The 56,131-nt window shown below is 55.3% G+C and carries 60 protein-coding genes and 1 tRNA gene (2 of these 61 running past the window's edge); 52 read left to right on the forward strand and 9 right to left on the reverse strand.

The features are described 5' to 3' along the window. From der to KFE13_RS15275, 37 genes are all read left to right on the forward strand, one after another. On the forward strand, positions 1-1,468 hold the 3' portion of the coding sequence (gene der, locus KFE13_RS15095; RefSeq protein ID WP_260703921.1) for a ribosome biogenesis GTPase Der. The gene continues 308 nt to the left of window position 1, outside the view; 1,468 of the gene's 1,776 nt are visible here — the last part of the coding sequence; its start codon lies off the left edge, out of view; the stop codon is at positions 1,466-1,468. 766 nt (positions 1,469-2,234) lie between these two features. Continuing rightward, positions 2,235-2,618, forward strand: coding sequence for a 30S ribosomal protein S12 (rpsL, locus tag KFE13_RS15100; RefSeq protein WP_014263802.1), 384 nt, complete (start codon positions 2,235-2,237; stop codon positions 2,616-2,618). 70 nt (positions 2,619-2,688) lie between these two features. Beyond that, entirely contained in the window at positions 2,689-3,159 is a 471-nt protein-coding gene (gene rpsG / locus KFE13_RS15105; RefSeq protein ID WP_162403574.1) for a 30S ribosomal protein S7, read from the forward strand. A 79-nt stretch (positions 3,160-3,238) separates the two neighbouring features. Next, the gene (fusA, locus tag KFE13_RS15110) at positions 3,239-5,326 is read left to right on the forward strand and encodes an elongation factor G (RefSeq protein WP_260703922.1); all 2,088 of its coding nucleotides are present in this window, start codon (positions 3,239-3,241) and stop codon (positions 5,324-5,326) included. 53 nt (positions 5,327-5,379) lie between these two features. Next, positions 5,380-6,567 carry an elongation factor Tu gene (gene tuf / locus KFE13_RS15115; protein WP_260703923.1) on the forward strand — a complete coding sequence of 396 codons (1,188 nt, stop codon included), beginning with the start codon at positions 5,380-5,382 and terminating at the stop codon, positions 6,565-6,567. Positions 6,568-6,637: 70 nt separating this feature from the next. Then, on the forward strand, positions 6,638-6,955 hold the full coding sequence (gene rpsJ, locus KFE13_RS15120) for a 30S ribosomal protein S10 (protein WP_013581294.1): 318 nt from the start codon (positions 6,638-6,640) through the stop codon (positions 6,953-6,955). Positions 6,956-7,057: 102 nt separating this feature from the next. Next, positions 7,058-7,801: a 50S ribosomal protein L3 gene (gene rplC / locus KFE13_RS15125; RefSeq protein WP_260703924.1), complete on the forward strand. Its 744-nt coding sequence runs from the start codon at positions 7,058-7,060 to the stop codon at positions 7,799-7,801. Positions 7,802-7,923: 122 nt separating this feature from the next. Beyond that, a complete protein-coding gene (rplD, locus tag KFE13_RS15130) occupies positions 7,924-8,589 on the forward strand; it encodes a 50S ribosomal protein L4 (RefSeq protein WP_260703925.1) in 666 nt (221 codons plus the stop codon). Then, entirely contained in the window at positions 8,589-8,882 is a 294-nt protein-coding gene (locus tag KFE13_RS15135) for a 50S ribosomal protein L23 (protein ID WP_260703926.1), read from the forward strand. The genes rplD and KFE13_RS15135 overlap by 1 nt, the downstream gene beginning before the upstream one ends. A gap of 102 nt (positions 8,883-8,984) precedes the next feature. Further along, a complete protein-coding gene (rplB, locus tag KFE13_RS15140; protein ID WP_260703927.1) occupies positions 8,985-9,809 on the forward strand; it encodes a 50S ribosomal protein L2 in 825 nt (274 codons plus the stop codon). Between the two features lie 19 nt (positions 9,810-9,828). Continuing rightward, the gene (rpsS, locus tag KFE13_RS15145) at positions 9,829-10,113 is read left to right on the forward strand and encodes a 30S ribosomal protein S19 (RefSeq protein ID WP_260703928.1); all 285 of its coding nucleotides are present in this window, start codon (positions 9,829-9,831) and stop codon (positions 10,111-10,113) included. Between the two features lie 49 nt (positions 10,114-10,162). After that, positions 10,163-10,687 carry a 50S ribosomal protein L22 gene (gene rplV / locus KFE13_RS15150; RefSeq protein WP_260703929.1) on the forward strand — a complete coding sequence of 175 codons (525 nt, stop codon included), beginning with the start codon at positions 10,163-10,165 and terminating at the stop codon, positions 10,685-10,687. A gap of 92 nt (positions 10,688-10,779) precedes the next feature. Continuing rightward, positions 10,780-11,454 carry a 30S ribosomal protein S3 gene (gene rpsC / locus KFE13_RS15155; RefSeq protein WP_260703930.1) on the forward strand — a complete coding sequence of 225 codons (675 nt, stop codon included), beginning with the start codon at positions 10,780-10,782 and terminating at the stop codon, positions 11,452-11,454. Between the two features lie 69 nt (positions 11,455-11,523). Then, complete coding sequence (gene rplP / locus KFE13_RS15160; protein WP_260703931.1) at positions 11,524-11,958, forward strand: 50S ribosomal protein L16; 435 nt, start codon at positions 11,524-11,526, stop codon at positions 11,956-11,958. Between the two features lie 24 nt (positions 11,959-11,982). Next, positions 11,983-12,237, forward strand: coding sequence for a 50S ribosomal protein L29 (gene rpmC / locus KFE13_RS15165; protein ID WP_260703932.1), 255 nt, complete (start codon positions 11,983-11,985; stop codon positions 12,235-12,237). Between the two features lie 3 nt (positions 12,238-12,240). Next, complete coding sequence (gene rpsQ, locus KFE13_RS15170) at positions 12,241-12,573, forward strand: 30S ribosomal protein S17 (protein WP_260703933.1); 333 nt, start codon at positions 12,241-12,243, stop codon at positions 12,571-12,573. Positions 12,574-12,637: 64 nt separating this feature from the next. Next, positions 12,638-13,009, forward strand: coding sequence for a 50S ribosomal protein L14 (gene rplN / locus KFE13_RS15175; RefSeq protein WP_162403586.1), 372 nt, complete (start codon positions 12,638-12,640; stop codon positions 13,007-13,009). 79 nt (positions 13,010-13,088) lie between these two features. Further along, positions 13,089-13,424, forward strand: a complete 336-nt coding sequence (gene rplX / locus KFE13_RS15180) for a 50S ribosomal protein L24 (RefSeq protein ID WP_390891582.1) — start codon at positions 13,089-13,091, stop codon at positions 13,422-13,424. A 104-nt stretch (positions 13,425-13,528) separates the two neighbouring features. Then, positions 13,529-14,080: a 50S ribosomal protein L5 gene (rplE, locus tag KFE13_RS15185; protein ID WP_260703934.1), complete on the forward strand. Its 552-nt coding sequence runs from the start codon at positions 13,529-13,531 to the stop codon at positions 14,078-14,080. A 34-nt stretch (positions 14,081-14,114) separates the two neighbouring features. Beyond that, the gene (locus KFE13_RS15190; protein WP_260703935.1) at positions 14,115-14,300 is read left to right on the forward strand and encodes a type Z 30S ribosomal protein S14; all 186 of its coding nucleotides are present in this window, start codon (positions 14,115-14,117) and stop codon (positions 14,298-14,300) included. Positions 14,301-14,507: 207 nt separating this feature from the next. Beyond that, positions 14,508-14,906 (forward strand): 30S ribosomal protein S8, encoded by a 399-nt coding sequence (gene rpsH, locus KFE13_RS15195; RefSeq protein ID WP_260703936.1) that lies wholly within the window; start codon positions 14,508-14,510, stop codon positions 14,904-14,906. Positions 14,907-15,017: 111 nt separating this feature from the next. Continuing rightward, positions 15,018-15,557 carry a 50S ribosomal protein L6 gene (rplF, locus tag KFE13_RS15200; protein WP_260703937.1) on the forward strand — a complete coding sequence of 180 codons (540 nt, stop codon included), beginning with the start codon at positions 15,018-15,020 and terminating at the stop codon, positions 15,555-15,557. Positions 15,558-15,719: 162 nt separating this feature from the next. Then, positions 15,720-16,085 carry a 50S ribosomal protein L18 gene (gene rplR, locus KFE13_RS15205; RefSeq protein WP_260703938.1) on the forward strand — a complete coding sequence of 122 codons (366 nt, stop codon included), beginning with the start codon at positions 15,720-15,722 and terminating at the stop codon, positions 16,083-16,085. A 56-nt stretch (positions 16,086-16,141) separates the two neighbouring features. Then, a complete protein-coding gene (gene rpsE / locus KFE13_RS15210; protein ID WP_260703939.1) occupies positions 16,142-16,648 on the forward strand; it encodes a 30S ribosomal protein S5 in 507 nt (168 codons plus the stop codon). A 37-nt stretch (positions 16,649-16,685) separates the two neighbouring features. After that, the gene (gene rpmD / locus KFE13_RS15215) at positions 16,686-16,874 is read left to right on the forward strand and encodes a 50S ribosomal protein L30 (protein ID WP_260703940.1); all 189 of its coding nucleotides are present in this window, start codon (positions 16,686-16,688) and stop codon (positions 16,872-16,874) included. 97 nt (positions 16,875-16,971) lie between these two features. Beyond that, a complete protein-coding gene (rplO, locus tag KFE13_RS15220; protein WP_260703941.1) occupies positions 16,972-17,433 on the forward strand; it encodes a 50S ribosomal protein L15 in 462 nt (153 codons plus the stop codon). Between the two features lie 99 nt (positions 17,434-17,532). Beyond that, entirely contained in the window at positions 17,533-18,945 is a 1,413-nt protein-coding gene (gene secY, locus KFE13_RS15225) for a preprotein translocase subunit SecY (protein ID WP_260703942.1), read from the forward strand. Between the two features lie 43 nt (positions 18,946-18,988). Next, positions 18,989-19,690, forward strand: coding sequence for an adenylate kinase (locus tag KFE13_RS15230; protein ID WP_260703943.1), 702 nt, complete (start codon positions 18,989-18,991; stop codon positions 19,688-19,690). Positions 19,691-19,694: 4 nt separating this feature from the next. Continuing rightward, on the forward strand, positions 19,695-20,444 hold the full coding sequence (gene map / locus KFE13_RS15235; RefSeq protein ID WP_260703944.1) for a type I methionyl aminopeptidase: 750 nt from the start codon (positions 19,695-19,697) through the stop codon (positions 20,442-20,444). Positions 20,445-20,538: 94 nt separating this feature from the next. Further along, positions 20,539-20,757 (forward strand): translation initiation factor IF-1, encoded by a 219-nt coding sequence (gene infA, locus KFE13_RS15240; RefSeq protein ID WP_035352293.1) that lies wholly within the window; start codon positions 20,539-20,541, stop codon positions 20,755-20,757. Between the two features lie 125 nt (positions 20,758-20,882). Then, complete coding sequence (gene rpmJ / locus KFE13_RS15245) at positions 20,883-20,996, forward strand: 50S ribosomal protein L36 (RefSeq protein WP_013581269.1); 114 nt, start codon at positions 20,883-20,885, stop codon at positions 20,994-20,996. A gap of 141 nt (positions 20,997-21,137) precedes the next feature. Continuing rightward, positions 21,138-21,518 (forward strand): 30S ribosomal protein S13, encoded by a 381-nt coding sequence (gene rpsM, locus KFE13_RS15250; protein WP_260703945.1) that lies wholly within the window; start codon positions 21,138-21,140, stop codon positions 21,516-21,518. Between the two features lie 3 nt (positions 21,519-21,521). Then, a complete protein-coding gene (gene rpsK, locus KFE13_RS15255; protein ID WP_260703946.1) occupies positions 21,522-21,944 on the forward strand; it encodes a 30S ribosomal protein S11 in 423 nt (140 codons plus the stop codon). Between the two features lie 120 nt (positions 21,945-22,064). Continuing rightward, positions 22,065-22,697 carry a 30S ribosomal protein S4 gene (rpsD, locus tag KFE13_RS15260; RefSeq protein ID WP_260703947.1) on the forward strand — a complete coding sequence of 211 codons (633 nt, stop codon included), beginning with the start codon at positions 22,065-22,067 and terminating at the stop codon, positions 22,695-22,697. 144 nt (positions 22,698-22,841) lie between these two features. Continuing rightward, positions 22,842-23,939, forward strand: coding sequence for a DNA-directed RNA polymerase subunit alpha (locus KFE13_RS15265; RefSeq protein ID WP_260703948.1), 1,098 nt, complete (start codon positions 22,842-22,844; stop codon positions 23,937-23,939). A 100-nt stretch (positions 23,940-24,039) separates the two neighbouring features. Next, positions 24,040-24,519 carry a 50S ribosomal protein L17 gene (gene rplQ, locus KFE13_RS15270; protein WP_260703950.1) on the forward strand — a complete coding sequence of 160 codons (480 nt, stop codon included), beginning with the start codon at positions 24,040-24,042 and terminating at the stop codon, positions 24,517-24,519. A 114-nt stretch (positions 24,520-24,633) separates the two neighbouring features. Further along, on the forward strand, positions 24,634-24,924 hold the full coding sequence (locus tag KFE13_RS15275; RefSeq protein WP_260703952.1) for an ArsR/SmtB family transcription factor: 291 nt from the start codon (positions 24,634-24,636) through the stop codon (positions 24,922-24,924). A gap of 70 nt (positions 24,925-24,994) precedes the next feature. On the opposite strand, the gene KFE13_RS15280 is transcribed toward KFE13_RS15275, so the two are convergent. Then, the gene (locus KFE13_RS15280) at positions 24,995-27,715 is read right to left on the reverse strand and encodes a TonB-dependent receptor (protein ID WP_260703954.1); all 2,721 of its coding nucleotides are present in this window, start codon (positions 27,713-27,715) and stop codon (positions 24,995-24,997) included. Between the two features lie 135 nt (positions 27,716-27,850). Here KFE13_RS15280 and KFE13_RS15285 point away from each other — a divergent pair, with 135 nt between their 5' ends. Next, entirely contained in the window at positions 27,851-28,417 is a 567-nt protein-coding gene (locus KFE13_RS15285) for an RNA polymerase sigma factor (protein ID WP_260703956.1), read from the forward strand. Between the two features lie 9 nt (positions 28,418-28,426). Then, positions 28,427-29,200 carry an anti-sigma factor gene (locus KFE13_RS15290; protein WP_260703957.1) on the forward strand — a complete coding sequence of 258 codons (774 nt, stop codon included), beginning with the start codon at positions 28,427-28,429 and terminating at the stop codon, positions 29,198-29,200. A gap of 12 nt (positions 29,201-29,212) precedes the next feature. Here KFE13_RS15290 and KFE13_RS15295 read toward each other — a convergent pair whose 3' ends face one another. The 3 genes from KFE13_RS15295 to KFE13_RS15305 are packed head-to-tail and all read right to left on the reverse strand — an operon-like array spanning position 29,213 to position 32,152. Beyond that, positions 29,213-30,277, reverse strand: coding sequence for a YVTN family beta-propeller repeat protein (locus KFE13_RS15295; protein WP_260703959.1), 1,065 nt, complete (start codon positions 30,275-30,277; stop codon positions 29,213-29,215). Positions 30,278-30,281: 4 nt separating this feature from the next. Further along, on the reverse strand, positions 30,282-31,061 hold the full coding sequence (locus KFE13_RS15300) for a carboxypeptidase regulatory-like domain-containing protein (RefSeq protein WP_260703961.1): 780 nt from the start codon (positions 31,059-31,061) through the stop codon (positions 30,282-30,284). Between the two features lie 17 nt (positions 31,062-31,078). Next, the gene (locus KFE13_RS15305; protein ID WP_260703963.1) at positions 31,079-32,152 is read right to left on the reverse strand and encodes a cytochrome-c peroxidase; all 1,074 of its coding nucleotides are present in this window, start codon (positions 32,150-32,152) and stop codon (positions 31,079-31,081) included. Between the two features lie 269 nt (positions 32,153-32,421). Between KFE13_RS15305 and KFE13_RS15310 the strand changes: the two genes are divergently transcribed. From KFE13_RS15310 to KFE13_RS15340, 7 genes are all read left to right on the forward strand, one after another. After that, positions 32,422-34,008 (forward strand): PQQ-binding-like beta-propeller repeat protein, encoded by a 1,587-nt coding sequence (locus KFE13_RS15310; RefSeq protein ID WP_260703965.1) that lies wholly within the window; start codon positions 32,422-32,424, stop codon positions 34,006-34,008. 62 nt (positions 34,009-34,070) lie between these two features. Further along, entirely contained in the window at positions 34,071-35,615 is a 1,545-nt protein-coding gene (locus tag KFE13_RS15315; protein WP_260703967.1) for a hypothetical protein, read from the forward strand. A 63-nt stretch (positions 35,616-35,678) separates the two neighbouring features. Then, positions 35,679-36,896 (forward strand): cupin domain-containing protein, encoded by a 1,218-nt coding sequence (locus KFE13_RS15320; RefSeq protein ID WP_260703969.1) that lies wholly within the window; start codon positions 35,679-35,681, stop codon positions 36,894-36,896. 7 nt (positions 36,897-36,903) lie between these two features. Then, positions 36,904-37,953: a sugar phosphate isomerase/epimerase gene (locus KFE13_RS15325; RefSeq protein WP_260703971.1), complete on the forward strand. Its 1,050-nt coding sequence runs from the start codon at positions 36,904-36,906 to the stop codon at positions 37,951-37,953. Positions 37,954-37,963: 10 nt separating this feature from the next. Then, entirely contained in the window at positions 37,964-39,106 is a 1,143-nt protein-coding gene (locus tag KFE13_RS15330; protein ID WP_260703973.1) for a Gfo/Idh/MocA family protein, read from the forward strand. Between the two features lie 21 nt (positions 39,107-39,127). After that, positions 39,128-40,006, forward strand: a complete 879-nt coding sequence (locus tag KFE13_RS15335) for a 3-keto-disaccharide hydrolase (protein WP_260703975.1) — start codon at positions 39,128-39,130, stop codon at positions 40,004-40,006. Between the two features lie 42 nt (positions 40,007-40,048). After that, positions 40,049-41,101: an aldose 1-epimerase family protein gene (locus tag KFE13_RS15340; protein ID WP_260703977.1), complete on the forward strand. Its 1,053-nt coding sequence runs from the start codon at positions 40,049-40,051 to the stop codon at positions 41,099-41,101. Between the two features lie 8 nt (positions 41,102-41,109). Here KFE13_RS15340 and KFE13_RS15345 read toward each other — a convergent pair whose 3' ends face one another. The 4 genes from KFE13_RS15345 to KFE13_RS15360 all read right to left on the reverse strand — a co-directional run bounded on the left by KFE13_RS15345 (position 41,110) and on the right by KFE13_RS15360 (position 46,796). Then, positions 41,110-43,104: an ABC transporter permease/substrate-binding protein gene (locus KFE13_RS15345; protein WP_260703978.1), complete on the reverse strand. Its 1,995-nt coding sequence runs from the start codon at positions 43,102-43,104 to the stop codon at positions 41,110-41,112. After that, positions 43,094-44,044 carry an ABC transporter permease gene (locus tag KFE13_RS15350; protein WP_260703979.1) on the reverse strand — a complete coding sequence of 317 codons (951 nt, stop codon included), beginning with the start codon at positions 44,042-44,044 and terminating at the stop codon, positions 43,094-43,096. The genes KFE13_RS15345 and KFE13_RS15350 overlap by 11 nt, the downstream gene beginning before the upstream one ends. Beyond that, positions 44,041-45,588 carry a sugar ABC transporter ATP-binding protein gene (locus KFE13_RS15355; RefSeq protein ID WP_260703980.1) on the reverse strand — a complete coding sequence of 516 codons (1,548 nt, stop codon included), beginning with the start codon at positions 45,586-45,588 and terminating at the stop codon, positions 44,041-44,043. The genes KFE13_RS15350 and KFE13_RS15355 overlap by 4 nt, the downstream gene beginning before the upstream one ends. A 65-nt stretch (positions 45,589-45,653) precedes the next feature. Next, positions 45,654-46,796, reverse strand: coding sequence for a LacI family DNA-binding transcriptional regulator (locus KFE13_RS15360; RefSeq protein ID WP_260703983.1), 1,143 nt, complete (start codon positions 46,794-46,796; stop codon positions 45,654-45,656). Between the two features lie 298 nt (positions 46,797-47,094). Here KFE13_RS15360 and KFE13_RS15365 point away from each other — a divergent pair, with 298 nt between their 5' ends. The 4 genes from KFE13_RS15365 to KFE13_RS15380 all read left to right on the forward strand — a co-directional run bounded on the left by KFE13_RS15365 (position 47,095) and on the right by KFE13_RS15380 (position 54,423). After that, positions 47,095-50,568: a TonB-dependent receptor gene (locus KFE13_RS15365; RefSeq protein WP_260703985.1), complete on the forward strand. Its 3,474-nt coding sequence runs from the start codon at positions 47,095-47,097 to the stop codon at positions 50,566-50,568. Positions 50,569-50,833: 265 nt separating this feature from the next. Beyond that, positions 50,834-51,403, forward strand: coding sequence for a ComEA family DNA-binding protein (locus tag KFE13_RS15370; RefSeq protein ID WP_260703991.1), 570 nt, complete (start codon positions 50,834-50,836; stop codon positions 51,401-51,403). Positions 51,404-51,845: 442 nt separating this feature from the next. After that, the gene (locus tag KFE13_RS15375; RefSeq protein WP_260703992.1) at positions 51,846-53,363 is read left to right on the forward strand and encodes a glycoside hydrolase family 27 protein; all 1,518 of its coding nucleotides are present in this window, start codon (positions 51,846-51,848) and stop codon (positions 53,361-53,363) included. Positions 53,364-53,418: 55 nt separating this feature from the next. Then, positions 53,419-54,423, forward strand: coding sequence for a LacI family DNA-binding transcriptional regulator (locus KFE13_RS15380; protein WP_260703995.1), 1,005 nt, complete (start codon positions 53,419-53,421; stop codon positions 54,421-54,423). Positions 54,424-54,471: 48 nt separating this feature from the next. On the opposite strand, the gene KFE13_RS15385 is transcribed toward KFE13_RS15380, so the two are convergent. Next, positions 54,472-54,563: transfer RNA gene (locus tag KFE13_RS15385), tRNA-Ser, on the reverse strand. 31 nt (positions 54,564-54,594) lie between these two features. Here KFE13_RS15385 and queG point away from each other — a divergent pair. Both queG and KFE13_RS15395 read left to right on the forward strand, forming a co-directional pair. Beyond that, complete coding sequence (gene queG, locus KFE13_RS15390) at positions 54,595-55,791, forward strand: tRNA epoxyqueuosine(34) reductase QueG (protein WP_260703996.1); 1,197 nt, start codon at positions 54,595-54,597, stop codon at positions 55,789-55,791. Positions 55,792-55,977: 186 nt separating this feature from the next. Continuing rightward, positions 55,978-56,131 carry the beginning of a YihY/virulence factor BrkB family protein gene (locus tag KFE13_RS15395; protein WP_260703998.1) on the forward strand. Its footprint extends 773 nt past the window's final position, so the window shows 154 of its 927 coding nt (coding positions 1-154); its start codon is at positions 55,978-55,980; the stop codon falls past the right edge of the window.

Consider the following 56,131-nt stretch of genomic DNA (forward strand, 5'->3'; position numbering starts at 1 on the left):
CTACTCGACGGAAAGAGCTCGCGAGAAGGAAGAAACACTGGATGAGAAGGTTCCGCTGATTGCCATCTGCGGGAGGCCAAATGTCGGCAAATCGACACTGTTCAACCGGCTGACCGGCTCACGCCGATCGATCGTGGGCGATGAACCGGGCATTACGCGCGATCGCATCTACGGCGAGATTGAATGGGCTGGGCGTGACGTGCGCGTGGTCGATACAGGCGGTGTGATTCCTGATGATGAAGCGCTGATTCCGAGCGAGATCTTTCGTCAGGCACAGGTTGCGCTGGAAGAGGCCGATGCGATTGTGATGGTTGTCGATGGAAGGACCGAGATTGCGGCTCCCGACATCGAGTTGTCGCGGCTGCTGTTGCGTGGCGGCAAGCCGCTTTTTCTCGCCGTAAACAAGATGGATTCGGCGGAGCTGCTTGCGGGGGCGGAGAACTTTCGCGCTCTTGGCTTTCGCAATGTTCTACCGATCTCAGCAGAGCATGGAACCGGTATCGGCGATCTGCTGGACGAGGTCTTTGCGGCGCTTCCTCCAGAGACGGTTGCTGACGAGCCGAGCGAGGTGATGCTAACGGCCGATGACGAAATAGCCGAGGACGAAGATGGGCCTCAGCCGCTGCTGCGCACGCATGGCGAGTATCTGCAGCTGGAGACGAAGGTCGCGATCATCGGGCGGCCGAATGTAGGAAAATCGACGCTGCTGAATGCGCTGACAGGGACGAAGCGCGCGATTGTGTCACCCATCGCGGGTACGACGCGAGATGCGGTGGACGAGGTGGTGGAGCGTGACGGGCATCTGTTTCGGTTTGTCGATACGGCGGGTATTCGCCGGAAAGGCAAGACGAAGTTGATGGCCGAAAAACTTTCCGTGGTGATGGCCAGGAAGCACCTGGAGGCGGCGGATGTTTCGCTGCTGGTGATCGATGCCGTTGAGGGTGTGACGGCTCTGGATGCGAATATCGGCGGATATGCGCATGAGAGCGGGCGCAGCGTGATTATCGTGGTCAATAAGTGGGATGCGGTGACAACGAATCGCACGAACGGCAAGCCCCCTGCGGATAAAAAGATTTACGAAGAGCAGGTGCGCGATTCGCTGAAGTTTCTGGATTACGCTCCGCTGGTCTTCATCTCGGCGATGGAGAACAGGGGTGTCGATCAGGTGTTCAAAAAGGTGGAGCTGGTGGCGCGCGAACGGCGGAAGCGCGTCTCGACGGGAAACATGAACCGTTTTCTGGATACGGTGGACTTCCAGAAAGCATCGGTCCCGATGTCGAAGCGGGTCCGCGTCTACTACATGACGCAGGCAGCGGTGGCTCCTCCGACATTTGTGCTGTTCACGGACAAGGACGTGAAGCTGCACTTCAGCTTCGAGCGGTTTCTGGCGAACCAGATACGGGAGAAGTTCGGATTTATTGGCTCGCCGATCTGGTTCAAGGTGAAGGCGCGGAACAAGAAGGGGTGAGCCCCTCCGGTCGAATTTTTGCAAAGTATTCGAAAGAAAAGGGATATTGGAATGGTTACCTGCGCGGCAGCGCAAAAAGTTACCTTGCTGCCGGAGGAACGGAAGGAGACCGGATTTCTGTTGCGTGCAGGGCCTCCGCAAGGAAATGCGGAGATTCCTTGGCTATGGGCGGAGCCGCGTTGCTTGGAATGACGGCTTTGAAGAGCGTTTGCAAAATAAGGGCTATTCCTGTCGTTGACTTCGCCCTCGAATATTGCTATTTTTATACAGTTCCGTGAGTATCCGGACCGGGCTGTAGCGACCGAGAGGGAGCCAGGCTCGGCAAGGGCAGAGAAAAGCCCAGCGAGCAGAGGATTTTCATCCGTTTTATCGGGTGATGATCGCAAAGTTGCGTTACACTGGATACAAGTGAAAGAGAACCGCAGTGCAGCCCGAGCAATCGGGAGGCGGAAGTCTGCGGCCCATCGAATACGAGTCTGCGACACCCTCCACCTTGGATGGGCTATGTGGACCGGAACAGCGAAACGGAGTTGAGCGGGTTGAAAGTCGGCTTTCGAGCAGGCGACCCCTAGAGACTCAGCCACCGTCGACTGTTTTCGTCTGGTTGTACAGGGTTGTACGAGGTTTTTACAGACGCGAAGCAGGATTGAACTTCGCTTGGAGGCGCAATGTGCGTCCCCACTTTTGCGCGTGTATGGCAAAAGCGAAGCCTGAATCCTTCTGTGCGCCTGACAAAAGTTAGGTTTAGCAACGCCAAGGAGTTCGAGTGCCTACGTTTCATCAGCTCGTCAAGCAGGGCCGCACGCCCACTCGCTACAAGACTGCAAGCCCCGCGCTGCAGGGTTCGCCGCAGCGTCGCGGCGTCTGCACCCGCGTCTACACCCAGACGCCGAAGAAGCCGAACTCGGCGCTCCGTAAGGTCGCCCGCGTTCGCCTGACCAACGGCATCGAAGTGACGACCTACATTCCGGGTATTGGCCACAACCTGCAGGAGCACTCGATCGTGCTGATTCGCGGCGGCCGTGTGAAGGATCTGCCGGGTGTCCGTTATCACGTTGTGCGCGGCACGCTCGACTCGGTCGGAGTGGCCAACCGTAAGCAGAGCCGCTCGAAGTACGGCGCGAAGCGTCCGAAGGCTGCTGCCAAGTAAACGAAGTTTTTAGCAATCAAGCCCAGCTCGTGAGAAGTCACCGCGCTGGGGGAAGAAGAGAGAAGAAGGAATGCCGAGAAAAGGTTATATCGCAAAGCGTGAGGTTGCTCCGGATCCGGTGTACGGATCGACCCTGGTGACGAAGTTCGTCAACTCGATGATGTGGGGCGGTAAGAAGTCGACTGCGCAAGGGATTTTCTATGAGTCAATGAAAAACCTTGAGCAGAAGGGTGGAGACGAGGCCCTGAAGCTGTTCAAGAAGGCTGTCGAGAATGTGAAGCCTCTGCTCGAAGTGAAGAGCCGCCGCGTTGGCGGTGCGAACTACCAGGTGCCGATCGAGGTCAACCCCGAGCGTCGCACTTCGCTGGCGATTCGTTGGTTGGTGACCTACGGTCGCGCTCGTGGCGAAAAGGGCATGGTCGAGAAGCTTACTGCTGAGTTGCTGGATGCGGCCAATGGCCGTGGCGCTGCGATGAAAAAGAAGGAAGACGTTCACCGCATGGCTGAAGCGAACAAGGCTTTCGCGCATTATCGCTGGTAATCGCTTCTTTGCTGAAGTTTGGATTTTAGTTTCAACGTAGTTTGAACCGCGGGTTCTTCCCGCAGATGAGAGACGGATCGTGGCACGCACTACACCTCTGAATCGTTGCCGGAACATCGGAATCATGGCGCACATTGACGCCGGCAAGACGACGACGACCGAGCGCATCCTCTTCTATACGGGCATCACGCACCGTATCGGTGAGGTGCACGAGGGCACTGCCACCATGGACTGGATGGAGCAGGAGCAGGAGCGCGGTATTACCATCACTTCTGCTGCGACCACCTGCACCTGGAAGAACCACCGCATCAATATCATCGACACCCCTGGCCACGTGGACTTCACGGCCGAGGTGGAGCGCTCGCTCCGCGTGCTCGATGGCGCGGTTGCCTGCTTCGATGCGGTTGCCGGTGTGCAGCCTCAGTCGGAGACGGTGTGGCGCCAGGCTACGAAGTACAAGGTTCCGCGTATTTGCTTCATCAATAAGATGGACAAGGCTGGGGCTGATGCTGTCTATGCCACCTCGACCATTGTCGATCGCCTCGGCGCTCGCGCTGTGCCGATCAATATTCAGATTGGCGCGGAGTCGAAGTTTGCCGGTGTCGTCGACCTGGTCACGATGAAAGCCATTCTGTGGCACGACGAGACGATGGGCGCGCAGTACTCCGTCGAAGAGATTCCTGCTGATCTGGTGGAGAAGGCCACAGAGGCCCGTCACTTCCTGATCGAGGCCGTCTCGGAGCATGACGACGAGTTGATGCACCTCTATCTTGAGGGACAGGAGCCGACAGTCGAGCAGCTCAAGGCGGGCATCCGTAAGGCGACCATCGGAATGCATATCTTCCCGGTTCTCTGCGGCTCGTCATTCAAGAATAAAGGTGTTCAGACGCTGCTCGATGCTGTGGTCGACTATTTGCCCAGCCCGATCGATATTCCTCCGATTGTTGGTTCCAATCCGGACAATATGGAAGAGAAGATCACCCGTAAAACAGACGACAACGAGCCCTTTGCGGCGCTTGGCTTCAAGATTATGACCGATCCGTTCGTCGGGCAGTTGATCTTCATCCGCGTCTATTCGGGCACGTTGAAGACGGGCGATTCGGTTCTGAATCCTCGTACGGGCAAGACGGAGCGTATCGGCCGTCTGTTGAAGATGCACGCCAACAAGCGTGAAGAGATCACCGAGATTCTTGCGGGCGATATCTGCGCTGCGGTTGGCCTGAAGAATCTGATCACTGGTGACACGATCTGCACGGAGAAGGCCCCGGTTGTGCTTGAGTCGATCGACTTCCCGGCGCCGGTTATCGAGCTTGCTGTGGAGCCGAAGACCAAGGCGGACCAGGAGAAGATGGGCATGGCGCTGGCCAAGCTGGCCCAGGAAGATCCTACGTTCCGCGTGCATACCGATCCCGATTCGGGCCAGACGATCATCGCCGGTATGGGAGAGTTGCACCTCGAGATCATCGTCGATCGCATGATGCGCGAGTACAAAGTCGAGGCTAATGTTGGTAAGCCGCAGGTGGCGTATCGCGAGACGATTCGCTCGAATGCTGAGGCCGAGGGCAAGTACATCCGTCAGACGGGTGGCTCGGGTAACTATGGCCACGCCAAGATTCGCATCTCGCCGAATGAGCCGGGCAAAGGCTACGAGTTCTCGAACGACATCAAGGGCGGCGTGATTCCCAAGGAATACATCAAGCCGATCGACCAGGGTATTCAGGACGCGATGACGCGCGGCGTGCTTGCTGGTTACGAGATGGTCGACATCAAGGTCTCGTTGTACGACGGAAGCTACCATGACGTCGACTCGAATGAAATGGCGTTCAAGATCGCTGGCTCCATGGCGTTCAAAGAGGCAGCGAAGAAGGCGAAGCCTGTTCTGCTTGAGCCAGTGATGGATGTTGAAGTCACTGTTCCTGAGGAGTTCATGGGAACGATTATTGGCGATCTCAACTCCCGCCGCGGCCGTATCGAAGGTATGGAGATGGTCGGCGGAACGCAGGCAATCAAGGCGACGGTACCGCTTTCGACGATGTTCGGTTACGCGACGCACATGCGTTCGTCGACGCAGGGACGCGCAAACTACTCGATGCAGTTCAAGCAGTACGAAGAGGCGCCGAAGTCGGTCTCGGAAGAGATTATCGCCAAGGTGCAGGGCAAGGAATAGTGAGTCATTCACTGACGCAGTTTTGAAGAAGTTCAAGGAAGACGGAGAGAGCAATGGCGAAGGAAAAATTTGACCGGTCCAAGCCGCACGTGAACATTGGGACGATCGGGCACATCGATCACGGCAAGACGACGTTGACGGCGGCGATCACGAAGGTACTGTCGAAGCACAACCCGAAGAACGCGTTTCGTTCGTTCGACACGATCGACAACGCACCTGAGGAGCGCGAGCGCGGTATTACGATTGCGACTTCGCACGTGGAGTACGAGACGGCGAACCGTCACTATGCTCACGTGGACTGCCCCGGCCACGCCGACTACATCAAGAACATGATCACGGGCGCAGCGCAGATGGACGGCGCGATCCTGGTGGTGGCAGCGACCGACGGTCCGATGCCGCAGACCAAGGAGCACGTTCTGCTGGCTCGTCAGGTTGGCGTGCCGTACATCGTGGTGTTCCTGAACAAGTGCGATGCGGTTGAGGATGCGGAGCTGGTGGACCTGGTGGAGATGGAAGTCCGCGAGCTGCTGTCGAAGTACGACTTCCCGGGCGACGACGTTCCTGTGGTCCGCGGCTCTGCGCTGGGCGCACTGAACGGCGAGAAGCAGTGGGAAGACAAGATCGACGAGCTGATGGAAGCGGTGGACAAGAACGTTCCGCAGCCTGACCGCATGGTCGACCTTCCGTTCCTGATGCCGATCGAAGACATCTTCTCGATCTCGGGCCGTGGAACTGTAGTAACGGGTCGTATCGAGCGTGGCAAGATCAAGGTCGGCGAGGCGGCACAGATCGTGGGCTTCCGCGACACGCAGGCGACGACGGTAACGGGCGTGGAGATGTTCAAGAAGCAGCTGGACGAGGGTCTGGCGGGCGACAATGCCGGTCTGCTGCTGCGCGGTACGGCGAAGGAAGACGTGGAGCGCGGCATGGTGCTGGCGAAGCCCGGCTCGATCACGCCGCACACGGTGTTCAAGGGCGAGGTGTACGTTCTGTCGAAGGAAGAGGGTGGACGTCACACTCCGTTCTTCAACGGCTACCGTCCGCAGTTCTACTTCCGCACGACGGACGTGACGGGATCGGCGAAGCTTCCGGAAGGCACCGAGATGGTGATGCCGGGCGACAACATCCAGCTGGAGATCACGCTGCACACGCCGGTGGCGATGGAGAAGGGTCTCCGCTTCGCCATCCGCGAAGGCGGACGCACCGTCGGCGCTGGTACCATCTCCGAAATCATCAAGTAACGAGAGCGCCGCCTGTTTCAGCAGGCGGCGACTCAAACAAGTTCTTTGCGCACAGAAAAGAGAGAAGACGATGGCAGGACAGAGAATCAGGATTCGCTTGAAGGCTTATGACTACCGCGTACTCGACACCTCCACCGGTGAGATCGTCGAGACGGCAAAGCGCACGGGCGCACAGGTTGCAGGGCCGATTCCGCTGCCGACGATGAAGAATAAGTATTGCGTTCTTCGTTCGCCCCATGTCGACAAGAAGTCGCGTGAGGCTTTCGAGATTCGTACGCACAAGCGCCTGATCGATATCCTTGAGCCCACGCAGCAGACGGTGGACGCTCTGATGAAGCTCGATCTCCCCGCAGGTGTGGACGTCGAGATCAAGACGGTTCAGAAGTAACCGGATTTGGCCTGAAGAGTAAAAGTTTAGGGCTGTGGATTTTGAAGGGTAGTACCTACAGTGCGTGGCTGAAGCAACGCATGATGAGGAAAGGAAAGAAAGATGTCAGTCAACGGAATTCTCGGCAAGAAGGTCGGCATGACGCAGGTGTTTGACGATAAGGGTGAGGTTCACCCCGTCACGGTGCTCAAGGCCGGTCCCTGCGTTATAACGCAGCTCAAAACGCTGGCTAAGGACGGCTATGATGCCGCTCAGATCGGCTACGTCGACTTCGTAAAGGCTTCGAAGGTAAACAAGGCCATGACCGGCCACTTCGCCAAGTCAAATGTTCCTCCGGTCCGCGTTCTCAAGGAAGTTGCTGTTGAGGCTCCTGCTGCGGCGAAGGAAGGCGAGGAATCGAACGGAGCGCTCAAGGCTGGCGACCGCATTCTGGTCGACATCTTTTCCGACGAGAAGTTTGTCGACATTATCGGCACCTCAAAGGGCCGTGGTTTTGCCGGCGTCATCCGCCGTCATGCTTTCGGTGGTGGCCCCAAGTCGCACGGTCACATGTTCCAGGTGCAGGGCTCGATCGGTGCATCGTCGTTTCCTTCGCGTGTCTTTCCTGGCCAACGCATGCCCGGCCATATGGGACACGATCAGGTGACGGTCCGTAACCTCCGCATCCGGGGTATTGATCTGGACGAGAACCTGCTGTTGGTCGAGGGTGCAGTTCCTGGACCGCGTGACGGATATGTTTTGATCTCGAAGGCCAAGGCTCCGCCGCGCGAGCGTCGTGGTTTTGCCGGTGAAGCGACGAAGGACGCTCTGAAGGCTTCGAAGAAGGCTTCGGCCAAGAAGAAGTAGGTGGTAAGCAGGCAGCATGAAGTAAGCAACAAACTCTGCTCGGAGAACAGACCGGTAAAAGCAGAGAAACAACGTTAGGGCGCGCCGCATCGATGGCCGCACAGAAAGAGAACTGAAGGACGATGGCAAACATCAATGTAGTCAATCTCGGTGGATCGAAGGTCGGTGAGTTTGAACTCGCTGACTCCGTCTTCGCCGGCGAGGTGAACGACGCTCTCCTGTGGGAGGCCGTGAAGCACTATCGCGCTGCTCTCCGTCAGGGAACGGCAGCGACCAAGAACAAGAAGCTGGTCTCAGGCGCAGGCAAGAAGCTCTGGAAGCAGAAGGGAACGGGCCGCGCTCGCGTGGGTTCGATCCGCACTCCTCTCTGGCGTGGCGGCGGTACGGTTCACGGACCCCAGCCCCGTAGCTACGAGTACGCCTTCCCGCAGAAGAAGCTGATGGGCGCGCTACGTTCAGCGATTGCTGCCAAGATCCAGGACGGCAAGTTCACTGTTGTCGATTCGTTCTCGGTTCCCGAGGCCAAGACCAAGCTTTATCGCCAGGCCCTCGACAAGCTGGAGGCGGGCAAGACGACTCTTCTGGTGGAGACCAGCAAGAAGCTCGACGAGAAGCTCTATCTTGGTTCGCGCAACCTGGCCGGTGTTGAGCTCGTGCTCAGTTCCGAGGTTCACCCCTATGATCTTCTCCGTTATGAGCACGCCGTCTTTTCGAAGGATGCGATCGAGGCTCTGCAGGAGACGCTCAAGAAGTACGTTTCCAAGCGCAAGCAGAAGGAGGTCGCGTAATGCCGACCCTGTACACCGTCATTCGCCGTCCCTTGATCACCGAAAAGGGCATGGGCGTGAAGGAAACCCAGAATACCCTCGTTTTCGAGGTTGCCGAGAAGGCCACCAAGACTGAGGTCAAGCAGGCCGTGGAGGCTCTCTTCAAGGTGAAGGTTTCCGCTGTCCGCACAGCAAACGTCGAAGGCAAGGAGCGTCGCCGTGGCCGTTATGCCGGCTACCGCCCCGACTGGAAGAAGGCTTATGTTCGCCTGAAGGAAGGCGAAAAGATGCCGGAGTATCTCGACAGCCTGTAAGACGCTGTTGGAAGAGAAGCTGGTTCGCTCAAAGTATGGATCAGCTTGAACATAAAGTTTCGAAGACTAGCTCGGAAGTAAAAGCTAGGAGCAAAGAAGACGATGCCGATCAAATCATTTCGACCGATTACTCCATCACTCCGCTTCGCAACGAAGCTGGTAAATGATGACCTGACGACGGACAAGCCGCATAAGCCGCTGCTCGCCGTAAAGCAGCGCACCGGCGGCCGCAACTCGACGGGCGCGCTGACTATCCGCCACCACGGTGGAGGCCACAAGAAGAAGCTGCGCCTGATTGACTTCAAGCGCGATAAATACGGAATCCCGGCCACGGTGACCACGATCGAATACGATCCGAACCGCAGCAGCCGCATCGCGTTGGTCAGCTATGCTGACGGCGAGAAGCGCTACATCCTGCAGCCCATCGGATTGAAGGTTGGCCAGAAGATCATGAGTGGCCCCGAGGCCGACATTCTGGTTGGCAATGCTCTTCCGCTGAAGAACATTCCGGTTGGTACGATCGTGCACAACATCGAGTTGCGTCCTGGCAAGGGCGCGCAGATGGCACGCTCGGCTGGAGCGCAGGTGAACCTGGTTGCCAAGGAAGGCGACTATGCGTTGCTGAAGCTGCCCTCCGGTGAGACCCGCAAGGTGCTCATTGAGTGCATGGCGACCATTGGACAGGTGGGCAACACCGATCACGAGAACGTGACGATCGGCAAGGCAGGCCGTAACCGCTGGAAGGGCATTCGTCCGGCGAACCGCGGCGTCTCGATGAACCCGGTCGATCATCCGCATGGCGGTGGTGAGGGTAAGACCTCGGGCGGACGTCATCCGGTAACGCCGTGGGGCCAGCCAACGCGCGGCTACAAGACACGCAACAACAAGCGGACCGATGTGTTCATCGTCAACCGCCGTACCAAGTAAAGGATTCGGGAGCTAAGAGATGGCACGTTCTACGAAAAAGGGTCCATTTATTGATGACCACCTCATGACCAAGATTACGGTCATGAACCAGGCGAACGACAAGAAAGTTCTTCGTACCTGGTCGCGCCGTTCGACGATCCATCCGGACTTCGTCGGCCACACGATTGCCGTGCACAACGGCCGTAAGTTCATCCCGGTGTATGTGACCGAAAACATGGTCGGTCACAAGCTCGGCGAGTTCGCGGCGACGCGCACCTTCAAGGGCCACTCGGCAAAGACCGAGACTGCGGCAAAGCCGAAGTAAGCCAGCCGCAATACACAAGGATTTGTTTAGTTTCTAAGGACTGAAAGTCATGGCAAACGTAGCAGAGAAAACACGAGAGTTCCGCGCGGAGGCGAAGTTTCAGCGCACCAGCCCGCAGAAGGCGAAGCTCGTTCTGGATCTGATCAAGGGGCTCCGGGTGGAGCAGGCGATCAACACGGTCCATTTCAACAACAAGCGCATTGCGCCGGTGGTCGAGAAGGTGCTGCGTTCGGCGGTTCAGAACGCCAACTACCTCTCGCAGGAGCAGGGACTCGACGTGGATGTCGATAACCTCTACGTCAAGTCGGCTGTGGCCAACGAGGGTCCACGCATGAAGCGTATCCGCCCCGCCCCGATGGGCCGCGCGTTCCGCTATCAGCGTCGTCTCGCCCACATCATCGTGACCGTGGCTGAAAAGAACAAGCCGGGTGTCGCCACGACGATTGACGAGCCGGCAGCGGCTCCGGCGGCAAAGAAGTCCGCCAAGAAGACGGCCACCAAGACCGCGGCAAAGAAGGCTCCGGCCAAGAAGGCCGCAGCGAAGAAGACAGCGACCAAGAAAGCCGCGAAGTAAGCGGAATTCAACAGTCTGCTTGAGTTAGAATAGAAGTTTTGCAGCATCGCCCGCCGGCTCAACCGGTCAGGAGCGGAGAGTAAAGGGAAGCTATGGGACAGAAAGTCCATCCGTATGGGTTTCGCCTCGGCGTAAACAAGCCGTGGAAGTCGCGCTGGTTCGTCGAGCGTGGCTATGACAAGCTGCTGGTCGAAGATGTCAAGCTCAAGGCTGAGCTGCGCGACAAGCTCAAGGCCGCGGGCGTCAGCTCGGTCGAAGTCGAGCGTCCCGGCAACAAGTTGCGCCTGATCATCCGCACGGCACGTCCGGGCATCATCATCGGGCGCAAGGGCGCCGAGATCGACAAACTCAAGGCCGATATTCAGAAGCGCACCAATCGCGAGGTGTTTGTCGACATCCTCGAGGTGAATAAGCCCGAGCTTGACGCTCAACTGGTTGCCGAGAACATTGCGCTGCAGCTGGAGAAGCGTGTCAGCTTCCGTCGTGCGATGCGCAAGTCGGTGGATTCGGCTCTGCGTTTCGGCTGCAAGGGAATCAAGGTTCGTGTCTCGGGCCGCCTGAACGGCAACGAGATCGCGCGCTCGGAGTGGTATCTGCAGGGCCGTCTGCCGCTGCACACGCTGCGCGCCGATATCGACTACGGCTTTGCCGAAGCGAAGACGACCTACGGCATCATTGGCGTGAAGACCTGGGTCTACCGCGGCGATATCTACGAGCAGAAGAAGCGTCGCGAGCAGGGTACGACCGCCGGCGTCTTCGCGTCGTAAACGAAGGTTTGAATTTGAGCCGGTTCCGGTTATTGCCGGGGCCGGCAGTTGAAAGCTAGGGGTTTCGTTATGTTATTGCCAAAGAAGGTGAAGTATCGCAAGCAGCAGCGCGGCCGTATGACCGGCAAGGCGTGGCGCGGCTCCGATCTCTCGTTCGGCGACTACGGCCTGAAGGTTCTGGAGTGCGGTTATATTACCGACCGCCAGATCGAAGCCAGCCGTATCGCGATGACGCGTTTCATCAAACGCGGCGGTAAAGTGTGGCTGCGCCTGTTCCCGGACAAGCCGATCACGAAGAAGCCGGCCGAAACTCGTATGGGTAAGGGTAAGGGCGCTCCGGATCATTGGGTCTGCGTCGTTCGTCCGGGCAGGATCCTGTTCGAGATGGAAGGCGTCAACCCGGAGATGGCCAAAGAGGCGATGCGCCTGGCCGCTCACAAGCTGCCGCTTAAGACCACGTTCGTCCAGCGCCACGACGTTCAGACAACGGTCGCGGCCAAGTAAGAATTCGTTTCAAGGAAGAGACACATGGAACTCGAGAAGATTCGTAACCTCAGTGACGATGAGCTCAAGAGCGAGCAGACGAAGGCTGCCGAGCAGCTGTTTCGCATTCGCTTTCAGCAGAGCCTCGGCAACAATGAGGGCGTCAAGAAGCTGCGGTCGCTGAAGCTGGACGTCGCCCGCATCAAAACGGTCGCCCGCGAGCGTCAGCTTGGCCTCGCCAAGCCTGCGGCTGCCGCTGCACCTGCAAAGAGCACTCGCAAGAAAGCAAAGAAGGACTAAGCCATGGCAGAGACTACAAACAAGACCGAAGCCACCGAGCAGACCGCATCCCGTCGTAACGAGAAGGTCGGCCTGGTCGTCTCGACCAAGATGCAGAAGACGATCGTTGTCGAGATCGAGATGCGAAAAGCGCACCCGAAGTACAAGCGCGTAATCAAGTCGAATAAGAAGTTCTACGCGCACGACGAGCAGAACTCGGCCCGCGTAGGCGACGTGGTTCGCATCCGCGAGGTTCGCCCGCTTTCGAAGCTGAAGCGCTGGTCGCTCGAAGAGATCGTCCGCCGTAGCTCGCTTGCATTGGCGGAAGAGAAGGAACCGGCGGTTGAGGCGAAGTAGCCTCAAAAGAGATTGGGATTGCCAGGGAAGCTAATATCCCGGCCGAACCACCAGGAGAAGAACGATGGCAGTGCAAATGAGAACAATTCTTGACGTGGCCGATAACTCCGGCGCGCGCAAGCTGCAGGTGATCCTGCCCCTCGGTGGCGGTCTCGGTAAGATCGCTGGCCTGGGTGATGTCGTTACGGCAGCCGTCAAAGAAGCTGCTCCGGACGGAACGGTGAAGAAGGGCAAGGTCGTGAAGGCCGTGATCGTGCGTACCCGCAAGGAATCGCGCCGCAAGGACGGGACCTATATCCGCTTCGATCAGAATGCCGCTGTGGTGATCAACGATGCGATGGAGCCGGTTGGCACTCGCGTCTTCGGCCCCGTGGCCCGTGAGCTTCGCGAGAAGAAGTTTCTCAAGATCGTCTCGCTTGCACCCGAGGTCATCTAGTTTCATAGCGCCGCGAGTGTTGCGGTGACATTAAGCGGATTCCGGCTCCGACAGATTGCCGAGGGCAGGAGAGGTATTTATGGCAGGCATCAAGATTAAGCGCAACGATACGGTCGAAGTGATCGCAGGCAAAGATAAGGGCAGGCGTGGCCGTGTGCTTCGCGTGATCGCAGACAAGCAGCGCGTTTTGGTTGAGCACGTGATGATGGTGAAAAAGCATGTGAAGCCGAATCCGCAGCGCAATATCAAGGGCGGTATCGCAGAGCAGGAGTCACCGATCCATATCTCGAACGTGATGCTGGTTGATGGCGAGGGTAATAAGACCCGCGTTGGAGCGCGAGTCGAGGGCGACAAGAAGGTTCGTGTCTCGAAGGCAAGCGGCAATGTGATCGCCGAGAAGAAGACAAAGAAGTAAGGCAGAGATTCAGTCGTAAGGTAGTAGAAATTCAAAAGGTTCACCCCACGAAACGGTAAACGGCATCAGCCAACCCGGAACCGTGGAGAAAGCGAAGAAACGAAATGGCAGTGTCACGATTTAAAGAGAAGTACGAGAAAGAGATCAAGCCGGCTCTTGCGAAAGAGTTGAACATCGAGAATGTGATGGCGATCCCGAAGCTTGAGAAGATCGTCGTCAATATGGGTCTGGGCGAAGCGACACAGAACGTCAAGATCATGGATCCGCTGGTGGCCGATCTTGCTGCAATCACCGGCCAGAAGCCCGTGACGACCAAGGCGAAGAAATCCATCGCCGCCTTCAAGGTTCGTGAGGGCATGCCGATCGGTGCAATGGTCACTCTGCGCGGCGATGCGATGTACGAGTTTCTGGACCGCCTGATCTCGATCGCTCTTCCTCGCGTCCGCGACTTCCGCGGTGTTTCTTCGAAGAGTTTCGATGGCCGCGGCAACTATACGCTCGGTCTGCGTGACCAGCTTATCTTCGCTGAAATCGACTATGCGAAGGTCGACAAGATCAAGGGCATGAATGTCACCATCGTGACGACAGCCCAGGACGACAATGGCGCTCGCGCCCTGCTTCGCGGATTCGGTATGCCGTTCCGCCAGGGAGCATAGCTCAACAGGTTTTGAAGGATAGAGAGTAAAGGTTATGTCAACTACTGCAAAGCGCGTCAAAGACGCAAGTAAGCCGAAGTTCAAGTCCCGCAAGCACAACCGCTGCCAGCTCTGCGGTCGTCCTCGCGCCTTCCTTCGTAAGTTTGGCGTCTGCCGTCTCTGCTTTCGCTCGCTCGCTCTCAAGGGAGAGATTCCGGGCGTCGTGAAGTCGAGCTGGTAAAGACTGTTCTCGGGCGAAGTTTGCCTGATATACTAATTTCATCATCCGCATGTGGAGGATTTTGTCCGCATGCTCGATCCAGAGACCTCATTCAAGCTACGGCTTAGGGTGCAGACGTCTGGAACGTAACCAAGCAAGGCAACAAGGCATTCCCGCTGGTTCTCGTAAGCATACGTCTGCGAGCGAACGGGGGATGAAGGAGATTGAATGAACCTCACTGATCCAGTAGCAGACTTTTTGACCCGTATCCGTAACTCCATTCGTGCTCGCCACCAGAAGCTCGACGTTCCGGCCTCGAAATTGAAGGCCGAGATTGCTCGCATTCTGAAAGACGAGGGTTACATCGCAAACTACAAGGCGACCGAAGAAAACGGACAGCGGATTCTGCGTGTGTACCTGAAGTACGGCACCAATAATGAAGCTGCCATCCGTGATCTGCAGCGTGTTTCGCGTCCCGGCTGCCGCGTATATGTAGGCCGCGATGAGATTCGCCGCGTTCAGGGCGGACTTGGTATCTCGATTATGACCACCCCGAAGGGGGTGATGACGGGTCGCCAGGCTCGCCGCGAAGGTGTTGGCGGCGAGATCCTCTGCGAAGTCTGGTAGTACCGCTTCGCAGTCTTTGCAGGTTTTGTTTTACCGGCAATGAAAGTTGCCGTTGGCTGCAGTGGAACTCGATCCCGATCGAGAGACTCGCAAGCCGCTAAAGGATTTGAAATGTCACGTATTGGTAGGAAGCCGATTCCGGTTCCCGCAGGCGTCAAGTATACGGTTAACGGCAATACGGTTCTGGTTGAAGGCCCGAAGGGCAAGGTTACGGCTCTGCTGCCGCAGGGGATCAAGCTGGTCCAAAAGGACGGCACGATCGTTGCCGAGCGCGAGAACGACAAGCAGGCTGCGTTTCATGGCCTTGCCCGCGCATTGGTCTTCAATGCAGTTCAAGGCGTTACCGCTGGCTGGACGAAGGAGCTAGATATCGTTGGTATCGGTTACCGTGTCGAGATGAAGGGCAAGAATACCGTAGTGTTCACGCTGGGCTTCTCGCACCCGATCGAGTTCCCGCTGCCCACCGGCATTACCGTCGAGATTGATCCGAAGCAGACGCATCTGACCATCGCCGGCGTTGACCGCCAGAAGGTGGGGCAGGTTGCCGCCGATATGCGTGCGCTGCGCAAGCCCGATCCGTACAAGAATAAGGGCGTTCGTTATACCGGAGAGAAGCTGAAGAAGAAGGTTGGTAAGACCGGAGCCAAGTAAGGTCCGGCCGTAGCCGCAAGTTAGGAACCGGAGGCTGGGTTGGAGTTGTCCCGGCAGATTGAGGAAACTCAGATTCACCCTCCGGTCCCTGTTCCCGATTGAGAAAGTTGAAGCCGAACGTCGTCAGCATTCTGGCGACGCTGTTAGGAAAGGAAACGAACTATGATTACTCCTCGCAAGCGCGACGTTATCCGCAAACGTGTCCATACGCGTATCCGCGAAAAGCTCGCCGGTACGGCAGAGCGTCCTCGTCTGAACGTTTATCGTTCGCTCGACCACATTTACACACAGCTGATCGATGATGCGAACGGTGTCACGCTGGCTTCTGCTTCGACGCTCACCAAGAAGGGCGAAGCAAAGAAGACCGGTGGCAACATTGCTGCGGCCACTGAGGTCGGCAAGCTGATCGCTGAGCGTGCGCAGGCCAAGGGCATCAAGAAGGTGGTCTTCGACCGCGGCGGTTATCTCTATCACGGCCGTATCAAGGCTCTGGCCGACGCAGCCCGCGAGGCGGGTCTGGAGTTCTAAGTTTCTTTTGAACGGCGCTCGCAGGATCGAGCAGCCAGAAAGCTGGATAAGACACTATGGCAACAAGAAAGAAGATCGACGCGAACAAGCTCAACCTGAAGGACCAGGTCGTCAGCATCAACCGCGTCACCAAGGTCGTCAAGGGTGGCAAGAATATGTCTTTTGCCGCGCTGGTTGTTATCGGCGACCCGGCTGAGGGTGTTGTTGGCTACGGTTCGGGTAAGGCGAAGGAAGTGCCTCAGGCCATCCGCAAGGGCATCGAAGCCGCCAAGAAGAACCTCTTCAAGGTAAACCTGACCGAGACCTCGATTCCGCATCAGGTGCTGGGCCACTACGGCGCAGGCCAGGTGATGCTGAAGCCTGCTCCTGAGGGTACTGGTGTCATCGCCGGAGGCACGGTTCGTGCAGTGATGACTTCGGCTGGCGTGCAGAACGTGCTGACCAAGTCCATCGGCACCAAGAATCCGCATAATGTTGTCAAGGCCACCTTCGATGCTCTTGCGCAGCTGCGTAACAAGACCGAAGTTGCCGCACTGCGCGGCAAGGCCGAAGAAGAGCTGTAAGCAAAGTTTTTGAGAAGTGTAAGAGGAGTTTCTAGCTATGGCCGAAACCAAAGCCAAAATCAAGCTGCAGTATTTCCGCTCGAAGATTGCTACGCCGGAGAAGCACAAGCTCGTTGTTAAGGGCCTCGGCTTCACCAAGCTGAACCAGATCGTTGAGCGTGAGGACACGCCGTCTATCCGCGGCATGGTCGCAAAGATTCCCCATCTCGTGCGTATCGTCGAGTAGGGAACCGGTGCCGCAGTAAGTCTTTACCGATCACCTGAGAAGGTTGATCCCAAATGCGAGTCGGGAGCGATCCTCCCGGCGTTATAGCGAGGAAATCATGGCAATTCGTAATCTCTCTAATTTGAAGGCCCCTGCAAAGGCCAATAGCAACAAGAAGCGTGTCGGCCGCGGTATGGGCTCGGGTATGGGTAAGACTTCGACCCGTGGCCATAAGGGGCAGGGTTCGCGTTCTGGTTCGCGTCTGATGCGTGGCTTCGAAGGCGGCCAGATGCCGCTGCACCGCCGTCTGCCCAAGCGCGGCTTTACGAACATCTTCCGTACCGAGTACACCGTGCTTGGCCTCGACCGTATTGCCGAGATCAACGCAGCCTCAAAGGAGACCGAGTTTACGCTCGAGAAGATCGTCGCGCTCGGCTTGCTACGCAAGAAGAATGGCCTGCTTAAGGTGTTGAATAACGGTGAGATCAAGGTTGCCGTTACGGTGCATGCGCATAAGTTTTCGAAGACTGCCCAGGAAGCGATCGAGAAGGCCGGCGGTAAGGCCGTTCTGATCGGCTAAGCTGGACAGCATGTAAAATTCAGGCAGCGAGGGAGACGTCCCTCGCATCGCCGGTTCATCCGGTTTCTACCTGCTCCACCCTCGAGGTTCTGCTTTCCGATGTTTGACAAGTTTAAAAACATCTTCCGCATTCCAGACCTGCGCAAGCGCGTTTTCTTTACACTTGCTCTTCTGGCTGTTTATCGCCTGGGATCGCACATTCCTACCCCCGGCATCAATGGGCAGATGCTCGCTGAGTTCTTCAATCAGAACTCCGGTTCGGCGCTTGGACTGGTCGACCTGTTTTCGGGTGGTAACCTGCGCAAGCTGACCATCTTTGCCCTCGGCATCATGCCGTATATCACGGCATCGATCATCTTCCAATTGCTAACGGTCATTTATGAGCCGCTGGCGAAGCTGCAGAAGGAAGGCGAGCTTGGCCGCCGCAAGATTACGCAGTGGACGCGTTATGTCACGGTGCTGCTCGGTATTATTCAGTCGTTTACCATTGCGCTGACGCTGACCAATACTTCGACCGGATCGTCGATGGTGACAATCCCGCGCGCTGCTTTCATTCCACTCTGCGTACTCACGCTTACAGCTGGTACCGCCTTCATTATGTGGCTGGGCGAGCAGATTACGGAGCGCGGTATCGGCAACGGTATGTCGCTGCTGATCTTCACAGGTATTGTGGTTGGTCTGCCTAAGGGAATCGCCGAGCTTTATGACAAGGTGAAGACAAACGCCTGGGGAGCTTTCACTCCTGTGGCCGTGGCCATCCTAGTTGCGGGCATGATTGCGGTTGTTGCCTTCATCGTCTATGTCGAGCGTTCTGAGCGTCGCATCCCGGTGCAGTATGCGAAGCGTATCGTCGGCCGTCGTATGATGGGCGGTCAGTCGACCTTCCTTCCGCTCAAGGTGAACTCCGGCGGTGTGATGCCTGTCATCTTCGCGAGCTCGATTCTTTCGGCTCCGCTTCTATTTGCAGGCATGAGTTTCTTCGGCAGTGGACCGCTGCGTGATACCAAGTTCTTCGGACCTATCCTGCAGTACATCTCGCCGGGTGAACCGCTGTATGAGCTTATCTTTGCGGCTGCGATCATTTTCTTTGCGTACTTCTATATCTCGATCGTCTTCCGTCCGGATGACATCGCAGATAACATGCGCAAGTATGGCGGCTTCATCCCCGGCATTCGTCCCGGTAAGCGCACCGCAGATTTTATCAATGACATTCTGACCCGCATTACGCTGGTGGGTGCGCTTTATCTGATCATCATCGTCATGATTCCACAGTTGATTATCAGTGGTATCCACTTTAATCATCTGTGGCTGGTCGGCCCAATCTTCGACAAGCTGCCGAGTTGGATGACGAACGGTCTTGGCGTGACCTTCTACTTCGGCGGCACGTCGTTGCTGATCGTCGTTGGCGTCGCGATGGATACGGTCCAGCAGATTGAATCGCAACTTATCATGCGTCACTATGACGGCTTCACTCCGAAGAGCGGTCGTATTCGCGGACGCAAGAGCTGGTAGGGAAGTGGCAACATTGACTCAAGAATCCGCACACTCTCCGGCCTTGGCAGAACCATTTCTGCCGGGGCCGGTTCTTCTTCTGGGCGCTCCCGGTGTGGGTAAGGGGACGCAGGCACAGCTTCTGATGGCCGACTACGGCATTCCGCAGATCTCGACCGGAGATATTCTCCGCGACAACATTGCACGCGGTACGGACCTGGGCAAAGCGGCGAAGGGGCTTATGGATCAGGGGCAGCTCGTTTCTGACGAGATGGTCAACGAGATGGTTGGCGCACGACTGGCTCAGCCCGATGTGAAGCGCGGTTACATTCTCGATGGGTATCCGCGTACGATTGGCCAGGCGGAGTGGCTGGATGCGCATCTGGTCTCACTGGAGCAGTCGGCTGGGGCCGTCGTTCTTCCGTTGGTAGCGGTGAATATTCGCGTTGATGAACAAGTGCTGCTGCGCCGTATTACGGGCCGCCGGATCTGCTCACAGTGCAAGCATATTTATAACGTTTACTTCAAAGCTCCGAAGCGGGAGGGCATTTGCGATATCGACGGTGCGCCTCTGCAGCACCGCTCCGACGATACCGAGGCTGCATTCACGGAACGTATGAAGGCGTATCACGCGCTAACAGCTCCAGTGATTGAGCACTATTCGAAGCAGGGCCGTTTCCGCGAGGTCGACGGCGACCGCTCGGTTGAGGCGGTGACGGCGGCAATTGAGTTGTCGCTTCGTCAGCTTCGCCAGGTAGGACTCTAACTCAATGGCGATTATGATCAAAACGCCGCAGGAGATTGCGAAGATGCGAGTCTCCGGCATCGCTCTCCGCAAGGTTCACGATGCGCTTGCGCCACATGTCAAGGCTGGCGTCTCGACGATGGATCTGGAGGAGATCGCTGTAGCGAAAATCGCCGAGTTGGGCGGAAAGGCCGCGTTCAAGGGCTATCACGGGTATCCGTCGGCTCTGTGCACATCGATCAATGAAGAGGTTGTCCATGGAATGCCGAATGCAAAGCGTGTTCTGAAGGATGGGGATGTCCTTTCGATCGATTGCGGCGTGATTATTGACGGCTTCTACTCCGATGCGGCCGTAACTTACTCGATCGGAAAGGCTTCTGCGGAGACGCAGAAACTGCTGGATGTCACCAAAGCTTCGCTGGAGGCTGCCATTGAGCAGTGCCGGGTCGGTGGACGGTTATTCGATATCTCGGCCACGGTTCAGGAGATGTGCGAGGCGGCTGGATTTGGTGTTGTGCGTGAGTTTGTCGGCCATGGGATCGGTCGCAGCATGCACGAGGACCCTCAGGTTCCGAATTTTGGTACTCGAGGCAAGGGACCGAGGTTGAAGGCCGGGATGGTTCTGGCGATTGAGCCGATGATCAATGCCGGACGGCCAGAGGTGAAGGTTTTGAAGGATGGGTGGACGGCTGTGACGGTCGATGGCAGCTATAGCGCCCATTTTGAGCATACGGTGGCCATTACGAACGACGGCCCGCTGGTGCTGACGCGGTAAAAATCCTCAAAATGAGGAAATTTACCTCAAAGTTGAGGTATCATAAGAGATGCTGCGTGCGGTGCGCCGTACGCGTTTAGCACAAGGAGAGCGTTTGTCGAAGGAAGATGCAATTGAGGTAATGGCAACGGTTGTTGAGACGCTGCCCAACGCGATGTTCAAGGTCGAGCTTGAGAACAAGCATCAGGCTTTGGCGCACGTCTCCGGACGTATGCGTAAGAACTTCATTCGTATCCTCCCCGGCGACCGTGTTGCGATTGAGCTCAGTCCATACGATCTCAACCGCGGCCGTATTGTCTACCGCTACAAGTAGACGAATCAGCTTCTGGCTTTTAGCGTTTCGCTTCCAGCCGGATCCATGCAGTACAAGTCAGGTATCCATCGCGAAACCATGTGGTGAAACCGCTGGTTGGCGTTGGTGGGTGTTGAGGAGAAGTAATGAAGGTCCGTGCGTCAGTTAAGAAGATCTGCGATAAGTGCAAGGTGATTCACCGCCGCGGCGTCGTTCGCGTTATCTGTGAGAACGCAAAGCACAAGCAGCGTCAGGGATAGTCACTCTACGCGGCCCCGCAGGGCTAGTTCGCCGAAGTCAAGGCGTGCGTTGAACCCTGCGGACACTGTAAGCAGTCAGTAAGCCGAAACCGTCAACCTGCTCCGTGGCGAAGCTTCCGGAGCCTAACGATAAGGACTCAAATGGCACGTATTGCTGGAGTCGACGTACCGAACAATAAGCAGGTACGCATCGGACTCACCTACATCTTCGGCATCGGCAACTCGCGCGCTGCGAAGATCCTGGCTAAGGCGGATGTCGATCCGTTTGCCAAGATTGCAACGCTGGACGAGGATCAGCTGAACCGCATCCGTCACGTCATCGAGCAGGAAGGCCAGATCGAGGGCGACCTCCGCAAGGACGTTTCGCTCAACATCAAGCGCCTGATCGAAATTCAGTCGTACCGTGGTCTTCGTCACCGCCGCTCGCTTCCTGTTCGCGGCCAGCGCACCCACACTAACGCTCGTACCCGCAAAGGTCCTCGCAAGGGAACAGTCGCCGGTAAGAAGAAAGCGACGAAATAAGCCATGGCGAAGACGCAGCAGAAGGCCGCCGGCGCCAAGACCGGGAAGAATAAGAAGTTCAAGAAGCGCGAGCGGAAGAACGTTCCGTATGGTCTGGTATTCATCCAGGCTTCGTTCAACAACACCATCGTCACCATCACCGATCAGACGGGCAACACGCTCAGCTGGAAGAGCTCGGGCTCGCTCGGCTTCCGCGGCTCGCGTAAGGGAACTCCGTTCGCTGCGCAGCAGGCTGCGGTTGGAGCTGCCAACGCTGCTCGCGAGCACGGTCTGCGCTCGGTCGATGTGCGCGTCTCGGGCCCTGGTTCGGGCCGTGAGTCGGCCATCCGTGCGCTCGCCTCGGCTGGTATCGAGGTGCGTTCGATTCGCGACGTCACTCCGATTCCGCACAACGGCTGCCGTCCTCCGAAGCGTCGCCGCGTGTAAGTTTCTCAACATAAGTTCTGCGGGAGTCGAATGGCTCCCGCAGGAAACTCAACCTGGATCGTGATGAAGCGCAGCCAGCGCGTAAAGCGATCGACACCCGAAGTCAGGAGATAGAAAGTTATGGCACGTTATACCGGACCCGTCTGCCGCCTTTGCCGCCGTGACGGAACCAAGCTCTTCCTCAAGGGAGCAAAGTGTTTCTCAGAGAAGTGCCCCGTTGAAAAGCGCAACTTCCCCCCTGGCCAGCACGGCCAGTCCAAGAAGCAGAAGAAGGTTGTCGGCTACGGTCTGCAGCTCCGCGAGAAGCAGAAGGCGAAGCGTATCTACTTCACGCTCGAGGGCCAGTTCCGCGCTTACTATGAAAAGGCCTCGAACAAGACCGGCGTTACCGGCGAACTGCTGCTGCAGCAGCTTGAGACACGTCTTGACAACGTGGCTTACCGTCTCGGTTTTGCGCTGAGCCGCCGTCAGGCCCGTCAGCTGGTCCGTCACGGCCATGTTCAGGTGAACGGCCGCAAGGTCAACATTCCGTCCTTCCAGTGCAAGGTCGGTGATGAGATTGCGATCCGCGAGGGTTCGAAGTCGATTCCGATCCTCGAGAGTGCGAAGGATTTCGCGAGTGGACAGCGGGCAGCGACTTGGCTTGATATCAACCGCGACAACCTCTCCGGCAAGATTCTCTCTCTGCCGAAGCGCGAGGATATCCAGCTCCCGGTCAACGAGCAGCTGATCGTCGAACTTTACAGCAAGTAATCAGGCTTCGCTGCCGGTCTCGGAAGAGGCCGGCAGTAACGTTGTTCTCCGAGGAGACGACGAACACCACAACCGAATACGCCAACCGCATCACCCGCCGGACCGCAGAGTGCTTCGCGGCCGGGACGGTAAAGGAGAAAACACATGCTTTGGAGAGGATTCCAGAAGCCCAAGCGTCTCGCAGTCGATAGCGAGTCTCTCACCGAAAAGTACGGCAAGTTCAGCGCCCAGCCCTTTGAGCGCGGCTTCGGTACCACCATTGGTAACGCGCTCCGTCGGACGCTGCTCTCGTCGATCGAGGGTGCTGCCGTTACGGCGGTTCGCATCGAAGGTGTGCTGCACGAGTTCCAATCGATCGCCGGCGTTGTTGAGGATGCGACCGACATCATCCTGAACCTCAAGCAGATTCCGTTCAAGTTGAATGGCGATGGCCCGAAGGCCCTTTATCTGCGTTCGGATGCTGCTGGTGTTGTCACCTCAGGCTCGATCGAGGCCGACGGCGACGTCGAGATTCTCGATAAGGACATCTACATCTGCACGGTCTCCGAAGGCGGCAAGATCGACATGGAGATGCGCTTGAAGCGTGGTCGTGGTTATGTCTCGGCTGACAAGAACTTCGACGCCGATCTCGGACTTGGCTTTATTCCGGTCGATAGCGTCCACTCGCCTGTGCGTAAGGTGAACTACCTGGTTGAGGCTGCACGTCTCGGCCAGATCACCGACTACGACAAGCTGACGCTCGAGATATGGACCAACGGTACGGTTTCTCCTGCTGATGCGCTCGGCCTTTCGGCCAAGCTGCTGAAGGATCACATGACGATCTTCATCAACTTCGAGGAAGAGATGGAGACGGGGCAGGACGGTCTGCATGATGGACCGGCGGTTCGCAACGAGAACCTCAATCGCTCGGTTGAAGAGCTTGAGCTTTCGGTGCGCAGCTACAACTGCCTGAAGAATGCCAACATTGCGACCATCGGTGAACTGATTCAGAAGACCGAGGCCGAGATGCTGAAGACGAAGAACTTCGGTCGCAAGAGCCTGAATGAGATCAAGGAGATTCTTGCCCAGATGGGTCTATCGCTCGGCATGAAGATCGATGAGAACGGCAACCCGCAGCCCGGACCGACCTCGGTTCTTCCTGCGGCGACACTCGCAGCGAGCTTCGGTCGCTTCGATGACGACGATGAGGATGAGGATGAGGACGACGACCTCCACATTCCGGCTGATTCGGATCATTTCTAACTCTGTAACGATGGGAAGCGGAGTGAATCGTTCCGCTTCCCGCTAATTTGCAACACCAAATCATCCGGTTGAGCAGAAGCTCGAACCGAAGGAGATCAAAATGCGCCATCGCAATGCAGGATTCAAACTAGGACGTAATACCAGTCACCGTCGCGCCACGCTGCGCAACCTTGTCACTTCCATCATTGTGATGGATCGCATCGAAACTACAGTTACCAAGGCCAAGGCCTCGAAGCCGCTCGTTGAGCGGATGATCACGCTGGGCAAGCGTGGTGATGTTCATGCTCGCCGTCAGGCAGCGGCGTACCTTCTGACGCCAGAGTCAGTTGATCGTCTTTTTGCTGTTGTTGCACCACGTTATGCTTCTCGTAACGGCGGCTATTCGCGCATCACGCGTACAGGTGCTCGCAAGGGCGATGCTGCGGAGATGGCATTCATCGAGTTGCTCGGCGCTGAGCAGGAGCTGAACGAGAAGGCTCAGAAGCGCGCAGACGCTCGCGCGAAGAAGCGTGAGGAGCTGCAGAAGCAGCTTGAGGAGCAGAATGCTCAGGCGGGTGATGAAGGCGAGCAGCAGTCGTAAGAAGTTGATTATGTAAACTCAAACGAGCGCATCCACAGAGATGCGCTCGTTTCTTTTGCTGCTACAAAATGATTGTCTTTCGATGACAGGATGCCATCCGGTAAAGTAGGGATTGTGGCCGAAACGAAACCAGCTCTACTCTCCGATCGTCAGTTTCACCTGATCTCCCGCGCTCTAGCGGACCCGCGACGGTATGAGATTCTGCAGAAGCTTGGCCGCCAAGGTGTGTGCCCATGCGGCGATATTCGCGAGTGCATTCCCGTGAGCGCTGCCACGTTATCGCATCACATGAAAGAACTTGAGAATGCTGGGCTGGTTGAGCCGGAGCGGAATGGCAAATTTGTGAACTATACGCTGCGTCGTGATGTGCTGGCAGCATACCTGGATCGTCTGGCGAGAATCTAGGCGACCGTGTTTGGAATGGATGGAAAGCCCCGGTATCGTGCCGGGGCTTTTTTCTTGAGGTTGGTGTGGCTTATTTCTTGTGAAGGGTAAACCTTATTCCTCCGAAGAGGGTGAAGGGAGCGCCGGGGGCGAGGAAGGTAGTGTTGCGTACGGGGTACTGGCCGTTAATGGCGGGGAAGGGACGCGCGATGAAGTGACCGCTGTTGTCGTAAGGTGTCGTGCCGAGTTGGGCGGCGGTGTAGTAGTGGTTGTTGGTGAGGTTGTTGATCTGCGCGAAGAGTTCGAGTTTGGGGCTGAAGGTGTAGCGGGCTCCTGTACTGAGGGTGGCGTAGGCGGGTGAGCTTCCAGAGCCGAGGTAGTAGGTTCCATCGGGCTGGTGGAGGTTGTTCTCGTTGCCGCGCGCGTAGGAGCCTGAGACAGCGATGAGGTTGGCGTCGATGACCAGCTTGCGGAGCGGTTTGTAGTCGGCGTAGGCTTTGAAAATGTGCTGTGGAGTTTGCGGGATGCGATCGCCGGGCGAGATGGTGATGTCGCCGTCGAGGCCGGGCTGGCCGCTGTCGTTGGAGCTGTTGCTGCCTCCGTTGACGACCTGCGAGGACTGGTAGGTGGCGTTGAGGAAGGTGTATCCGGCACCGAGGGTGAGACGGCGCAAGCTGGCGCTGATGTTGGCTTCGATGCCCTCTCGTTTGGTGCTGCCGAAGTTGAGGAAGTAGCCGAAGCCGGTCTGCTGGGAGGCGACGAAGAGAAGATCATTGGAGTTAATGCCACGGAAATAGCCGACGCTCCAGGAGAGCGGCTCATGTTCGAGGCTGCGAATGCCGGCCTCGACGGTGCGGCTGACGACCTGATTGAGGGGAGGGTCGGAGACGAGGGCATTGGGAAGGTTGCAGGGGAAGTTGGGATCGGCGCAGCCGAGTTCGATGGAGGTAGGCGCGCGGCTGGCTTCGGCGTAGTTGGCGTACGCGGAGAGACCGGGAAGGATGCGGTAGGTGGCTCCAATGGAGGGGTTGAAGCGCTGGAAGACGTAGGTGCCGGTGAGAGAGCCGTGCACGGTGCTGGGCGGCAGGCGGTCGGTGTTGTCGACAGTGGTGCGGTTGTAACGTCCTGAGGCAGAGATGGACCAGCGGCCGAAGGTGGCGGTGTCGGCAAGGAAGAAACTGGGCGTGTTGATCGTGCCGTGCAACTGAACACGCGTATCGACAGGAGCGCCGTCCTGATTGGTCGAACCGTCAGCGTAGGCATTGACGGGAGTGACACTGACGCCATCGGTGTTGAGGTAGCCGAATTGGGAGAGCTGTCCATAGCTGAGAGAGCTGCGGTCCCAGGCAGCGCCGAAGGAGAACACGTTGCGGCTGGTACGCCAGGAGGCGAGGCCGAAGAGTCCATAGTTGTTTTGCTGGGTGCGTGTGTTGGTGATTATGCCGGTGCACTTTTCGGAGGGCTCGTCCTGCTCGAGCGCCTGCGCGATGCATCGCCAGTAGGGGAAGGGCTCGGTGGTGGGGTTACCGGTGGTGGGGAATCCGGTGTATCCGGCGGCGGTGAGCGCGGCGATGTCGGCTTTGCTGAGGTTGTAGAGCGACTGGTCGAAGGAGTCGTTGTTGATGTCGCCGTTGGTGGTGTCGGAGCGCGTGTGCCGGAAGTAGGCATTGCCGGAGAGCGTGAGGCTATTGGTGAGCGCATGCGTGGCGTTGAGGGTAAGTGTCGGCGAGTGGTTCCAGGTGGTGTCGGGGATGGTGTAGACGCTGGTGTAGTCACGGTTGAGAGCGCGGAAGTCCTGCAGGCCATTGCCGGTGAGCTGATTGATGGCGTAGGAGCCGCTTAGGGAGAGCGTGGTGCGTTCGCGCAGCAGGCGGAGTTTGGCGAAGGACTGCCGGACTTCAGAGGGAGAGAATTTGCGCCAGCCGTCTTCGCGGAAGTAGTTGCCGGCGAGGAACCAGTCGAAAGTTTTGGCCTGAGTTGAGCCGCCGTAGGAGGCTTCGACGGAGGCGCGGGCGAAGTAGCCGCCTATGATCTGCGCGGTGGCTCCGGCGTTGTCGATGCCGTTTTTGGTGCGGACGGAGATGGCTCCGCCGAGGGTGTTGAGCCCGAAGAGCGGATCGGAGCCAGGCATGAGCTGCATGTCCTGAATGGCGACCTTGGGGATGAGGTCCCAGTCGACGACGTCGCCGAAGGGCTGGTTCTGGCGAACGCCGTCGAGGTAAATGGAGAGGCCCTGCGGGGTGCCGAGAAGCGGCGAGGCGGTGTAGCCACGATAGTTGATGTCGGGCTCGAAGGGATTGTTGGCGTTCTCATTGATGTAGACGCCGTTGAGTCGCTTGTTCAGGACGTCGGTAATATAGATGGCGTTGGCGTGCTCGATGTCGAAGGCGTTGAGTCCCTGGACGGGGACGGGGCTGCGGTCGATGGGCAGATCTTCACCGATGGGCGTGGTGGAGACGACGGAGATGGAGGTGGAGATGTCAGCGATTTTGAGTGCGACGGTCTTCGAGACGGGGAGAGACGAGGTGAACTCGACGGGGAGGACGAGGGTCTGGAAGCCGGTGCGGGAGACTTCGAGGTGGTATCGGCCGAGCGGGAGATTGCTTATGGACCAGGTGCCGTGGATGTCGGTGCGTGCGGAAAAGTGCGCGTTGACCGAGGTGCCGGTGAGCGTACCGGTGGCCTGCAGGGCTGCACCTGTGGGGTCGATGACGTGGAGTTCAAGGGCGCCGGTGGCCTGCTGGGCGCGGAGGTTCGCGGTGACAAACACAAAGAGAAGGAGCAGCAGGGTGCTGAGGGAATATTTGTGCATTTGTTGAGCTTTTGATATTGAGTTCTACAGGGGATATTCCGTGGTGCGGAGTTTTGTTCAGGGTTTTTTAGGGTGGGTGGTGCGGTGGGTAGGTGAGGAAGGTAGTATGAGACGTCTCACATCCGGGTGGATTTTTTGCCGATAATCTCCTTCATCGCGACGTCAGGAATTGAGCGCTGGGCGGCTGGGGCGCTTGGCCGCGAGGCGGAGACACGGGCCTGTCTTGAAGAGGAGATTCTCGATCTTTATGGGCTGTATCGGCTTCGGCTGTTTCGCTATGCGATGTCACTTGGGCTGCGGGCGCAGGATGCGGAGGATGTGGTGCAGGAGGTGTTTCTGGTCCTGTTCCGGCATCTGGAGGCGGAGCGATCACGCAGCAATCTGCCGGGATGGGTGTTTCGCGTGACGCACCGGTTTGCGTTGAAGCGACGGGCGAAGTATAAGGCTGAGGAGTTCATTGAGGGTGAAGATCGGCTGGAGTTTTCGGCTACGACGATGCCGACGCCCGAAGATGAGGCGCTGTTTGCGGCGCAGCATCGCAGACTGCAGCGTATCTTTCTGGCATTGCCGGAGACGGATCGGCTGTGTCTGCAGCTGCGGGCAGAGGGATTGACGTACAGGGACATTGCGGAAGTTCTCGGAGTGTCGCTCGGCTCGGTGTACAACTCGTTGACACGATCGTTGAAACGGATGAGTTGTTGAGGTGTTGCGATGAAGGAACGTATCAGGCATATGGATCACGGCGAGGCGCTGAGGCTGCTTGATGGAGAGATGTCTCTGGCCGATGCAGCGCACTGGAGGACGCATCTTCAAGGGTGCGATGCGTGTGCGGCCATGCTGGCAGAGACGGAGAGCACGTCGAATGCGGTGAAGGGAGTCGTCTACGAGCGCGCCGAGCCGGTATGGGGGCAGGAGCAGGCGAATGAGCGGCTGCGATTAAGGCTGCAGGAGACTTCTGAAACCGTGAAGCCGCAGAGAGCGGGACTACTGCTGCCGCGAGTTCGATATGCGTTTGCTGCGTGTGCGGTGCTGGTTGTTCTTTTAGGTGTAGCCGCGCACTATCGATCGCAGAGTGTATTGGCTGCGCTGCCAAACAAGAACCTGACGCCTGGGGCGACGCGTGAGGTGGAGTTGGCGGAGCTATGTGCTGCTGGGGATGACGACGATCTTGATCCGTCGGTTTCGGCGTCGGTGCAGACGGCAGTGTTCCATGAATATGGGATTGCGAATGCCGCGCGCGAGAAGGATTTTCAGGTGGACTATCTGATCAATCCTCAGCTAGGCGGGACGAACGATATTCACAATCTGTGGCCGCAGCCGTATCAGTCGACGGTGTGGAATGCCAGGGCGAAGGATGCGCTGGAGCGGCATCTTCATCAGATGGTGTGTGAGCGCAAGGTCGATCTGGCTGAGGCGCAACGAGAGATTGCGACGAACTGGATTGCGGCATATCAGAAGTATTTCCACACGGCGAAGCCGGCCTAGTGCGTCCCCCAGCTACGGCAGAACGATGACTCCCCAGGGGCCTTTGCCTGCTGAGACCTTCTTCACCACTGACATGTCAGGTAGCGATACGGCGGTGATGTCGTTGGACGGGCCGTTGGCGGAGTAGAGGGTTTTGCCGTCGGGTGAGAGAGCGATTCCCCAGGGGCGGGCACCTACTTCGACTGAGCCGACCACGGTGTCGTTTGCGGTGTCGATGGCGAAGACCTTGTGGCCGCGGCCGGTGCTGACGTAGAGCCGGGTGGCATCGGGCGACAGAAGCACGGACATGGGTTTGACGAGCCCAGGCTGGCCGAGCGAGATGGTTTTGACGACCTTATGTTTTGCGGTGTCGATGACAGTGACGGTGCCGTCGTTTTCAGCGTTTACGTATGCGTGTTTGCCGTCGGGCATGAAGGCTACGGAGCGTGGGCGATGGCCGACTTTGAAGGTTGCGATGATCTTTCCGGCAGCGAGGTCGAGGACGGCGATCTCGCTGGTTTCTTCAGATGTGATGTAGACCTGCTTGCCGTCGGGGGTGACCTTTACGCCTTCGGGTTGTGCCCCGATCTTGAGGGTCTTGGCGACGGTGCCTGAGGCGACATCGACGATGCTGACACCAGAGATGTCTTCGTTGGAGATGTAGATCTGCTTGCCGTCGGGGCTGACGTCGAAGTTTTCGGGATCGGAGCCGCCGGGGATGATTTTGACAACCTTATTCTGGGCAACGTCGAAGACGCCGATGCCGTCGGCGCTTTTATCGGCCGGTGGGAGCGTGCTCTCGTCGACGTCGGGGCCGGCGATAGGTGTGCCGCTGAGGGCAACGTAAATCGTTTTCTTATCGGGGCTGGCATGAATTCCGCGTGGACGCTTACCGAGGGGGACGGTGGCGAGGACATTCCAGTTGCCGCTGTCGATAATGGAAAGATCGCCGCCGACTTCGTTCGTGGCGTAGATCTTTGGCGCTCCCGAGGCAACGGGAGCCGGGGTGCTGGCGGGCGGAGCAGCGGTCGGCGATTTGCAACCGGCGAGCAGAAGGAGAGTGCAGCCTAGAGTCCAGATGGAGTGATGTTGACGCATATCTCTACTTGTCCTTGAATGTGAAGTCGACTACGGCGTGCGCGTTGGGCTCTACTTTGATCTGTTGCTCCTGCGTTCCGAGCTTCTCCTGCCATATTGCCACGGTGTAGGTCCCTGGCGGGAGATTGGCGATGCGGAAGGTGCCATCTTCTTTGGAGATTGAGAAGTAGGGATGATCGAGAACGCCGATGTAGGCGCGCATCCAGCTATGGATATTGCATTTGACGGGGATCATGACCTCAGCCTGGAGGAACTTGCGTGAGAGTGCGGGATCCCCTGGCCCCTGGCTGTGGTTCCACTCGCGATTGATCTCGGCTACAGGGTGGATGTTGTGCGTGACGGGATCGGAGTTGACGATTTTGACGATCTGGTTAACCTGGACGCCGAGGATGCGGGGATGGAACCAGCATCCGTTTTGATCGATGACGACAGGCTCGGAGGGGACTTCGAAGGTCTTTCCTTCGAGGCCGGACTTGATGTAGATGAAGGCGTTGGCGAGAGCGTGATCGGGGCCGGTGACGAGCGACTGATCGACGGCTTTGCCGTGGTGCGCGCTGACACATGCGGGATCTTCGCTCATGTCGATTGTCTTTGGCTTCGGCGCTTTGCCGAGGTAGCGGACTTTTCCTGTGATCTCCGCTGCGGTGGCGGGGTCGACCTTGAAATAGGTGACCTGAGGCTTTGAGGCATCGTTTGCCGGAGCTGGTGCAAGCTTGCGCGAGCAGCCGGTTTCAAGGACGACGAAGAGTAGAGTGGCAAATGCGATGGACCGAGTGATAGTCATGACTGCCTGTTCTGAGTTTACTGATTCTCTGGCGGACCGACATGGACAGGAGGCCTACCCGTCAGAGATTTCAGAAATTCGACGAGGTCGGCGCGTTCCTGGCCGGAGAGTTTGATAACTTTGATCTCTTTGTCGAGGTATGGGTTTGAGTTGCCGCCTCCGGCGTAGAAGTCGACGACCTGCTGCAGGGTCTGCAGGCTGCCATCATGCATGTAGGGCGCGGTGTTGGCGACATTACGCAGTGTGGGTGTTTTGAAGGCTCCGCGGTCGGAGTCGATTTTGGTCTGGAGATAGCGGCCAAGATCTTTCAGGTTGCCATCGTCTTCAACACCGACGCCGATGTTGTGAAACTTACCGTCGGTAAAGAGCGAGGATTGCGGTCCAATGGTATGGCACGCGGCGCAGTTGCCTTTGTTGGGATCGATGAAGAGGGAGAGGCCGCGCATCTGTGATGGAGTGAGTGCGTGTGTGTCGCCCTGGTATTGGTAGTGATCGAAGGCGGAGTCGCCGCTGAGGAGAGTGCGTTCGAAACTCGCAAGGGCTTTCTGAATTCTTGCGATGGTGATGTCGCTGGAGCCGTAGGCTTCGGCAAACATGCGCTGATAGGCAGTGTTTTTGGAGAGCTTGGATACGGTGACTTTATGAGACTGGTCCATCTCGGCGGGGTTAGTCATGGGGATGGAGGATTGGGCCTCGAGGCTGGCTACGCGTCCATCCCAGAATTGAAACGGCTGATAAACAGAGTTGAGAGCGGTTGGTGTGTTGCGCGTGCCGAGCGCTGCGTCGACTCCCTGCGCGATGCTACGGCCGTCGGTGAAGTCGAGCGCAGGGTCGTGGCAGGTGGCGCAGGAGACGGAGTTGTCCTTCGACAGACGCTTTTCGTAGAAGAGATGGCGTCCCAGATTGATGGTTGCTGCCGTTGGAGGGTTGTCGAGTGGGAAGGGAACTGGAGGGAGGCCGAGCGGAGGCTGAATTGTGGTCGCGGCGTCGATGGGTTTATCGGATACAGTGGAACGGCAGCCAAGAATGAAGAAGAGGCATATTGTGCTGAGAAGTGCGGCGGCATGGCGTGTCAGGAGAACATTCCGCATTGCGCGATGAGGAAATGGAAAGACAGTTCGAACAGAAAAGACGCGCATAGCTGAGTTTTATCGTAAAGAACTTTGGCAGGGAGTGGGAAATGGACGAAGCGGGGAGAGTTCTGAGCTCTTGGATAATTTTTCGGCGACGATGGTTTGTGCGACGCGCAAGGGATGCGAAGGAGGGAAATCTACTTGACATGCTTTATGGCAGGTGGGTAGTATCCTCGCGAAATGAGACGTCTCATATTTGGAGTTCCGGAATTTCAGTGAGGGCTTTCATGGCACGTGATTGGTCACTCCGGCCGCTGCGACGACCGGGCATGGTTCTGCTGGTGGGATTGGGGCTTACGGCGTTGGGACACGGCCGTATCGCGCTCGGTCAGGCGGCTGAGTGGACGACGAGCAGCTATAACCCGCAGCGCGATGCCTGGCAGCGGAACGAAACGAAGCTCAATCGCAACAATGCGGGTAAGATTCAGCTGCTGTGGAAGTTAAAGACGGACAACAAGACGATGGGCATGCAGTCGTTCCGCGAGCCGCTGATCGTTTCGGGGATTCATACGCCGGGTGGTGTGAAGACCGTAGCCATTTTGGCGGGCAGCTCGAACGATGTTTTCGTAATGGATGCGGATACGGGCGCATTGGTGTGGGAGAAGAAGTTGAAATGGGCGTCTTCGCAGCCGCAGGAGGCAGGCGAGGGGCGGGGCTTTATCTGCACGAATGCATTGAGTGCGACTCCGGTGATTACGCCTGCTGGAGAGAAGGAACGAGTGCTGTATGTGCTGACGACAGACGGATACCTGCACATGCTGGCGCCAGAGACGGGAGATGAAAAAGAAGCTCCTGTCCAGATGCTCGGTGGTATCTATGGTAAGCCGTATGGCCTGAACCTCGTAAATGGCGTCGTCTATACGATTACGGGGCAAGGATGCGGGGGCGTTGCGAATGCGTTGTATGCGTACAATACGGCAACAAAGAAGGTAACGGTTTCTTCTCCGCCTCAGGGGGGATTGTGGGGAACTGCTGGGCCAGCGATCGGGACGGACGGTACGATCTACTTCGCGTCCGGAGACCATCCCTACGACGCAAAAACCGGCCAGCTTTCGACGAGCTTTCAGGCATATACCTTCTCGAACGATACGTTGACGTTGAAGGATTACTACACGCCTTCAAACTACAAGTGGCTGACAATTCGCGACCTCGATATCAACGCATCGCAAGTGGTTTTTCCATACAAAGGACGTGATCTGGTTGTGGGTGGCGGTAAGGAAGGTCGGTTCTTTCTTCTGGATAGCAAGTCGATAGGGGGAGCCGACCACCAGACACCCTTATTCCGCTCGGAGTTGATCGCGAATGCGAATGTCAACTTCCAAACGGAAGGGACATGGGGCAGTTTCGCTGCATGGAAGGACAGGAGTGGGACACAGTGGGTTCTGGCTCCGAATGGAGGGCCGACGACGTTCAAGTTTCCTGTGAATTATGGCCCTACACCGAACGGAGGGATTCTGGCCTTCAAAGTGGTGGATAAAGCGGGGAAGATAGTCATGACACCGGTGTGGCAGTCACGGGACATGATGACAGCGGAGGCTCCGGTGGTGGCTAATGGCTTGGTGTTCGCTCTGGCTGGCGGCGAGTTTACGGGGCAGGCAAACGAGGTAGAGGGTGGACTTTACAGCGCAGAGCAGAGAATCGAGCGATCAATTCCTGCGAAGTTGTATGTGCTGGATGCGCAGACGGGTAAGGAACTGTATTCAAGCGGGGATCAGGTGAAGTCGTTCCTGCATCAGGCTGGGCTTTCAGTGGCTGGTGGACGCGTGATCTTCGGAACGTTCGATGGAACGATTTATTGCTTCGGCATTAGGTAGCAAAGACATTATGCATGTTGCCTTGAGGCTTTGCTCAGAAAGCTGAATTGAGGATTGTCAGAATGAAGATATCGCCGGTCGTATGGGGGGGAGTTTCGTTTGCAGCGCTTTTCTGCGTGGTGCAGGCAAGTGGGCAGACGCTGGGAAATTGGAGCACAGCTCGCAATGATGCGGGGCACGCGGGGGTGCAAAAGGCCGAAAAGATCATTACGAAAGACAATCTGTCGAGCGAGTTCAAGTTTTTATGGAAGATCAAACTCGGGACCGCGGCAGGAGATAGCCGTTCATACAGCGAGCCGTTGCTGATTCCACGGTTAATTAATGCACATGGGTTTAAGGACTTCGTTATCTGGGCCGGCCCGCAGGATGTTTATGCCGTGGACTCGGAATTGGGGACGATGCTGTGGCAAAAGCACTATGATGCTGCTCCGGCTGCGTCGTGCGGTATATCAAATATGGCGATGCTCATGGAGCCTCCTGCGGTGATCAACTTTGGTGCACGCAGAGCTCCGGGGACTCCTCCGCCGCAACCGCAGCCTCCGCTAGCGGTTTCGGCGCGCAGAGTTGGCGTTTCGGCAGGTGGAGGAGGATTCGGGCTTAAGGGAATCTATGTCCTTACGGCAGATGGTTATCTTCATGAGCAGGTGGTTGCGACGGGGGCGGATTTTGCTCCTCCAGTGAAGTTTTTACCTGGGCCTGGTGGAGTTTCGAAGGGGATCAGCATTGAGGGGAAGACACTTTATTCTGTAACCAGTTCTGGTTGCGGAGCAGAGAATGCTCTTTATGCGATCGATGTAAATTCTCCGAGCTATCCGGTCTACAGATATTCGACAAATGCTGTTCCTCAACTTGTTGCGATGGGACCAACTTTGGGGGATGGTGTTGCATATGTCGTTACAGGTAAAGGAAGCACAGACGCTTCGGCGGGAATTTATTCCAATAGCATTGTGGCTCTGACGCCCGATGCCAAAGTGAAGGACTGGTTCACTCCGGCTGGCGAGGGCGAGCTGCACAATGTAACCCCCGTCGCGTTTACCTATAAGCAGAAAAAGTTGCTGGTTGCGCCCGGCAAGGATGGCAGCTTTGTTCTGCTTGATGCAGAATCGCTGGGTGGAACGGATCACCAGACTCCGTTGGCGCAGACTGCTTCTATATCGAAAGTAAACGAGGATGCACCGAGCGCGTTGGCAGTTTGGCAGGATGCTGCAGGAGCAGCGTGGGTCTTTGCTTCTATTCCGGGGCAGGTCGATGCTGCGAAGTTTGGTATGACGAATGGCCTCGTCTCACACGGCAGCATTGTGGCTTTCAAGATTGAAGATGAAGGGGGAAAGTGGTTGCTGGCGCCGCAGTGGATCTCACATGATTTTGTGAATCCAGCGCCGCCCGTTATTGCGAACGGTATGGTTGTCGTGTTGGCCCAAGGAAATGCTTCAACGCATGCGAAGCTGTTTCTTCTCGATGCTGCGAATGGCAAAGAGCTATATTCCAGTGGTGATTCTATTGGCACGTATGCACATATGGCCGGGGTTGCGGTGGGTGACGGGCATGTGTTTTTTGTCACTCACGACAACATGCTCTATTCGTTCGGGATTGGGCTGGAGCATTGACGGCGCATTTGTCTGATATAGACCGAATGTTTGTAAATGAAGATTTTGGGTAAAGGGATAAAGATGCTTAAGCGGACAACATTAGAAGAAGCGATGAATGTGGGTAACGGAGTGCTTCGGCTGGCTCCATGCTGGGTACCGCGTTCCTTCATGATTCCGGGGAGAAGACTGCGACTGCATCCAGATGATTTATACGCCTTTGGCGGACATCGTGGAGGAATAAACGAGCGATGGTTTTCATCGACGACGCAGGCTTCGAATGGGCCGGGCACGTTGCCGGATGAGGGCTTAAGTTATGTGAAAACCTTAGGGGGCGATTCTTTTCTTCTGAAAGAAGCAGTTGAGGTTGCAGGTGATTTATTGCTGGGCGCAGATGTCATGGAGCGCGAAGGCGGATGGAATCTGTTGTGCAAGTTCTTCGACAACATGGGGCCAATTCCACATCACATGCATCAGTCGGAAGAGTTTGCGAAGCAGGTTGGACAGAAGGGTAAACCTGAGGCCTACTATTTTCCGCCGCAATACAACCAGATTCAGAACAATTTTCCCCATACCTATATGGGGCTTGAGCCGGGTACGACAAAGGACGATATATGCCGTTGCCTGGAGAGGTGGAACCAAGGAGACAATGGGATTCTTGCGCATTCACGTGCCTATCGACTTATCCCTGGGGAGGGCTGGCAGGTAGATCCGGGGATTCTTCATGCGCCGGGATCGCTTGTGACCTATGAGCCTCAGGTGAATAGCGATGTCTTTGCCATGTTCCAGTCTGAGGTGGAAGGCCGCATTGTAGATTGGAGCCTCCTGACAAAAGATGTGAGGCCAGAGTTCAGCAAAAACATTGATTATCTGGTTAGCATGCTGGATTGGGATGCGAATGTAAATCCGGAATTTGTTAAGTCCAATAAGACCTCTCCGCGACTAGTCGGGGCTGAGCAAGAGATGGCGGATGCTGGATATCGCGAGGTATGGGTGACGTACGGAACCCCACACTACTCGGCGAAGGAGTTGACAGTTGCCCCGAATCGTCGCGTGGTGATCAAGGATGCTGCAGCATATGGCGTGATTGTGACACAGGGACATGGAAGTTTTGGCGGTCTGACAATTTCAACTCCGTCGATGATCCGATTCGGACAAATGACAGAGGACGAGTTGTTTGTGACGGCAGATGCGGCAAAGCAGGGAGTCGTGATTGAGAATACGAGTTCCAGCGATCCCCTCGTTCTTCTGAAGCATTTCGGGCCGGGTAATCCTGATGCTGTTCCCTTATTGACGAAGTGAGGAGCACGTGAGCAACGCGACGCATACGAAGCCGGCTATTCATAATGCAATGTGGCCCGGTCTGGTTGGTAAAGGTCCGGATTCAGAGCCTCCTATCGATCTTGAAACGATGCTGGACATGACGGCAGCGGCTGAGGTCGACGGGGAGAAGTTTGATGGAGTCGATCTTTTTGCATCGCTTCCGCATGTCGATATCGATTCGACCAAGGATGACCTGGCTCGGCTAGCAGATGGAATCGCAAAGCGGAATCTTGTTGTGGGATCGCTGGTGGCTCCCGTTTGGTCGCCGACGGGTGGCGGATCGGCGATGGGAGATGAAGAAAAGCGACACAGATTTCTCACGCAAGTTAAGAAAGCCTGCGCCATGGGGGAGACGCTACGTGACCTTGGTATCAGGCGCTATGGTGTTGTGCGCATTGACTCGGCCACGAGCCCGTCTGAGTGGGCGAAGGCTCCTGTCGAAAATACGAAGCGAATTGCCGCAACATTTCGCGAAGCCGCTGCTATCGCTGAAGGATTTGGAGAGCGGTTGGCTGCCGAAGGCGAGATCTGCTGGGGTGGCATGCACGGCTGGACGCATATGGTGGAGTTGCTCGAGCTGGTGGGACGGCCGCAGACGGTTGGATTTCAGGCCGACATGGCGCATTCGTTGCTCTACACACTAGGGTACAACTCTTTAGAGAGCAGGCTGTTGCCGGAGGATTTCGACTGGTCACAGCAGGATGCATTAATGGAAGCTCTTCGAAAGCTCACCGATGCGCTTCGCCCATGGACAATTGATTTTCATGTTGCCCAGAACGATGGCACAGTCCACGGTACGGGGTCTCATGATAAAACGGGACGTCATTGCCCAGCCAATGATCCAAACGGCAAGATGGATATTGTGAAGGTTGCCGGTCTTTGGATGCGTGGTCCTGATGGGAATCCAACGCGTGCGTTTCAGCACATCTGCTGGGATGGCTGTATGTTTTCGAACGCAACCATGACTTCACCAGAGACATGGAATGATGTGCTGCACACATTGATCGAAGTACGTGATGCTCATGGATGGGATTAGAGCTGAAGATATGGCAAAGAAAGATCTCAATATCGGCTTGGTAGGCTACGGGTTTATGGGGAGAACGCACTCGAATGCATTTCTGCAGGCTCCTCGCTTCTTTGACTTGCCATATAAACCAGTTCTAAAAGCCGTTTGCGCCCGCAATGCAGATCGCGTGAAGGGGTTTGCAGAAAACTGGGGTTATCAATCGATCGAGACTGACTGGCGTGCGCTGATTCAGCGCAGCGATATCGACCTGATCGATATCGCGAGCCCGAACGATACGCATGCCGAGATTGCGATTGCTGCGGCAAAAGCCGGAAAAATGGTGATGTGCGAAAAGCCGCTTGGCAGAACGGTGGTGGAGGCCCGCGAGATGGTGGCTGCGATGGATGCATCGAAGAGCCCCAACATGGTCTGGTACAACTATCGACGCGTGCCGGCATTGGTCTTGCTGAAGGAATTGCTGGACGAAGGGCGCTTTGGGCGGATATTTCACTATCGGTCGCAGTTTCTACAAGACTGGACTATCTCACAGGATCTTCCTCAAGGGGGAGAGGGATTGTGGCGGCTCGATTCTTCTGTTGCAGGCAGTGGCGTAACGGGCGATTTGCTGGCGCACAACATTGACATGGCACTGTGGTTGAATGGCGCGATCCATGAAGTTTCAGCGATGACGGAGACCTTTATCAAGGAGCGCAAGCACAGTATCACCGGCAAGATGGAGCCCGTGGGAATCGACGATGCCAGCTCCTTCATTGGACGCTTTCAAAATGGATCGATGGCCCTGTTTGAAGCTACTCGCTATGCGCGTGGACACAAAGCGCTGTTTACGCTTGAGATCAATGGTGAGAAAGCTTCAGCAAGATGGGACCTGCATGATCTCCATCGGTTGGAGTTTTTTGACCATCGGGATGAAAGCAGGCTGCGTGGATGGAAGAGCATTCACATTACAGATGGGGATCATCCGTATATGAAACAGTGGTGGGTGCCTGGCTTACAGATTGGATACGAACATACCTTCATTCATCAGGTCGCGGATTTCTTGCAAGGCATTGGTCAGGGAAGGGAAGTAGCTCCGACATTCAGAGATGGCCTGGCCGTCGATTATGTGACTGATGCTGTTCTGAAATCTGCAAAGACCAGGCAGTGGGAAACCACAGGTATTTGATCTTCGAGGAGAAGTCATTATATGAATCGTCGTGCTCATTGGAATCGCAAGTTCTCTGCAATGGTCGCTGGTGTGTGTATTGCGACGACTGTAGGAACGGTGGCTGCGCAACAAAAAACTGCGCCCGCGGCAGCCAGCAGATTTATTCAGCCGGAGCCAATTGATTTCAACGACCATGAAGGGTGGACACAGATCTTTGATGGAAAGACTTTGAATGGATGGGATGGGCCATCGGAGGTCTGGCATGTTGAAGACGGGGCGATTGTTGGTGTGTCAAGCGACGCGCATCCCTCGGGGACGACCAACATCATCTGGCAGGGCGGGGAGGTCGATAATTTCAGACTTCGGGTGGAAATGAAGCTGGAGGGGGCCGGAGCGAATGGCGGTATCCAGTACCGCAGCAAGATTGTGCCACCGCAGATCCGACAGGTTCCTGCAGAGCGTCTCGCGCAAATGAATGATGAACAGAAGCAGAGGGTAAAGAAGAATCAAGACCTGCTTCTACAGCATGCCAAATGGAACCTTACGGGCTATCAGGCAGATTTTGATTACAACAATCGATACACAGGGCAGCTATATGAGCAGGACAGCCCTCGTGGAATCGTTGCGTGGCGAGGGCAGATGGTTGCAACTGAGCCAAACGTGAAGCCAAGGCTGTTGGCCACGCTAGGCAGCTCGGATGACCTGAAGTCCTTTATTAAGCCGGGCGAGTGGAACCAGTATGAGATTATTGCGGATGGCCACACATTGACCCATATTGTGAATGGCCATGTTATGGCTGTTCTTATTGATACCGATCCTAAGTTCTATGCGGCACAGGGAGTTCTTGCCTTTGAGATTGAAGGCGGTGGTGATGTTAAGATCTCGCATCGTAATATCTGGCTTAAGAAACTGCCGTAAAAACAAGGATGCCGCATATCACGAGAGGGGCTGAGTATTTGCATGAGCGGTGACGATTCCAGCAAGTCCTTATTGAAGTATGTGGGTCGTCTATCCCAATTGGGTGGAATTTCCAATTTTGTGCATGCAGATGGAAGGGCAAAAGGAACGTCGACTCTTCGCGTTCGTACTGCTGCAGGTTTCGAGTTCTGGGTTGTCCCCGACAGAGGGATGGATATCTATGAGGCGAGCTTTCTAGGGCAGTCTCTATGCTGGCACGCACCGCAAGGATTGGTCCACCCGGCATACTATTCCAATCGTGATCTGGAGTGGTTGAAGACCTTTTCTGGCGGATTGCTGACCACGTGTGGGCTTACAACCGTGGGCAGGCCCTCAATGGATGCTGGCGAGCAACTAGGCTTGCATGGTGTCATATCAAACACGCCTGCTGAGCAAGTCCATTGGTCAGAAACATGGGAGAAGGGCGATTGCTTCTTCGCGATCAAGGGGCAGGTTAGGGAAGCATCTGTGCACGGAGCAAATATGTTGCTTGAGCGTACAGTGAGCAGTTCGCTCAAGAGCAAAGGATTTGCTATTGAAGATATAGTGACGAATCAAGGAGTTCGCGATACACCACTGATGATTCTTTATCACTTCAACTTTGGTTATCCTCTGCTGACCTCGAACTCCAAAGTTTATGCTCCTTCGAAAAAAGCTCACTCGATTGATGCATTTTCAGCGGAGAGTGTGGACCAATGGGCAGTATTCGGAGAGCCAATGCGGAATATCGCGGAAAAGGTCTATTTTCATGAAATGGAAAAGAGCACTGACGGGTGCATTTCGATTGTGCTTGTGCGTGATAAGGACCGCGCAGATTTTGGAATTAAATTAATTTATGACGCAGCGTCTCTGACGCAATTTGTCCAATGGAAGATGACAGGTGAAAACCACTTTGTCCTTGGCCTGGAGCCCTCAAATTGCAGCACGCTAGGACGTCATACTGTGCGCGAACAAGGATTACTGGAAATGCTTCAGCCTGGTGAAAAGCGGAGATATTATCTGGAGCTGCAGGTTCTTGATTCAGCTGCGAAAGTGAGCGAAGCCATAGGCCAGTAAAAGCTGGTTTAGAAGGGCAGTTGGTCGATATTGCTTTTATTGATCAGCAGAGGCTTTCCGAGAATAATCTCATCATTCCTAATCTCTAAACGGCCGAGACGGCCAGCATAAACACTCGTGGCATCCTTGCGAATTGTTTTCATTGAATCGAGCCATCCTGCATAAACGGTAAGGTAGCCAAGATCGCGCGTATTCCAAAGAACAATGGACTGTACAGAACCGTTGTGAATATAAGATCTGCAGATTGATGGAAGAGACAGGCCAATAACATTAACTTTGCGGCCTGCCTGCTGGACCGCCTCGGCTGCTCCCGGGACTGCCGGCGCTGAGATAGCGATGATGAGTTTGACGTCTGGGTAGACTTTTAGAATGGTTTGAGTCTGTGAGAAAGATTTGTCGCGATCATCATCACTTGGAAGAACCGTTTCCAATTGCAGTGGAAGGTGTTTCTCGGCAACCGTGCTTTTAATGGATGCTATCCATTGATTTTGATTTTCGGCGCTCAATGCTCCTGTGATGATGGCGAATTTGCCGCCGCCGGGTAAGAGCCGTACTGCTTCTCCTACAAGAGCATCGGCTATTCCTTCTGGAGTGGCTTGATTAAGAAAGTAATCTCGCGCATCAGCCTCAGCATCTGCGTCCCACGTAAGTACTGCAATGTTATGTTCGCGAGCTTTGCGTAAAACGGTGGATATGCTGCCTTTATTTTCGACAGCAACAGCAATTGCATTCACACCTCTGGTGATCCAATTTTCGATCAATTCGTTCTGCTGTGAGGCGTCCAGGTTAGTTGGACCATCCCATATGAGATCGACATTAAGTTCACGGGCAGCTTCCTCGGCCCCGGCGCGGGCGCTTATGAAGTATGGATCTCCCTTTGCTTTGGGCATGACGGCTATTAGAGGGCGATGTCCTTCTTGTGCGCGTATGGATGAATCTGTGGCCCTTGAATGCTTAGAAAATTGATAGGTCAAGAATGCGAATGAAGCAACTACTGCAGAAAATGCTGAGATGGCAATAAGACGTCTGCGTTGGTTTGGCTTAGGTGCGCCCGCAGAGTTTTTTTGCGATAAATCCACAACCACTACGGCTAGAAGCAAAACCCCAGTAACTACGCCGGTAATCTCAGATGGAATGCTGAGAAGGTGCATGCCATTCTGAAGTGTAGTGATAAAGAAGAGCCCCAAGAGGGTTCCAGCGATTGTGCCACGCCCGCCAAGGACCGATGTTCCGCCGAGGACAACGGCCGTGATTGCCTGGAGCTCGAAGCCGGTGCCTAGATCGGACTTCGCAAGTCCGAGGTGTGAGACGTAGATCACTGCCACGAGGCCCGCAGTGAGTCCCGAGAGCAAATAGCAGATTGCAGTGTTACGGCCAACTGGAATGCCGGCGTAGCGGGCTCCGTCTGCATTAAAACCGATGGCGTAGAGACAGCGCCCGAGGATGGAACGATGCAGCAGAACAATATAAAAAACGACGACTGGGATGAATAGGAATAGTTGAAAAGGCACCACTCCAAGAAAGTATCCCTGTCCAAGGCGAAGGAATGATCCTGAATACCCCGTAAAACTTTGGGAGCCATGCGTGAGGCCTTCTGCTATGCCGCGATAGAGAGAGTAGGTCGCCAGCGTAACGATCAAAGGGGGGAGGCGGAATTTTGCGATCAGAGATGCGTTCAAAGATCCACAAAGGATACCGGTCAACAAGGCCAGTGTGATGGAAAGTGGAATCGAAAGCTGAGCATGGAAAGCCATCCCAAAAACGATGGAGCTTAACCCGACAATAGATCCAACGGACAGATCGATTCCGCCTGTAATCAAAATCGGGGTAAGTGCAACAGCCAGTAATCCTAATTCGACACTGTAACGAAGAATCTCAAACAGATTCTTCGAGGTAAGGAAGGATGGTGCTTTAAGGGCAAAGAAAGCGGTTATTGCAACAAGCGCCGCGATCAGGATTCGCAGATTATTGTATTTGGCCTTCTTTGTGAGATCAGCTTGCAAGGAGTTTGGCATCCTGTCTGCGATAGCTAGCAAGTGTGTCGGAGGCGATAGCGATTAGGATGATGCATCCCTGAATCGCCTTTTCCCAATAGGCATCGATGTGAAGGAAAGTCAGCGACGAGCTGATGCAGCCTAGCAGGATGACACCTAGTACCGTCCCCATGATGCTAGTGGAGCCACCTGTAATGACTGCTCCACCTATGGCGATCGCAGCGATGACTTTCATCTCTAACCCCAGACCTAAATTACTTGGGATCTGATTGAATCTGACGGCGTTTAGAACCGAAGATAAACCAGTAAGAGCGCCAGTTAGGGTGAAGACGGAGAAAACAACACGATTCGTATTAATTCCAACAATGCGAGCGGCGACTACATTGGAGCCGGTGGCAAAGACAACTCTTCCATAGCGCGTATATTGCAATCCTAGAGCAGCCGCCAGAATGAGAATGACAACACAAGCAAAGCAGGCAACTGTGTATGTCATTACATTTAGACCAAACCATTGAAAATGCTCAGGCAAGTTTACAATCCATGAACCCTGGGTCACCCAGCGTAGTCCGTCACGAAGAATAACCATCGTTGCCAGCGTTACTACGATAGAAGGAATGCGGAGATAAGACACCAGGGCACCGTTGATAGCTCCGAAGAGAGCTCCGAGCAAACAAGCGATCAATCCACTCATTAGTACAGGGATACCTTTCGCCGAACAGGCTCCCATTACGATGCTGGAGACCGCAAAGATTGAACCGACGGAGATATCGATGTGACCTGTCAGGATGATAAGGCTCATCCCGATGGCAACGATCATGACAGGCATGGTCGACAAAAATAGATCGGTAAAGTTTGCCCAGGTAAAGAAACCATCTGCGCATAGGGCAAGGACGGCCAATAGTGCAAGCGTGACAAGAAGAACCCCGGCCTCCTTGGTTCGTTGCTTCATTGGATCCGTACTCCTGCATCGCTGGAATGTCCGAAGGCCAGAGTCATGATGCGAGCCTGTGTAGCCTCTGAGCGATCCAAAATGCCTGCAATCGTTTTTTCGTGGAATACGGCAACGCGATCACACATCCCAACGATCTCAGGAAGTTCCGACGAGATCAGGATGATAGCTACGCCATCCTCGGCCATGTGGGAGATGAATTCATGGATTTCGGCTTTTGAGCCGACGTCGACTCCCTGCGTGGGTTCATCAAGGATCATAACTTTAGGTTTGATAGCCAGCCAGCGAGCAAGCGCTACCTTCTGCTGATTTCCGCCTGAGAGCTGCATAGCTGGAACAGATGTAGATGGAGTTTTGATATGCAAGCTGGACACGAAGCCTTCCGCAAGTGTCTTTTCAGCATGGTGATTAAGCAGCCCATAGCGAGAGACAGACTTCATGTTTGTGATAGCGATATTGGCTGATACGGTCATATCAAGAATCAGTCCATGTTGGCGCCGATCTTCAGGCAGATAGCCGATTCCAAGTTGGATCGCCTGCTTGGGAGACAAAATTTGTACTGAAGTGCCGCAAAGAGAAATAGTCGAATCGGTGGGACTGAGACCAAAGAGCGTCCTGGCAAGTTCTGTGCGGCCTGAACCTACCAGACCCGAAAATCCAAGAATCTCTCCTGCTTTAACCGAGAACGAAATATCGTGAAGACCCGTGGCCGTATGATGAAGGTTTTGTACGCAGAGTACGGTCTCGCGGATAGGAACGGAGCGCTTTGGGAATATGGATGCGACAGAGCGACCTACCATGAGGTGAATCAGTTCCTCACGGCTGATATCGCAGGTTCGTTTGCAGTCGATTGTCTGTCCATCTCGCAGAACCGTGATCCGATCTGAGATGGCTTGAATCTCGTGCAGACGGTGAGAGATATACACAATGCCGACGCCTTGCAGGCGTAGCTCCCGAACTATTCTGAAAAGGTTATCGACTTCTAATTGGGTAAGCAGCGCGGTCGGTTCATCCATAAATAGAATCTTCGACTGAGAACCAATAGCTTTTGCTATCTCAACAATTTGTTGCTCGGCCATGCTGAGTGATCCGGCTAATCTTTTTGGCTCAATTTGGGCGCCAAGTTGTTCAATGAGTTTTGCGGCGTGCGTATTGCGCGTTTGCCAGTTGATTTTCCAGGAGGATTTGTCGCTCTCCAGAGCAAGAGCAATGTTTTCTGCGACGCTGAGATGCGGGAAAAGGGAGGGCTGTTGATAGATTGCGGCTATTCCAATTGAACGGGCGTGGTCAGGATTATTGTCGATAACAGGTTGATTCTCTACTTCCAACTCGCCAGAATCGGCAGTGAGCGCACCGGTCACAATCTTGGTAAAGGTAGATTTTCCTGCCCCGTTTTCACCAATCAATGCATGTACTTCGCCTGCGAGCAGATCAAACGATATGCCTCGCAATGCTTTGACTCCAGAAAAATGCTTCGTAATCCCTCTTGCTCGTAGAAGAGAGTGTGATTCTACTAGTCGAGGATGTTCAGAGAAGTTCTGCATTTGGATAGCTGCATCTATATGAGACGTCTCACTTTAGGAGATTGTCGCGATGCATGTCAATGCTGTCAGCGACGAATCCGTTGTGCTGCCAAACCTTTTTTTCGTGCGGTTTCGTCTTGCGATGTCTGGATGAGAGAAGCTCCGGATGATTCTCTCACTTTGATGGTTGCCGGAAGACGAACTTTTTCTCGAGGCGCGGATTCTCCGCGTTCGATCCTATCCAGCAAAACCTCAACTGCTCGATAGCCCATATCGAAGGTCGGCTGTACGACGGAGGTAATCCCGGGTTGAAAGAAGTCTTCGGCAGTTATTTCATCGAAGGTAACAAAGGAAAAATTCTTGGGGGTACTCATCCCGATGGAGTAGAGACTACGAAGTGCAGCGAGTCCTGTTACGCCATTCGTTGCAAAGAGAGCGGATGGCCGACCAGCGGGCTTCAACATCCCATTCTGGCATAACCTGGCCACATCGTCCTGTTCAAAGCTGCCGCTCCACACAAGGGAACGCTGAGTAGAGATGCCTCCGCGTTGCAATGCCTGCCGGTAGCCACGCAGACGTTCCTGCTCGTTGCGAAGTGTAAGGGGGCCAGTGATTGCCGCAATCTGTGTGTGCCCTAGAGCTAGCAAGTGAGAGATCGCCATCTCGGCTGCTCCACAGTCGTCAACACAGACTGAGTCGACATCAAGATCTGCTGGAAGCCGGTCAAGGCAGACAATTGGCAGTTGAGAGGTGAATGCACTCCATCGCTCTGGGGTTAGGTCTTGACCGCTGGCTGTAACCAGTAGAATTCCTTCGACACGTTGCGCGCGGAGCAACGCAATCATATCGGATTCGCGATCAGAGCTGCCCTCGGAGTCGAGAACGATCAAAAAGTATCCTCTCTCCCGAGCTGCGGATTCTGCGCCACGAATGATCTTCGGGAAAAAGGGAATAGTGATATCGGGGACAACGATTCCTAGAGTGCGTGTTCTGTTCGTTCGCAAACTGCGGGCGATCAAATTCGGTTGATAATTCAGAACTTTGATTGCTTCCAGAACCTTCTGGCGTGATTTTTCGCTGACCTTTGTGGAGCCACTTATAACGTTGGACACCGTGCCGGAAGATACCCCCGCCAGCTTGGCCAGTTCTTTTTGTGTGGGCGGCATAATGACAAATCCTACATGATGCTTCGTTTTGAGCAGGGAGCAATGCCAAGTCTTCTCAATCATCCGAAATTGAGACGATTTCAGATACTCCACAAAATGAGGGCCAGTTCCCCTATAGAAAATGGTTCAAGGGTAAAAGAAATCTTCTTGACAGCGCTGATATGGCATGGATAGTATCCTCGACGATAAAAATGAGACGTCTCATATCGTCTTGAACTAGTCACTGCAGAACTTCACATCAAGCACAACCCGGGCCGAGACGCCCGGACATTTGGAGGCCACTCCCATGAATTTCCTGGTAGGTCAGGGTAGTCAAGCCCTATGGAATTCTGTTGTAGATCGAACCTCTGGTAGCAATTCAATGTTTCGGACTATACGTTCGCTGATGCTTACGTTTGTAGTGGCAATGGCGCCGTTCACCGTAGCTCCGATGGTTGCCTCCTTCGCATACGGACAGGCTAGTTCCAGTTCCGACGCCGCAGGCAGAGTGACGGATGCAACGGGCGCTTCGGTCCCCGGGGCTGTCGTACATCTGACCAATAATGCCACCGGAGCCGAGCGTATCGCGAAGACCAACGATAACGGAGACTGGTCTATCCCGAACCTTCCCCCAGCCAATTACAAGGTGCGCATCGAGAAGGAGGGCTTCAAGACAGTTCAAATTCCTTCACTCGACGTTGAAATCGGCAAGACCGCTAATGGTTCTGTGACACTCAGCGTTGGTGAACGAAGTGAGACGGTTGAGGTGAGCACGCTGCCGCCGCAGTTGCAGACGCAGGAAGCGACGGTTGGCCAGGTCATCGATCAAAAGCAGATTAATGACCTCCCGTTGAATGGCCGTAACGTACTCCAACTGGCAACTCTTGCGCCGGGGGTTTCGCCAGCGCAGGGCGGTCAGACGGGAACACCCGGCCAGTTCGGCACACGGTCGCTCTACATTACGGTCGATGGCGGACGTGGCTCGTCGACGAACTATGTGCTCGACGGTACTTATGTTCGATCGGTTCGCTTCAACGTAATGTCGTTGCAACCGAACACGGATACGCTGCAGGAATTCAACCTTCTCCGTTCAACCTACTCCACGGAGTACGGCCAGGGGCAGGCGGTTGTCTCGATGGTGACAAAGTCCGGCACAAATTCCATTCATGGCACAGGTTACGAGTTCGCGCGTAATTCGATCTTCGACGCACGCAATTATTTTGCGCCAACTTATAGCGTTATCAACGGCCAACAGATCTTCAATCCAAAGCCGGACTTCCATCGCCACCAATTTGGCGGCACGTTGGGCTTCCCCATCATCAAAGACCGCCTGTTTATGTTTGGTGGTTATGAAGGACAGCGTTCCTCCAAAGGAACAGTGTTGACTGCTTTGTTCCCAACACAAAATGAACTGAACGGTACCTGGGATGCCAACAGCAGCCAGGCGCTTCCTGGCCCGAACGGCCCTGGTGGATTCCAATACAGCAAGACGAATCCAGCCAACTTCGCCGTAACAAGTCAAGCTGCTTTAGCGCTAAATCCTACTTACCCGGTTCTTACTTCAGACGCGACGACCGTTCTTGGGACCTCCAACTACACATTGACAAAGCCTTTCCAGGATAACTATGACCAGTACACCATCCGTGGCGACTGGACAATGAGCCAGAAGAGTCAGCTCTTCGGCCGTTACATTAACTTTGATTCTCTTCAGGCAAGCCCACAGGTAAGTGGAGCAACTCAAAATAATCCTCTGCTCGGCCGCAATGCTGTACTTGGACACACCTACCTGTTTAGCTCCAAGCTTGTAAACGAGGCCCGTATCGGTTGGAATGAGTTCTACAACATCACTCTTGGTGTGCTTGCGTTCCCGGGGAAGAACTGGGCGGCGGCGGAGGGGCTCAACAATCTCACCGCTCTGACGGCTCCTAACCAGAACGGACGTGCTGCGTTCACAATTCAGAACTACACAAGCGCAGCCGATTTTGGCGGTAACTCCGCGGGAGATCAGGGGGATCATGAAAACGTCATCAGTGTCGGTGATTCCGTCTCCTATGTGCTTTCCAAGCACACGCTGAAGGGGGGCTTCCAATACCAGAACCGCCGGCTGTGGCAGATTGCTGATAACAACGCCCGTGGTGCCGCCACGTTCGATAACTGCACCTCGGCGACCTATGCCAAAATCAATGGTGTACAGTATGTTCCAACCAGCCCGGATGATGCCAATAACGTGACGTCAGTGGGTAACTGCCCGATTGGCCAGAAGGGGTATCAACTCAACGGAACCTGGTATTTCTACAACAAGTTTCAGAACTACGCGCGCGGCATGTGCACTTCCGGATGCAATGGCAACGCGGGTACCACGCTGGGGCATTATCGCGACAACACATATGGCGCCTTTATTAATGACATCTGGCAGGTTGGTCACGGCCTGACTGTGAATGCCGGCATGCGTTGGGAGTACAACTCTCCATGGATCGAACAGAATGGGCTGGAAGGAACGCTTGATCCAGGTACGGGGCTAATCACCTTTGTGAAGATCCCGAGTATCATTCCGGCTGCATATAGGAAATACATCGATTTCAGCCGAACCTACCAACCGGGTATTGTGCAGCCCAAGAAACTCGGCTTCATGCCGCGTATCGGAATCGCATACGAAGCGCGGCCTGGGACGGTGATCCGCGCCGGCTTCGGCATCTATCTCGACAATCTAAACACCAACGAGCTGCAGTTCACTCGATATGCTGCCCCGCTGTATTTTCAGCAAAATTTTGCCAACGTGTCCACCAACGGACTTTTCCCCGATCCAACCACCGCCACGCAAATTCCGTCTCCCTTTTCGATCCGTCCGGACAATAGCCGTCCCATTACGCAGGAATGGAACATGAGCCTTCAGCAGGATCTCGGCAACGGACTGATATTGGAGATTGCGTACACGGGCAGCAATACACATCACTCGTGGAAGCGTTATGACCAGAACATGTACATCCAGTACCCGTTCCAAATCCCAACAACCTTAGTCCGTCCGTATCCGCAGTTTGGTAATGGAGTGCTGACAAGCGCTACGTACGGATCGGCTAACTTTAATGGCGGCTCGATCAAGGTGGAGAAGCGTAACAAGAACGGCTTCTATTACCTGGGCAGCTATCAATGGTCGAAGAATCTGGATAATTTCTCTGGTGAGGCAGCTGCTAACGACTCTTCGTATGCAACGACGATGTCGTTTGACCATTCCTACTCGAACTTCGATACTCGCAGCCGTGCCGTGATCTCAGGTGGATATGCGCTTCCGTTCGGCAAGGGCAAAGCGTTCCTGCAGGGCCCGGTCAGTACAGCGCTTCTAGGCGGTTGGAGCTTCCAGCCAGCGGTCCAGTTGCGCACGGGCTATCCATTCAATATCTCTGGATCCGGTTGTACTTTTGCGAACAATATCTCTTGCCGTGTCTTCCTCGCGCCGAACCGCACGTTAGCGAGCGCGTACAAGAGCAGAGGCGCCAGGTCTATCAGCAACTGGTTTGATCCTACGGCCTTCTCGCAGGATCCGGTTCTGGCAACCTTTAGTGGCACACCGGGAGCGTATGTCTCCGCTACTCGCCCGCAACCGAATCTGCAGGGATGGGTGACACGTAACGTATTACGGGGACCTGGAACCGTATCGTTTGATCTATCGGCTATCAAAAGCTTCAAGATTCGTGAACGTTTTACGACGCAATTCCGAGCCGAGGCCTACAACATCATCAACACAGGCATCTTCTCTAACCCCTCGGGAGCGCTAGGCACGCCTTCAGCCGTTGCAAAGATCACCTCGACCTCGATGGATAACCGCAGTATTCAGCTTGGCCTTAAAGTGCTGTTCTAAAACGGATAAACATGGCCGTCAAACATGCGACGATGTCCATGATTTACCGCGATCTATTGGACAACGGCCAAAGGCTATCCATGTGCGGATAGCCTTTGGCTTTTAGTCGTGACTGCGAACTGCGCGCGACAGCGATTGCATCAGGTTAAAATGATTCAATAAATTGAGCATCGCCCTGCAATGATGGGTTAATGATCGGTAACAACCCTCTTGCTTCTATCGTGCGTCTTAAGTCCAGGCATTAGATACCAAGGTATTGATAAAAATGAACAAGTCGAAGGTTTTGCGCGAAAGATCTATAAGAATTGTTGCGGTCAGTCTGCTTATATTGGGGACTGGAATTGTGATCGCATCATCTGCAGTGCTGGCATCGTCGCAGACTCCCGCTGGAGAGCAATCTGCAGCTTCGGGACAATCGAAGCCCAGCTCACAATATTCTCGACTTCCTGAGGGCCCCGGAAAAGATACTTTGATTCGCGTGTGTGGGAAGTGTCATTCGCCTACCAATGTGATTGCGAACGGGCAGAGCCGCGATGGCTGGGAGGCGGAAATTACAAAAATGGCCGGCTTCGGCGCGTCTGCTTCCGATGAGGAGTTCACTGAGATTCTCGACTATCTCGCTAAGAATTTCCCCCCGGTAACAGGAAAGATCAACATGAATAAGGTCACTGCCGCAGACCTTGAGTCGCAACTTGGCTTCTCTGGAAAGCAGGCTGGCGATATTGTTGCTTACCGGGAAAAGAATGGTGCTTTCAAATCGATCGAGGACGTCAAAAAGGTTCCCGGATTGGATGCAAAAGAGGTGGATGTGCGGAAAAACCGTATGACCTTTTAGGCATTTTTTGAGTCCTGATATCGAGGACACTCTGCTTCCTTGGCAAAGGATCAGGGCCGGATCTTTGTAGAATCCGGCCCTGATTATTTTAAAGTACGTATATGTGTCGTTTCAGGTATAGATTGAAATCGATTTCATGGCCTGATCATTTCTGTGGATAGGTTCAAATCCCGATCCTCAGTGAGTAAGAGGCTTAGTAACCCAAGAAAAAACGCATAATTCCTATGATTTTGTAATCGGATTGCCATTAATTTTGCCTATTCGGGATGAATTCGTTTACATTGTTTCGCGTTTGAAAGAATCGCAGGTGGATGGTGGCCTACCTGAAGTCCAGCTTTGTTCTATGCCAGAAAGAGGGAAATGATTGATGCGAATACCCATGATCTCCATGCCAATACGTGTTCAATATCAGTCGATCGTGCGAAGGGTTACTTGTGTCCTTTTGGCGAGTGCGATCGTCGTTCCGGCGTTCGCGCAATCAGGCCTGACGGGCTATTGGAACTTCCGCTCACCGAATGGGGATGGAACTTACCGGGAGACATTCTTCCAACTGGAACAAAATGGTGAAAACCTTTCAGGTAAGTGGCTTGGTCGCGATCCATCCGGCATCCCGATCGAAGGCACCATCAAAGGAGATATCGTCCACTTCGCTACCGTTCCTCCTCCTCCGCAACCTGGAGCTCCAGCTGGAGGTTTTGGTCGCCGACCCGTCGTCTACGACGGCACCTTCCATGATGGAAAGATGACTTTGACCTCGCAGGGATACCGAGGTCAAAACATCAAGGGTGATGCGGAGCGGACAACGAGTGAAGCAGCGATGCCTCCAGCCCCGCTTCCTTTGCCTGCCTTGAGGAACGTGCCCGACAACGGTTTGGTGCGTACGCCGCCGATGGGTTGGAATAGCTGGAACAAGTTCGCAGGCAGAATTACAGATAAGGATGTTCGCGAGATAGCCGATGCCATGGTCGCCAGCGGCATGAGCAAACTCGGCTATGTCTACATCAATATTGACGACACCTGGGAAGCAGGCCGGGACGCCGAAGGAAATATCCTCACCAATACGAAGTTCCCCGACATGAAAGGTCTTGTCGACTATGTGCATTCAAAGGGATTAAAGATCGGAATTTACTCTTCGCCGGGGCCGAAGACATGTGCCGGCTATACCGGCAGTTTTGGCCATGAGATTCAGGATGCCAAGATGTATGCCAAGTGGGGTATCGATTACCTGAAATATGACCTGTGCAGTGCACGCAACATCTACTCTTCAACCGAAGCGAACCACCGCGCCCTTTACCAGAAGATGGGCGAGGCGTTGCAGTCGACTGGACGCCCCATTGTCTTCAGCCTCTGCCAGTATGGAGAAAATGCTCCCTGGAAATGGGGGACACTCGTCGGCGGCAATCTTTGGAGGACTACAGGCGACATACGCGATGCATGGGACTCCATGGATAAGATCGGCTTCTCACAGTTGGAGATCGCTTCGTATACGCGACCTGGTCATTGGAACGATCCGGATATGCTGGAGATCGGTAACGGCGGTATGAATGCTGACGAATATCGCACGCACATGAGCCTGTGGTCAATGCTTTCGGCTCCGCTGATTGCGGGCAACGATATCCGCAATATGTCAGAGGAAACAAAATCGATTCTCATGAACACCGAAGTCATCGCTGTTGACCAGGACCCGGCAGCGCTACCGACAAAGAGTCTCGAAAAAGATGGAAGTATGGAGACGCTCGTTCGCAAGATGAAAGATGGCTCCTTCGTTGTAGGTATCTTCAACCGAAGCGAGCAGCCAGCCTCTGCTAGCCTTTCCTTCAGCAGCATTGACCCGGCGTTTGCCGGTAAATCGTTGCGTGTCCGCGACCTTTGGAAGCACGAAAACGTCTCTGTCAAAGGAGATAAATTTGAAACTTCAGTTCCCAGGCATGGTGTTGTTCTTTTGCGTGTGAGCAAATAGACAGAATGCTGAGGTGGTCGTAGCGAAATGATCGCGGCAGAGAGGACGATCGTAGATGAACATCCGGCAGGTAGCTAAGGCAGCTGGTGTCTCCTCGGCCACCGTTTCGCGTGTCTTTACCGGTTCAGCCACGGTTGATCCGGCTACTGCCCGCAGAGTGCACAAAGTAGCTAAGCAAATTGGTTACTTTCCCAATACCTATGCGCGCGCACTCAGCTCTGGAAAGAGCAATACTTACGGTCTCATCATCTCTGATATCGCTAACCCGTTTTTCCCAGACCTAGTAAAGTCCTTCGAGCACCAAGCGTTGGAATATGACTACGAGACGCTCGTTGTCGATACAAACTATGACCTCAAGCGGATGGAGCAGTGTATTCGTCGTCTAGTCGAACACAAGGTCGATGGTGTTGCCATCATGACTTCGGAGATGGAGCCCAGGTTAGTTCAGATTCTCAGTCGTCGTGAGATACCAATAGTCTTTCTCGATACGGGAAAGGTCGGGCCTCATATCAGCAACATCTCCATCGATTATGAGCATGGAATCGACCTGGCCATCGATCATCTCCTCCAGTTTGGACACAAGCGCATCGCTCTCATTCAGGGACCACCTGCTCTTAGGTCTGCAGCGGCGCGGCGCAATGCATTTATTGCTGCTCTGAAGCGTCGCAACATTACACTTCCGCACGAATACATTCGCATCGGGAATCACGGCGTCGATGGTGGGCAGGCTGCTATGAACGAGCTGCTTGATCTTCGCATTCGGCCGACTGCGATAATGTGTTCCAACGACCTGACGGCGATCGGTGCTCTTAATGTCGCGCACTTGCGCGGGATACAGATTCCAAAAGAGATCTCACTCGTGGGTTTCGATGACATCCAATTGAGCAGCGTCATGCAGCCGCCTCTCACTACAATCCGTGTTTCGCGTATAGAGATCGCAACCCGTGCCTTCACCGCTCTTTATGGCACGGCCAAAGGCTCTAAGGTGCGGGGAGTCAATCATGTCATCTCAACCGAGCTGGTGGCGCGAGCATCGACCGGACCCGTGGCAGGCGGGTAGTTCCGATAACTATTGGCCTAGTTGCAGGAGAATTTACAGGGAAGTGAGTGGCGGAGAGGGAGGGATTCGAACCCCCGATAGCCTTACGACTATGTCTGATTTCGAGTCAGGTGCATTCAACCGGGCTCTGCCACCTCTCCGTGACTTCATTTTATCCTGAATTTGCGCCTGGTGAAAGTAAGCGGCGCGCGGAGCAGTCAGGTGCAGGGTGTATGGACCCCACAGTTCGTCGAGAAGGTACGGGAGCTTGCAGCCCAGGTGGGTTTTGATCGCGCCGAAGTGGCTCCGCTCGATGGCGCCTTCCGTGATGCGGATGCTTTGGATTCCGAGCGTTTCTCCGCGTGGATCGCGGCCGGCCGTGCCGGTGAGATGGAGTATCTCAAGCGCCGCGACGAGCGGGGAATTCTCCTGCGTGCCAACGTGCAAGTCGCCATGCCCTGGGCACAATCTGTCGTCGTCTGCGCCATAAACTATAACGCCTTTGCGCCGCGTTCTATCGACCAGGCGCCCGCCGAGACCGGATGGATTGCTCGCTATGCCTGGAGTGGTCGTCGCCAGCCCGGCGACGACCAGTTACAGCCAACCGACTATCATGACGAGCTGCTCCATCGGCTGCGCACGCTGGAAGACGCGATCAAGCAGAACACCCCCTGCGAAACGCGTTGCTATGTTGACACCGGTCCTCTGGTTGAGCGTTCGATTGCTGCTCGCGCCGGTATCGGCTGGATCGGTAAGAATGCCTGCGTCATTAATCAGGAGCTTGGCTCATGGCTTCTTCTTGGAGTCATCATTACCTCGCTCCCTGTTGCCGATGCAGTTTCTGTTGCTACTGCGGCAGACCGTTGTGGCAGCTGCACCCGCTGCATCGACGCATGTCCAACGGATGCTCTTGTCGCGCCGCGACAAATGGATGCCTCCCGTTGTATTGCTTACCTCACCATTGAGAAGAAGGGAAGCATTCCCGAACCGTTGCGCGCGCCCATCGGTCGTCAGGTTTTCGGTTGCGATATCTGCCAGGATGTTTGTCCGTGGAACCGTCGTGCTCCCGTTGCCGTAAAGGATGGTATGACGCCGCGGCCCGAGCTGGTCAACCCGCCGCTCGCCTGGCTCGCCGGTCTGGATGCGAAGGGCTTTCGCGAACAGTTCAAAGGTTCGCCCTTAGAGCGTACGCGTCGCAAACGGCTTCTTAGGAATGTTGCTATCGCGATGGGCAACAGCGGCGATCCAGCATTTTTACCGCAGTTGGAGCAGTGGAGCGCAAGTGAAGATGAGGTGCTGGCTGAGAGCGCTCAATGGGCAATGAAGCGAATCGATAGCTACGACCACATGGGCGCAGAAGGCCACTCTGGCAGCCTGCCTGCATCCTGAACTGCCTTCTTCTCTCTGCTAGCATCGAAACTGATGCTCAGAGGAGACGCGGGCTCCTGCAACCTAACTATCCTTATTCCGTCTTCTCTATATATGTCTTCGATCCTCCCTCCTAAAGCCGATACCGACGCTACCTTAGCGTCAGGCCCGCAGTCTGACCAGATCCGGGCTCATAAAGATATTCCTATGGAGGCTGTCAGGCCCGCCGTTCCGCAGTCAGGATTTATTCCCCAGGCGGTCGCTCTTTTTCGTTATATGGCTGCCACCGAAGTGCACACTTATGCGTTCAGCGTCGCGGCCAACGCTATCCTCTCGCTCTTTCCCTTTATCGTGTTGCTGT

Source organism: Edaphobacter flagellatus (genome assembly GCF_025264665.1).
Lineage (GTDB): Bacteria > Acidobacteriota > Terriglobia > Terriglobales > Acidobacteriaceae > Edaphobacter > Edaphobacter flagellatus.

Bases quoted from the DNA above. Each gene is read 5' to 3' on its own strand.
- KFE13_RS15380 (WP_260703995.1), top strand. From the start codon at position 53,419: ATGAACATCCGGCAGGTAGCTAAGGCAGCTGGTGTCTCCTCGGCCACC.
- rpsK (WP_260703946.1), top strand. From the start codon at position 21,522: ATGGCGAAGACGCAGCAGAAGGCCGCCGGCGCCAAGACCGGGAAGAAT.
- rplO (WP_260703941.1), top strand. From the start codon at position 16,972: ATGGCAATTCGTAATCTCTCTAATTTGAAGGCCCCTGCAAAGGCCAAT.
- rplP (WP_260703931.1), top strand. From the start codon at position 11,524: ATGTTATTGCCAAAGAAGGTGAAGTATCGCAAGCAGCAGCGCGGCCGT.
- rplR (WP_260703938.1), top strand. From the start codon at position 15,720: ATGATTACTCCTCGCAAGCGCGACGTTATCCGCAAACGTGTCCATACG.
- KFE13_RS15265 (WP_260703948.1), top strand. From the start codon at position 22,842: ATGCTTTGGAGAGGATTCCAGAAGCCCAAGCGTCTCGCAGTCGATAGC.
- KFE13_RS15305 (WP_260703963.1), bottom strand. From the start codon at position 32,152: ATGCGGAATGTTCTCCTGACACGCCATGCCGCCGCACTTCTCAGCACA.
- rplN (WP_162403586.1), top strand. From the start codon at position 12,638: ATGGCAGTGCAAATGAGAACAATTCTTGACGTGGCCGATAACTCCGGC.
- rpsC (WP_260703930.1), top strand. From the start codon at position 10,780: ATGGGACAGAAAGTCCATCCGTATGGGTTTCGCCTCGGCGTAAACAAG.
- rpmJ (WP_013581269.1), top strand. From the start codon at position 20,883: ATGAAGGTCCGTGCGTCAGTTAAGAAGATCTGCGATAAGTGCAAGGTG.
- KFE13_RS15135 (WP_260703926.1), top strand. From the start codon at position 8,589: ATGCCGACCCTGTACACCGTCATTCGCCGTCCCTTGATCACCGAAAAG.
- map (WP_260703944.1), top strand. From the start codon at position 19,695: ATGGCGATTATGATCAAAACGCCGCAGGAGATTGCGAAGATGCGAGTC.
- KFE13_RS15320 (WP_260703969.1), top strand. From the start codon at position 35,679: ATGCTTAAGCGGACAACATTAGAAGAAGCGATGAATGTGGGTAACGGA.
- rpsJ (WP_013581294.1), top strand. From the start codon at position 6,638: ATGGCAGGACAGAGAATCAGGATTCGCTTGAAGGCTTATGACTACCGC.
- KFE13_RS15295 (WP_260703959.1), bottom strand. From the start codon at position 30,277: ATGCGTCAACATCACTCCATCTGGACTCTAGGCTGCACTCTCCTTCTG.
- KFE13_RS15335 (WP_260703975.1), top strand. From the start codon at position 39,128: ATGAATCGTCGTGCTCATTGGAATCGCAAGTTCTCTGCAATGGTCGCT.
- KFE13_RS15310 (WP_260703965.1), top strand. From the start codon at position 32,422: ATGGCACGTGATTGGTCACTCCGGCCGCTGCGACGACCGGGCATGGTT.
- KFE13_RS15350 (WP_260703979.1), bottom strand. From the start codon at position 44,044: ATGAAGCAACGAACCAAGGAGGCCGGGGTTCTTCTTGTCACGCTTGCA.
- rplB (WP_260703927.1), top strand. From the start codon at position 8,985: ATGCCGATCAAATCATTTCGACCGATTACTCCATCACTCCGCTTCGCA.
- rpsM (WP_260703945.1), top strand. From the start codon at position 21,138: ATGGCACGTATTGCTGGAGTCGACGTACCGAACAATAAGCAGGTACGC.
- KFE13_RS15300 (WP_260703961.1), bottom strand. From the start codon at position 31,061: ATGACTATCACTCGGTCCATCGCATTTGCCACTCTACTCTTCGTCGTC.
- KFE13_RS15190 (WP_260703935.1), top strand. From the start codon at position 14,115: ATGTCAACTACTGCAAAGCGCGTCAAAGACGCAAGTAAGCCGAAGTTC.
- rpsH (WP_260703936.1), top strand. From the start codon at position 14,508: ATGAACCTCACTGATCCAGTAGCAGACTTTTTGACCCGTATCCGTAAC.
- rpsS (WP_260703928.1), top strand. From the start codon at position 9,829: ATGGCACGTTCTACGAAAAAGGGTCCATTTATTGATGACCACCTCATG.
- rplC (WP_260703924.1), top strand. From the start codon at position 7,058: ATGTCAGTCAACGGAATTCTCGGCAAGAAGGTCGGCATGACGCAGGTG.
- KFE13_RS15370 (WP_260703991.1), top strand. From the start codon at position 50,834: ATGAACAAGTCGAAGGTTTTGCGCGAAAGATCTATAAGAATTGTTGCG.
- rplF (WP_260703937.1), top strand. From the start codon at position 15,018: ATGTCACGTATTGGTAGGAAGCCGATTCCGGTTCCCGCAGGCGTCAAG.
- rplX (WP_390891582.1), top strand. From the start codon at position 13,089: ATGGCAGGCATCAAGATTAAGCGCAACGATACGGTCGAAGTGATCGCA.
- rplV (WP_260703929.1), top strand. From the start codon at position 10,163: ATGGCAAACGTAGCAGAGAAAACACGAGAGTTCCGCGCGGAGGCGAAG.
- rpsQ (WP_260703933.1), top strand. From the start codon at position 12,241: ATGGCAGAGACTACAAACAAGACCGAAGCCACCGAGCAGACCGCATCC.
- KFE13_RS15340 (WP_260703977.1), top strand. From the start codon at position 40,049: ATGAGCGGTGACGATTCCAGCAAGTCCTTATTGAAGTATGTGGGTCGT.
- rpsG (WP_162403574.1), top strand. From the start codon at position 2,689: ATGCCGAGAAAAGGTTATATCGCAAAGCGTGAGGTTGCTCCGGATCCG.
- KFE13_RS15315 (WP_260703967.1), top strand. From the start codon at position 34,071: ATGAAGATATCGCCGGTCGTATGGGGGGGAGTTTCGTTTGCAGCGCTT.
- secY (WP_260703942.1), top strand. From the start codon at position 17,533: ATGTTTGACAAGTTTAAAAACATCTTCCGCATTCCAGACCTGCGCAAG.
- rpmD (WP_260703940.1), top strand. From the start codon at position 16,686: ATGGCCGAAACCAAAGCCAAAATCAAGCTGCAGTATTTCCGCTCGAAG.
- KFE13_RS15330 (WP_260703973.1), top strand. From the start codon at position 37,964: ATGGCAAAGAAAGATCTCAATATCGGCTTGGTAGGCTACGGGTTTATG.
- rpsD (WP_260703947.1), top strand. From the start codon at position 22,065: ATGGCACGTTATACCGGACCCGTCTGCCGCCTTTGCCGCCGTGACGGA.
- rpsE (WP_260703939.1), top strand. From the start codon at position 16,142: ATGGCAACAAGAAAGAAGATCGACGCGAACAAGCTCAACCTGAAGGAC.
- KFE13_RS15360 (WP_260703983.1), bottom strand. From the start codon at position 46,796: ATGATTGAGAAGACTTGGCATTGCTCCCTGCTCAAAACGAAGCATCAT.
- KFE13_RS15355 (WP_260703980.1), bottom strand. From the start codon at position 45,588: ATGCAGAACTTCTCTGAACATCCTCGACTAGTAGAATCACACTCTCTT.
- tuf (WP_260703923.1), top strand. From the start codon at position 5,380: ATGGCGAAGGAAAAATTTGACCGGTCCAAGCCGCACGTGAACATTGGG.
- KFE13_RS15365 (WP_260703985.1), top strand. From the start codon at position 47,095: ATGTTTCGGACTATACGTTCGCTGATGCTTACGTTTGTAGTGGCAATG.
- rpmC (WP_260703932.1), top strand. From the start codon at position 11,983: ATGGAACTCGAGAAGATTCGTAACCTCAGTGACGATGAGCTCAAGAGC.
- rplE (WP_260703934.1), top strand. From the start codon at position 13,529: ATGGCAGTGTCACGATTTAAAGAGAAGTACGAGAAAGAGATCAAGCCG.
- KFE13_RS15280 (WP_260703954.1), bottom strand. From the start codon at position 27,715: ATGCACAAATATTCCCTCAGCACCCTGCTGCTCCTTCTCTTTGTGTTT.
- KFE13_RS15290 (WP_260703957.1), top strand. From the start codon at position 28,427: ATGAAGGAACGTATCAGGCATATGGATCACGGCGAGGCGCTGAGGCTG.
- rplD (WP_260703925.1), top strand. From the start codon at position 7,924: ATGGCAAACATCAATGTAGTCAATCTCGGTGGATCGAAGGTCGGTGAG.
- rplQ (WP_260703950.1), top strand. From the start codon at position 24,040: ATGCGCCATCGCAATGCAGGATTCAAACTAGGACGTAATACCAGTCAC.